Source organism: Plantactinospora sp. CNZ320, from assembly GCF_002846275.1.
In genome coordinates this window covers 3,211,819-3,268,229 of sequence record NZ_PJMP01000001.1, presented here as the reverse complement: position 1 = coordinate 3,268,229, position 56,411 = coordinate 3,211,819, and the positions used below count along the sequence as shown (strand labels likewise).

The 56,411-nt window shown below is 72.2% G+C and carries 53 protein-coding genes, 2 tRNA genes, 2 pseudogenes and 1 riboswitch (2 of these 58 only partly in view); of the genes and pseudogenes, 37 read left to right on the top strand and 20 right to left on the bottom strand.

Annotated elements, in window-relative coordinates; all coding sequences use genetic code 11:
- The 9 genes and pseudogenes from CLT71_RS37995 to CLT71_RS14265 all read left to right on the top strand — a co-directional run.
- Positions 1–36, top strand: a pseudogene (locus CLT71_RS37995) (LAGLIDADG family homing endonuclease); its annotated part reaches 498 nt to the left of the window's first position; the annotation flags it as partial.
- Between the two features lie 168 nt (positions 37–204).
- Positions 205–681 carry a PhoH family protein gene (locus tag CLT71_RS37990; RefSeq protein WP_486483680.1) on the top strand — a complete coding sequence of 159 codons (477 nt, stop codon included), beginning with the start codon at positions 205–207 and terminating at the stop codon, positions 679–681.
- Positions 682–735: 54 nt separating this feature from the next.
- Positions 736–1,203 (top strand): rRNA maturation RNase YbeY, encoded by a 468-nt coding sequence (ybeY, locus tag CLT71_RS14295; protein ID WP_101367540.1) that lies wholly within the window; start codon positions 736–738, stop codon positions 1,201–1,203.
- Positions 1,203–2,636, top strand: coding sequence for a hemolysin family protein (locus tag CLT71_RS14290; protein WP_101367539.1), 1,434 nt, complete (start codon positions 1,203–1,205; stop codon positions 2,634–2,636). Before ybeY ends, CLT71_RS14290 begins: the two co-directional genes overlap by 1 nt.
- Positions 2,629–3,024 (top strand): cytidine deaminase, encoded by a 396-nt coding sequence (locus CLT71_RS14285; protein WP_101367538.1) that lies wholly within the window; start codon positions 2,629–2,631, stop codon positions 3,022–3,024. The genes CLT71_RS14290 and CLT71_RS14285 overlap by 8 nt, the downstream gene beginning before the upstream one ends.
- Positions 3,021–3,929 (top strand): GTPase Era, encoded by a 909-nt coding sequence (gene era / locus CLT71_RS14280; RefSeq protein WP_101367537.1) that lies wholly within the window; start codon positions 3,021–3,023, stop codon positions 3,927–3,929. Before CLT71_RS14285 ends, era begins: the two co-directional genes overlap by 4 nt.
- A 33-nt stretch (positions 3,930–3,962) precedes the next feature.
- A complete protein-coding gene (locus CLT71_RS14275; RefSeq protein WP_101367536.1) occupies positions 3,963–4,844 on the top strand; it encodes an NAD-dependent epimerase/dehydratase family protein in 882 nt (293 codons plus the stop codon).
- Positions 4,845–4,942: 98 nt separating this feature from the next.
- On the top strand, positions 4,943–5,599 hold the full coding sequence (locus CLT71_RS14270) for an MOSC domain-containing protein (protein WP_101367535.1): 657 nt from the start codon (positions 4,943–4,945) through the stop codon (positions 5,597–5,599).
- A gap of 103 nt (positions 5,600–5,702) precedes the next feature.
- Positions 5,703–6,833: an acyltransferase family protein gene (locus tag CLT71_RS14265; RefSeq protein ID WP_101367534.1), complete on the top strand. Its 1,131-nt coding sequence runs from the start codon at positions 5,703–5,705 to the stop codon at positions 6,831–6,833.
- Here the strand turns inward: CLT71_RS14265 and CLT71_RS14260 are convergent.
- Positions 6,814–7,602, bottom strand: a complete 789-nt coding sequence (locus CLT71_RS14260; RefSeq protein WP_101367533.1) for a DUF4097 family beta strand repeat-containing protein — start codon at positions 7,600–7,602, stop codon at positions 6,814–6,816. The genes CLT71_RS14265 and CLT71_RS14260 overlap by 20 nt on opposite strands.
- 178 nt (positions 7,603–7,780) lie before the next feature.
- Between CLT71_RS14260 and recO the strand changes: the two genes are divergently transcribed.
- From recO to CLT71_RS14240, 4 genes are all read left to right on the top strand, one after another.
- Positions 7,781–8,620, top strand: coding sequence for a DNA repair protein RecO (gene recO, locus CLT71_RS14255; RefSeq protein WP_101367532.1), 840 nt, complete (start codon positions 7,781–7,783; stop codon positions 8,618–8,620).
- 8 nt (positions 8,621–8,628) lie between these two features.
- Positions 8,629–9,441, top strand: a complete 813-nt coding sequence (locus tag CLT71_RS14250) for an isoprenyl transferase (RefSeq protein WP_199187597.1) — start codon at positions 8,629–8,631, stop codon at positions 9,439–9,441.
- A gap of 394 nt (positions 9,442–9,835) precedes the next feature.
- Entirely contained in the window at positions 9,836–10,093 is a 258-nt protein-coding gene (locus CLT71_RS14245; protein WP_101367530.1) for a hypothetical protein, read from the top strand.
- 288 nt (positions 10,094–10,381) lie between these two features.
- Positions 10,382–12,322 (top strand): serine/threonine-protein kinase, encoded by a 1,941-nt coding sequence (locus tag CLT71_RS14240; RefSeq protein ID WP_101367529.1) that lies wholly within the window; start codon positions 10,382–10,384, stop codon positions 12,320–12,322.
- An 85-nt stretch (positions 12,323–12,407) separates the two neighbouring features.
- Here CLT71_RS14240 and CLT71_RS14235 read toward each other — a convergent pair whose 3' ends face one another.
- From CLT71_RS14235 to CLT71_RS14225, 3 genes are all read right to left on the bottom strand, one after another.
- The gene (locus CLT71_RS14235) at positions 12,408–13,208 is read right to left on the bottom strand and encodes a CbiQ family ECF transporter T component (protein ID WP_101367528.1); all 801 of its coding nucleotides are present in this window, start codon (positions 13,206–13,208) and stop codon (positions 12,408–12,410) included.
- Positions 13,205–14,665, bottom strand: coding sequence for an ABC transporter ATP-binding protein (locus CLT71_RS14230; RefSeq protein ID WP_101367527.1), 1,461 nt, complete (start codon positions 14,663–14,665; stop codon positions 13,205–13,207). Before CLT71_RS14230 ends, CLT71_RS14235 begins: the two co-directional genes overlap by 4 nt.
- Positions 14,666–14,737: 72 nt before the next feature.
- A complete protein-coding gene (locus CLT71_RS14225) occupies positions 14,738–15,328 on the bottom strand; it encodes an ECF transporter S component (protein WP_101367526.1) in 591 nt (196 codons plus the stop codon).
- 77 nt (positions 15,329–15,405) lie between these two features.
- Positions 15,406–15,513: riboswitch (TPP riboswitch) on the bottom strand.
- Positions 15,514–15,644: 131 nt separating this feature from the next.
- Here CLT71_RS14225 and CLT71_RS14220 point away from each other — a divergent pair.
- The 7 genes from CLT71_RS14220 (at position 15,645) to CLT71_RS14190 (ending at position 24,201) form a co-directional block, all read left to right on the top strand.
- Positions 15,645–16,394: an SIS domain-containing protein gene (locus CLT71_RS14220; RefSeq protein ID WP_101367525.1), complete on the top strand. Its 750-nt coding sequence runs from the start codon at positions 15,645–15,647 to the stop codon at positions 16,392–16,394.
- Positions 16,395–16,533: 139 nt separating this feature from the next.
- Complete coding sequence (locus CLT71_RS14215; RefSeq protein ID WP_101371440.1) at positions 16,534–17,043, top strand: DUF6328 family protein; 510 nt, start codon at positions 16,534–16,536, stop codon at positions 17,041–17,043.
- Positions 17,044–17,434: 391 nt separating this feature from the next.
- Positions 17,435–18,025 (top strand): RNA polymerase sigma factor, encoded by a 591-nt coding sequence (locus CLT71_RS14210; protein WP_101367524.1) that lies wholly within the window; start codon positions 17,435–17,437, stop codon positions 18,023–18,025.
- On the top strand, positions 18,022–19,989 hold the full coding sequence (locus tag CLT71_RS14205; protein ID WP_101367523.1) for a bifunctional diguanylate cyclase/phosphodiesterase: 1,968 nt from the start codon (positions 18,022–18,024) through the stop codon (positions 19,987–19,989). Before CLT71_RS14210 ends, CLT71_RS14205 begins: the two co-directional genes overlap by 4 nt.
- A gap of 109 nt (positions 19,990–20,098) precedes the next feature.
- Entirely contained in the window at positions 20,099–20,737 is a 639-nt protein-coding gene (locus CLT71_RS14200; protein ID WP_101367522.1) for a hypothetical protein, read from the top strand.
- Positions 20,730–21,659 carry a serine hydrolase gene (locus CLT71_RS14195; RefSeq protein ID WP_101367521.1) on the top strand — a complete coding sequence of 310 codons (930 nt, stop codon included), beginning with the start codon at positions 20,730–20,732 and terminating at the stop codon, positions 21,657–21,659. Before CLT71_RS14200 ends, CLT71_RS14195 begins: the two co-directional genes overlap by 8 nt.
- 523 nt (positions 21,660–22,182) lie before the next feature.
- Positions 22,183–24,201, top strand: a complete 2,019-nt coding sequence (locus CLT71_RS14190) for an acyl-CoA dehydrogenase family protein (protein ID WP_101367520.1) — start codon at positions 22,183–22,185, stop codon at positions 24,199–24,201.
- 11 nt (positions 24,202–24,212) lie between these two features.
- On the opposite strand, the gene CLT71_RS14185 is transcribed toward CLT71_RS14190, so the two are convergent.
- The gene (locus tag CLT71_RS14185; RefSeq protein WP_486483262.1) at positions 24,213–25,181 is read right to left on the bottom strand and encodes an aldo/keto reductase; all 969 of its coding nucleotides are present in this window, start codon (positions 25,179–25,181) and stop codon (positions 24,213–24,215) included.
- Between the two features lie 91 nt (positions 25,182–25,272).
- Here CLT71_RS14185 and CLT71_RS14180 point away from each other — a divergent pair, with 91 nt between their 5' ends.
- A complete protein-coding gene (locus CLT71_RS14180) occupies positions 25,273–26,241 on the top strand; it encodes an RNA polymerase sigma-70 factor (RefSeq protein WP_101367519.1) in 969 nt (322 codons plus the stop codon).
- Positions 26,242–26,344: 103 nt separating this feature from the next.
- A complete protein-coding gene (locus CLT71_RS14175) occupies positions 26,345–26,731 on the top strand; it encodes a DoxX family protein (protein WP_101367518.1) in 387 nt (128 codons plus the stop codon).
- Between the two features lie 61 nt (positions 26,732–26,792).
- Here CLT71_RS14175 and CLT71_RS14170 read toward each other — a convergent pair whose 3' ends face one another.
- The 5 genes from CLT71_RS14170 to CLT71_RS14150 form a co-directional block, all read right to left on the bottom strand.
- Entirely contained in the window at positions 26,793–27,407 is a 615-nt protein-coding gene (locus CLT71_RS14170; RefSeq protein ID WP_101367517.1) for a hypothetical protein, read from the bottom strand.
- Between the two features lie 71 nt (positions 27,408–27,478).
- Positions 27,479–28,516 carry a hypothetical protein gene (locus tag CLT71_RS14165; protein ID WP_143743476.1) on the bottom strand — a complete coding sequence of 346 codons (1,038 nt, stop codon included), beginning with the start codon at positions 28,514–28,516 and terminating at the stop codon, positions 27,479–27,481.
- Between the two features lie 418 nt (positions 28,517–28,934).
- Complete coding sequence (locus tag CLT71_RS14160; RefSeq protein ID WP_101371438.1) at positions 28,935–29,399, bottom strand: hypothetical protein; 465 nt, start codon at positions 29,397–29,399, stop codon at positions 28,935–28,937.
- A complete protein-coding gene (locus CLT71_RS14155) occupies positions 29,374–30,072 on the bottom strand; it encodes an RNA polymerase sigma factor (RefSeq protein WP_486483261.1) in 699 nt (232 codons plus the stop codon). The genes CLT71_RS14160 and CLT71_RS14155 overlap by 26 nt, the downstream gene beginning before the upstream one ends.
- Complete coding sequence (locus tag CLT71_RS14150) at positions 30,065–31,372, bottom strand: S8 family peptidase (RefSeq protein WP_486483260.1); 1,308 nt, start codon at positions 31,370–31,372, stop codon at positions 30,065–30,067. Before CLT71_RS14150 ends, CLT71_RS14155 begins: the two co-directional genes overlap by 8 nt.
- 200 nt (positions 31,373–31,572) lie before the next feature.
- Here CLT71_RS14150 and CLT71_RS14145 point away from each other — a divergent pair, with 200 nt between their 5' ends.
- Positions 31,573–34,185, top strand: coding sequence for a CHAT domain-containing tetratricopeptide repeat protein (locus CLT71_RS14145; protein ID WP_101367514.1), 2,613 nt, complete (start codon positions 31,573–31,575; stop codon positions 34,183–34,185).
- 145 nt (positions 34,186–34,330) lie between these two features.
- On the opposite strand, the gene CLT71_RS14140 is transcribed toward CLT71_RS14145, so the two are convergent.
- The 6 genes and pseudogenes from CLT71_RS14140 to CLT71_RS14115 all read right to left on the bottom strand — a co-directional run bounded on the left by CLT71_RS14140 (position 34,331) and on the right by CLT71_RS14115 (position 38,313).
- Positions 34,331–34,738, bottom strand: a complete 408-nt coding sequence (locus CLT71_RS14140) for a Fur family transcriptional regulator (protein WP_101367513.1) — start codon at positions 34,736–34,738, stop codon at positions 34,331–34,333.
- A gap of 45 nt (positions 34,739–34,783) precedes the next feature.
- A complete protein-coding gene (locus CLT71_RS14135) occupies positions 34,784–35,083 on the bottom strand; it encodes an ArsR/SmtB family transcription factor (protein WP_101367512.1) in 300 nt (99 codons plus the stop codon).
- A gap of 115 nt (positions 35,084–35,198) precedes the next feature.
- Positions 35,199–36,065: pseudogene (locus tag CLT71_RS14130) on the bottom strand (metal ABC transporter permease); the annotation flags it as partial.
- Between the two features lie 31 nt (positions 36,066–36,096).
- Positions 36,097–36,864 (bottom strand): metal ABC transporter ATP-binding protein, encoded by a 768-nt coding sequence (locus CLT71_RS14125; RefSeq protein WP_101367510.1) that lies wholly within the window; start codon positions 36,862–36,864, stop codon positions 36,097–36,099.
- The gene (locus CLT71_RS14120; RefSeq protein ID WP_101367509.1) at positions 36,861–37,841 is read right to left on the bottom strand and encodes a metal ABC transporter substrate-binding protein; all 981 of its coding nucleotides are present in this window, start codon (positions 37,839–37,841) and stop codon (positions 36,861–36,863) included. Before CLT71_RS14120 ends, CLT71_RS14125 begins: the two co-directional genes overlap by 4 nt.
- A gap of 136 nt (positions 37,842–37,977) precedes the next feature.
- Positions 37,978–38,313, bottom strand: coding sequence for a DUF6703 family protein (locus CLT71_RS14115; RefSeq protein WP_486483679.1), 336 nt, complete (start codon positions 38,311–38,313; stop codon positions 37,978–37,980).
- Between the two features lie 16 nt (positions 38,314–38,329).
- Here CLT71_RS14115 and CLT71_RS14110 point away from each other — a divergent pair, with 16 nt between their 5' ends.
- From CLT71_RS14110 to CLT71_RS14100, 3 genes are all read left to right on the top strand, one after another.
- Positions 38,330–38,671, top strand: a complete 342-nt coding sequence (locus CLT71_RS14110) for an antibiotic biosynthesis monooxygenase (RefSeq protein ID WP_101367507.1) — start codon at positions 38,330–38,332, stop codon at positions 38,669–38,671.
- Between the two features lie 322 nt (positions 38,672–38,993).
- A complete protein-coding gene (locus tag CLT71_RS14105) occupies positions 38,994–39,470 on the top strand; it encodes a hypothetical protein (protein ID WP_101371436.1) in 477 nt (158 codons plus the stop codon).
- Positions 39,471–39,719: 249 nt separating this feature from the next.
- On the top strand, positions 39,720–41,099 hold the full coding sequence (locus CLT71_RS14100) for a glycine--tRNA ligase (RefSeq protein ID WP_101367506.1): 1,380 nt from the start codon (positions 39,720–39,722) through the stop codon (positions 41,097–41,099).
- Between the two features lie 52 nt (positions 41,100–41,151).
- Here CLT71_RS14100 and CLT71_RS14095 read toward each other — a convergent pair whose 3' ends face one another.
- The gene (locus tag CLT71_RS14095) at positions 41,152–42,129 is read right to left on the bottom strand and encodes a type IV toxin-antitoxin system AbiEi family antitoxin domain-containing protein (RefSeq protein ID WP_101367505.1); all 978 of its coding nucleotides are present in this window, start codon (positions 42,127–42,129) and stop codon (positions 41,152–41,154) included.
- A 187-nt stretch (positions 42,130–42,316) separates the two neighbouring features.
- Between CLT71_RS14095 and dusB the strand changes: the two genes are divergently transcribed.
- Positions 42,317–43,447, top strand: a complete 1,131-nt coding sequence (gene dusB, locus CLT71_RS14090; RefSeq protein WP_486483678.1) for a tRNA dihydrouridine synthase DusB — start codon at positions 42,317–42,319, stop codon at positions 43,445–43,447.
- 44 nt (positions 43,448–43,491) lie between these two features.
- On the opposite strand, the gene CLT71_RS14085 is transcribed toward dusB, so the two are convergent.
- A complete protein-coding gene (locus tag CLT71_RS14085) occupies positions 43,492–45,195 on the bottom strand; it encodes a beta-N-acetylhexosaminidase (RefSeq protein WP_486483259.1) in 1,704 nt (567 codons plus the stop codon).
- A 191-nt stretch (positions 45,196–45,386) separates the two neighbouring features.
- Here CLT71_RS14085 and CLT71_RS14080 point away from each other — a divergent pair.
- The 4 genes from CLT71_RS14080 (at position 45,387) to ppdK (ending at position 50,072) form a co-directional block, all read left to right on the top strand.
- Positions 45,387–45,461 (top strand) — tRNA-Ser (locus tag CLT71_RS14080).
- 9 nt (positions 45,462–45,470) lie between these two features.
- Positions 45,471–45,543: transfer RNA gene (locus CLT71_RS14075), tRNA-Asp, on the top strand.
- Between the two features lie 46 nt (positions 45,544–45,589).
- Positions 45,590–47,128 carry an SDR family NAD(P)-dependent oxidoreductase gene (locus CLT71_RS14070; RefSeq protein WP_101367502.1) on the top strand — a complete coding sequence of 513 codons (1,539 nt, stop codon included), beginning with the start codon at positions 45,590–45,592 and terminating at the stop codon, positions 47,126–47,128.
- A 235-nt stretch (positions 47,129–47,363) separates the two neighbouring features.
- Positions 47,364–50,072 carry a pyruvate, phosphate dikinase gene (gene ppdK / locus CLT71_RS14065; RefSeq protein ID WP_101367501.1) on the top strand — a complete coding sequence of 903 codons (2,709 nt, stop codon included), beginning with the start codon at positions 47,364–47,366 and terminating at the stop codon, positions 50,070–50,072.
- Between the two features lie 88 nt (positions 50,073–50,160).
- Here the strand turns inward: ppdK and CLT71_RS14060 are convergent, their stop codons facing one another.
- Positions 50,161–50,805 (bottom strand): NAD(P)-binding domain-containing protein, encoded by a 645-nt coding sequence (locus tag CLT71_RS14060; protein WP_101371435.1) that lies wholly within the window; start codon positions 50,803–50,805, stop codon positions 50,161–50,163.
- Positions 50,806–50,927: 122 nt separating this feature from the next.
- On the opposite strand from CLT71_RS14060, the gene CLT71_RS14055 reads away from it, so the two are divergent.
- Positions 50,928–51,347: a winged helix-turn-helix transcriptional regulator gene (locus CLT71_RS14055; protein ID WP_101367500.1), complete on the top strand. Its 420-nt coding sequence runs from the start codon at positions 50,928–50,930 to the stop codon at positions 51,345–51,347.
- Between the two features lie 39 nt (positions 51,348–51,386).
- On the opposite strand, the gene CLT71_RS14050 is transcribed toward CLT71_RS14055, so the two are convergent.
- Positions 51,387–51,893 carry a roadblock/LC7 domain-containing protein gene (locus CLT71_RS14050; RefSeq protein ID WP_101367499.1) on the bottom strand — a complete coding sequence of 169 codons (507 nt, stop codon included), beginning with the start codon at positions 51,891–51,893 and terminating at the stop codon, positions 51,387–51,389.
- A gap of 505 nt (positions 51,894–52,398) precedes the next feature.
- Between CLT71_RS14050 and CLT71_RS14045 the strand changes: the two genes are divergently transcribed.
- The 5 genes from CLT71_RS14045 to CLT71_RS14025 form a co-directional block, all read left to right on the top strand.
- Positions 52,399–52,752: a VOC family protein gene (locus tag CLT71_RS14045; protein WP_101367498.1), complete on the top strand. Its 354-nt coding sequence runs from the start codon at positions 52,399–52,401 to the stop codon at positions 52,750–52,752.
- Complete coding sequence (locus CLT71_RS14040; protein WP_101367497.1) at positions 52,721–54,031, top strand: deoxyguanosinetriphosphate triphosphohydrolase; 1,311 nt, start codon at positions 52,721–52,723, stop codon at positions 54,029–54,031. Before CLT71_RS14045 ends, CLT71_RS14040 begins: the two co-directional genes overlap by 32 nt.
- Positions 54,032–54,227: 196 nt before the next feature.
- The gene (locus tag CLT71_RS14035; RefSeq protein ID WP_101367496.1) at positions 54,228–54,548 is read left to right on the top strand and encodes a hypothetical protein; all 321 of its coding nucleotides are present in this window, start codon (positions 54,228–54,230) and stop codon (positions 54,546–54,548) included.
- A gap of 184 nt (positions 54,549–54,732) precedes the next feature.
- Positions 54,733–55,428, top strand: coding sequence for an SDR family oxidoreductase (locus CLT71_RS14030; protein WP_101367495.1), 696 nt, complete (start codon positions 54,733–54,735; stop codon positions 55,426–55,428).
- Positions 55,429–55,437: 9 nt separating this feature from the next.
- A protein-coding gene (locus tag CLT71_RS14025; protein WP_101367494.1) for an MFS transporter crosses the window boundary here: on the top strand, positions 55,438–56,411 show its 5' portion. It continues 634 nt past the right edge of the window; only the first 974 of its 1,608 coding nucleotides appear in the window; the start codon lies at positions 55,438–55,440; the stop codon falls past the right edge of the window.

The window sequence follows — 56,411 nt, the reverse complement described above, 5'->3', positions numbered from 1 at the left end:
ATCTATCTGGTCCAGTCGCTCGGCGGCGTTGCCTCCTGGCGCGTTCGGGAGGCCGAGGGACGCGAGCCCGGCCTCGCAAAGGGTCGCCCCGTCCCGTACCGTGCGGACGCCTACGTCGTGGAGATCCGGTTGCCGGAGGGGATCGCCCCGTTCCGCCTGGAGCGCAAGCGCCGGCGCTACGAGGCACAGGGGGGTGGCCGGCCGATGCGCTTCATCGACTCGATCCTCCCCGCGGGTGTGCAGGAGACGATGTGCATCCAGGTCGCGGCGGAGGACTCGCTCTACGTCACCGACCACTTCCTGGTCACGCACAACACCCTTAATGACGCGTTCATCATCCTCGACGAGGCGCAGAACACCACGCCCGAGCAGATGAAGATGTTCCTCACCCGGCTGGGCTTCGGCTCCAAGATCGTGGTGACCGGTGACGTGACCCAGGTCGACCTCCCCGGCGGTACGACCAGTGGGCTGCGCGCCGTACGCGAGATCCTGGAGGGGGTCGAGGACGTGCACTTCTCCCAACTCTCCAGTTCCGACGTCGTGCGGCACCGGCTGGTCAGTGACATCGTTGACGCGTACGCCCGCTGGGACGCCGAACGGGAGTCCCAGCAGCAGGGCCAGGGCGTGCACGCCGTACCCGGCCGGACCGCGCACGGCGGCCGGACCGGCCGACGCCGTTAGACCGGCCCGACAGTGCCGTCACCACAGCTTCCGACAGTGCATCAGGGGAACCAGTTGTCCATCGAGATCGCCAACGAGTCGGGCAGCGCCGTCGACACCGACGCCGTGCTCGCCGTGGCCCGACACGCCCTCGACGAGATGGGGGTCAACTCCCTCGCCGAGCTGTCGGTGCTGCTCGTCGACGTCGACTACATGACCGAGCTGAACCACCGCTGGATGGGTGGGGACGGCCCGACCGACGTACTCGCCTTTCCGATGGACGAGGGCAGCGTCGACCACGGGCCAGGCGAGGTGAACGGCGGTGAGCCGGCGCTCCTCGGCGACATCGTGCTCTGCCCGGAGGTCGCCGCCAAGCAGGCCGCCACCGCCGGGCACTCGGCCGCCGACGAGTTGCACCTGCTGACCGTGCATGGCGTACTACACCTACTCGGCTACGACCACGCCGAACCGGAGGAGGAACGGGAGATGTTCGCGCTACAGGCGCGGCTCCTGGACAGCTGGCGCGCGACCCGGACCCAGTGATGCCTGACCATTTAGCCGCGCTGCCCGCGTCGCTGGCGTCGACCGTCAGCGCCCCGGGCGGCCTGCCCGATCTCGCACTGCTCTTCTTCGCCGCCGGTCTGGTGGTGCTCGCCGGCATCTTCGCGATGGCCGACGCCGCGCTCGGCGCCGTCTCCCCGGCCCAGGCCGGTGAGCTGGCCCGGGACGGTGTACGCGGCGCACGTACCCTCCAGGTCGTCGCCGCCGACGCGGTCCGGCACATCAACCTGCTGCTGTTGCTGCGGCTGCTCTGCGAACTGACCGCGACCGTCCTGGTCGCGCTGGTCGCGGTGGACACCTTCGGCGCCGGCTGGACCGCCGCCCTGGTCACCGCGGGCGCGATGACCGTGGTCAGCTTCGTGGTGGTCGGCGTGGCGCCGCGCACCATCGGCCGGCAGCACGCCTACACCGTCGGCCGGGTCACCGCGCCGCTGGTCCGCTGGCTGGGCCGGGTGCTGAATCCGCTCGCCTCGCTGCTGATCCTGATCGGCAACGCGGTCACCCCGGGGCGCGGGTTCCGGGAGGGCCCGTTCGCCACCCAGGTCGAGCTGCGTGAGCTGGTCGACCTCGCCGAGCAGCGCGGCGTCGTGGAGCACGGCGAACGGCAGATGATCCACTCGGTCTTCGCGCTCGGTGACACAATCGTCCGCGAGGTGATGGTGCCGCGTACCGAGATGGTCTGGATCGAGGCGCACAAGAAGCTGCCGCAGGCGCTGGTGCTCTTCCTCCGCTCCGGCTTCTCCCGGATCCCGGTGATCGGCGACAGCGTCGACGACGTGCTCGGGGTGCTCTATCTCAAGGACGTGATCCGGCAGACCCAGGGGGACGACCCGGCCGCCGACGCGCGGCCGGTCTCCGAGGTGATGCGCACCGCCACCTTCGTACCCGAGTCGAAGCCGGTCGACGACCTGCTCTCCGAGATGCAGGCGGCCCGTACCCACATGGTGATCGTCGTCGACGAGTACGGCGGCACCGGTGGGTTGGTCACCATCGAGGACATCCTGGAGGAGATCGTCGGCGAGATCACCGACGAGTACGACGTCGAGCGACCGCCCGTCGAGCGCCTCGACGACGGCCAGGTCCGGGTCACCGCCCGACTGCCGGTCGAGGACCTCGGGGAGTTGTTCGACGTCGAGTTGCCGGCCGACGAGGTGGAGACCGTCGGCGGGCTGCTCGCCCAGTCCCTCGGCCGGGTGCCGATCCCCGGTGCCTCGGCCGATGTGGGCGGGCTGCGGCTGATCGCCGAGGGCACCACCGGCCGGCGCAACCACATCGACTCCGTACTGGTCCGCCGGCTCACCGAGGCCGACGAGCCGGAGCAGCAGCAGAGCCGTACCGACCCCGAGTCCCGGGGTACGCAGAACACCCGGGAGCAGCACTCCCGGGCCGACGAGAGGCAACCCGCCGATGCCTGACCCGTCCGCCCCACCAGCCGCCCCGGTCGGTGGGCACACCCCGTCGGCAACCGTCGAACTGACCGCCGAGGACACCAAGCTGGTGGTGCTGGCCCGGGGTGCCCGGGGACGGGTCGGCGCGGTGGAGGGCGCGGCGGTACGCGACCAGGACGGCCGGACGTACGCCGCCGCCAGTGTCTCGCTGCCGTCGCTGACCATCACGGCGTTGCAGCTCGCCGTCGCCTCGGCGGTCGCGGCCGGAGCGACCCGGCTGGAGGCCGGTGCGGTGGTGACCGAGGCGTCGACGCTGGACGGCGCCGGGCACGCCGCCGTCCGGGACCTCGCGGCGGACGCGCCGATCCACGTCGCCGCCCCGGACGGCACCCTGCTCGGCACGGTGCTGGAGTGACCGCCTCCCGCTCCGCTGGTCGGTCGGCCGGTTACCGGGCCGGGTTCGCCTGCTTCGTTGGGCGGCCGAACGCCGGCAAGTCGACGCTGACCAACGCGATCGTCGGGCAGAAGATCGCGATCACCTCCAACAAGCCGCAGACCACCCGGCACGTGATCCGGGCCGTACTGCACCGGCCGGACTCACAGCTCGTGCTCGTCGACACCCCCGGGCTGCACCGGCCGCGTACCCTGCTCGGCGAGCGGCTCAACGACCTGGTCCGGCAGACCTGGAGCGAGGTCGACGTGATCGGCCTCTGCATCCCGGCGGACGAGCCGATCGGCCGGGGCGACCGGTTCATCACCGGCGAACTGGCCGAGCTGAAGGCCAAGGTGCTGGCGGTGGTCACCAAGACCGATCTGGTGGATCGGAAACGGCTGGCCGAGCAACTGCTCGCGGTCAGCGAACTGGGCGCCTTCGCCGAGGTCGTACCGGTCAGCGCGGTCTCCGGTCACCAGGTGGACACCCTTGTCGACGTGATGACCGGCTATCTGCCGTCCTCGCAGCAGCTCTATCCGGACGACATGCTCACCGACGAGCCGGAGCAGATCCTGGTCGCCGAGCTGATCCGGGAGGCGGCGCTGGAGGGGGTCCGGGACGAGCTGCCGCACTCGATCGCGGTGGTGGTCGAGGAGATGATCCCCGAGGACCGGCTGATGAAGATCTACGCCGACGTCTACGTGGAACGCTCCAGCCAGAAGGCGATCGTGATCGGCGCCCGGGCCAGCCGGCTCAAGGACGTCGGCATCCGGGCTCGGCAGCAGATCGAGGAACTGCTCGGTACCCGGGTCTATCTCGACCTGCACGTCCGGGTGGCCAAGGACTGGCAGCGGGATCCGAAGCAGCTCCGCAAGCTCGGCTTCTGAGCCCGGTCGCGGATCGTCGGGGGAGGGGAGCGGATGCCGGCACGTCTGCTGGTCACCGGCTCGGCGGGGCGGGTCGGACGGCTGCTCCGGCCCCGGCTGGCCGGCCCGGACCGGTTCCTCCGGCTGCTCGACATCGCGGAGCAGCCTCCGGCGGCACCGGACGAACCGGTGGAGATCGTCCGTGCCGACATCTTCGACCCGGTGGCGCTGGCGGCAGCCTGTGCCGGGGTCGACGCCGTACTGCACCTGGCGGCGATTCCCGGTGAGGACACGTTCGCGGAACTGCTCCGGGTGAACGTGGCGGGTACCCAGGCCGTGCTGGAGGCGGCCCGTGCGGCCGGGGTACCCCGGGTGGTGCTGGCCTCGACGATCCACGCGGCCGGCTGGTACCGCCGGGTCGGCAGCACGCCGCAGCCGGTTGGCGGCACGCCGGGGTCGGCGGGCGGCACGTTGGGACCGGACGGCGTGCCGGCACCGACCGGGCCGGACGGGGTGCCGGCGGCGGTGCCACCTCGCCCGAACACCTACTACGGCTGGTCCAAGGCGGCAGTCGAGTCGCTCGGCAGCCTCTACGCCGACCGGTTCGGCATGACCGTCTTCGCGCTGCGGCTCGGCGCCTGCTTCCCCGAGCCACCCGGGATCAGCGGGCTGGAGAACTGGATCTCCCCGGACGACTGCGCCCGGCTGGTCGACGCCTGCCTGCGATCGGAGGCAGGCGGCTTCCGGCTGCTCTGGGGGATCAGCCGGAACAGCCGGCGCTGGTGGTCGCTGGCCGAGGGGCGGGAGATCGGGTACGAGCCAGAGGACGACGCCGAGCCCTACGCCGACCGGGTACGCCCACTCGACGGCGAGGAGGCCACCGCAGGTCTGGTCGGCGCGCAGTTCTGTCTCTATCCGCTCGGCGAGCGCCCCTGACCAGACGAGGGGAGCGACCGTCCCGGTGACGCACAGCCCTCGGGCAGCGCACAGAATCGGTGTCTGTCGAAGGACCGTACTGGGTATGGTGCGGACCCATGGGAAAAATCCTCTCCGTCAACCTGGCCGTGCCGGAGCCGAACAGCGCCAAGGCGGTCGGGACCACCGGCATCAACAAGCGCCCGGTGGACGGGCCCGTGCAGGTCCGTTCACCCGGGCCGAAGAAGGTCGGGCTGGGCAGCGGCCTGGTCGGTGACCAGATCTTCGACCTGGCGCACCACGGCGGCGACGACCAGGCGGTCTACGCCTACGCACGGGAGGACTACGACTGGTGGGAGGCGGAGCTGGGGCGCCCGCTTCCCGGCGGCCTGTTCGGGGAGAACCTGACCACGGTCGGGCTCGACGTGAACGGTGCGGTGCTCGGCGAGCAGTGGCAGATCGGCTCCGAGCTGTTGTTGCAGACCACGTTCGGCCGGATCCCGTGCGCCACCTTCCAGCTGAAGATGGGGCTGCCGCGCTGGCTGAAGCGGTTCACCCAGGCGGCCCGGCCGGGGGCGTACCTCCGGGTGCTGCGGCCAGGGCAGGTACGCGCCGGTGACGAGGTGACGGTGCTGCACCGGCCGGAGCACGGGGTGACGGTCGCCGAGGGGTTCCGGGCCTGGATGTCGGAGCCGGAACTGCTGCCCCGGCTGCTGGCCGTCGAGGAGGCGCCGGAGGAGTTGCGCGAGCAGGTCAGGCGGCGGTTGGCCGGCTGAGGCGAGGAGGGTTCGTCGCGGAACCTGCGCAGAATCGGTTGTCCGGGCGCGGATGCGGGGTACGAAGGCACTCTGTCCCCTCGTCCCGCGACAAGTCAGGCTGATGCGAAACCGGTACTACGACCTGCTCCGCTGTCTCGCCATCGTCCGAGTCGTCGTCTACCACGTCACCGGTTGGGCCTTCCTCACCCTGGCGTTCCCGGCCATGTCGGTGATGTTCGCGCTCGCCGGGGCGTTGATGGCCAGCTCCCTCGACCGCTGGGGTGTCGCGGCGGTCGGCCGTCGACTGCGTCGGCTGCTGCCGTCGCTCTGGCTGGTGGCGCTGCTCTTCGTACCCGCCATGTTGCTCACCGGACTGGCGCCGTCCTGGCGGCTGGTCTTCTGGGTACTGCCACTGGCCGATCCGCCAGCCAACTCGTGGGGGGCGCTGGCGCTGAGCGTGGTCTGGTACCTGCGCGACTACCTGTGGTTCGTTCTCGTCTCGCCGCTGGCCCACTGGCTGTTCCGGCGCTGGCCGGTACCGACACTGCTCGCGCCGTACCTGCTGCTCGGCGTGGTCGAGTTCGGCTATCCCGACGCACCGGGACTGCTGCGCGAATTCGGGCTCTACTACGGTGCCTGGCTGCTCGGCTTCGCCCAGCACGACGGGCTGCTGCGGCGGATGTCCCGCCGGCTGCTGCTGAGCATCGCGGTGCCGCTCGGCGCGGCCGGTCTCGCCTGGATCCTGACCCACCAGGGGCCGCGCGGTTACGACCTGAACGACGTACCGCTGGGCAACGCGCTCTGGTCGGTCGCGTTCGTGCTGCTGGTCTTCGGGCTGGCGCCCCCGGCCGTCTCCTGGGTCGACCGCTTGGCGCCGCTGCGCCGGGCGGTGACCGTGCTCAACGCGCGGGCGCTGACCGTCTATCTCTGGCACATGCCCTTCGTGATCGCCCTCAACGAGCTGCTCTCCGGGCTGGGGCTCGCCCATTCCTCCGCGCTCGGCCTGGCGGCCCGGCTGGCCGCCGTCGCGGTGCTGGTGGCGGTCGCGGTCGCGCTCTTCGGCTGGGTCGAGGACCTGGCGGCCCGGCGCCCGCCCTGCCTGCTGCCCGGTGGCCCCCTCCGGGAGCCGGTGGGACGGCGGGGCGACGCTGCGGCTCAACGGCCCGGTACCGCCGAACCACCGGCCCGGCGGCCTCCGGCGCAACGCCGGCCGGACCGCGAGCCCGCCGACCTCAGTTCGCGCGGACGGTGATGTCGCCGCTGCCGGTCCGCACGTCGAGCACGGACTTCGCGGTCGGGTCGTTCGGCACCTGGACGTCGGTGCTGCCGGAGTCGGCGTGCACCGTCACCTGGTAGGGTCCGGCCGGTACGGTCACGTCGATCGAGCCGCTCGACGCGCTGGCCTGTACCGAGCCGGCGGCGGCGAGGGTCAGCGAGATGTCACCGGAACCCGTCTGCGCGGCCACCTTTCCGGCGCCGAGCGAGCGTCCCTCGATCGAGCCGGAACCGGCCCGCGCCGACACGGTGTCGGGCAGCCGGTTCAGCCGGATGTCCCCGGAGCCGGTCTCGACGCGTACCGGGCCGCTCGCGTCGGTCACCGAGATGTCGCCGGAGCCGACCTTGATGTCCACCGTCGTCAGCGCGGTCAGGGTGACGTTTCCGGAGCCGTTCTCGCCGCGCAGCGCGACGCCGGCCGGGGCGTGGACGTCGTAGGAAACCCCGCAGTGTTTGCCGCAGTCGGTGTCCAGGACGAGCTTCGTACCCTCGATCCGGTAGGTGGCGTCGTTCGGCTCCGGGCCGCGGTACTGCACCACCCGCTCGATCCGGACGTTGTCCACCGCCCCGGTGCGTACCACCACGTCCCCGGCGCCGGGAAGTACCTCGATCTCGGTGATCTTCACTTCCTCGGTCCGGTCGTAGCTGAGACGCTGTTCGGCGAAGCCGTCGCAGCCGGCCACACTGATCAGGACGGCGAGGGCGAGTCCGCCGGTCAGGGCGGCGGTACTCCGGGAAACCAGCATTGCCGAAGGGTATGCCGCGGCGCTGCCCGGGACATCCGGGACCGCCACCCAGCCACCCCGAACCCGACCCTGAGCCCACTCTCAGGGTCGGGGTGAAAGGAGGGGGCCCTTCCTATACAAAAAACGATAAGAAGGGGCCCCTCCTTTCACCCGTAGGGTGAGTGGGAAGAATGGGCGGGTGCCCGGGTACCGCCGACAGCTCTACCGCGACGACGCGGTGGTGCTGCGCGTCCAGAAACTCGGCGAGTCCGACCGGATCATCACCCTGCTGACCCGCCGGCACGGTCGGCTGCGGGCGGTCGCCCGGGGGGTACGCCGGACCACCTCGCGGTTCGGTGCCCGGCTGGAGCCGTTCGGCCACGTCGACCTCCAGATCGCCGGCGACCCCAAGGGCGAGCAGGGCAGTTCGCTGCACTCGATCAGCCAGGTGGAGGGGATCGCGCTCTACGGCAAGGCGTTCGTCACCGACTATCCCCGTTACACGGCGGCGAGCGCGATCGCCGAGACGGCGGAGCGGCTCACCCCGGTCGAGCGGGAGCCGTCGCTGCGGCTGTTCCAGCTCACCCTGGGCGGGCTGCGGGCGCTCGCCGACGGGGAGCACGCCAGCACGCTGGTGCTGGACGCGTACCTGCTGCGCGGGATGGGGCTGGCCGGCTGGGCACCGGCGCTTGTCGCCTGCGCGGTCTGCGGCACACCTGGCCGGCACGGCGCGTTCTCGGTACCCGCCGGGGGTTGTGTCTGCCCGGACTGCCGGCCGCCCGGCGCCGCCCATCCGGCGCCGGCCACCCTGGACCTGATGGCCGCGCTCGCCTCCGGGGACTGGCAGACCGCGGACGCCGCCGACGCGCCGCACCGCCGGGAGTGCAGTGGCCTGGTGGCGGCGCACCTGCAATGGCACCTGGAGCGGGGGTTACGCTCCTTGCCGCTGGTCGACAGGGGCTCGACCGGTGAGCGTACGGACCGGGCGCGGCGCGTCCCGCAGCCCGGCCCGGCGGACGGAGCGAAGGAAGCACAGTGATCCGAGCGATGACCAACCGAGCCCGTCGGGGACCGGTGCCACCGACCCCGCACCCGTCCGGTGCCCGGCCTCCGGCGCTGCCGCCCGAGGCGCTGCCGAAGCACGTGGCGGTGGTGATGGACGGCAACGGGCGCTGGGCCAAGCAGCGTGGGCTGCCCAGGACCAAGGGTCACGAGCAGGGCGAGTACTCCCTCTTCGACACCATCGAGGGCGCGATCGAACTCGGCATCCCCTATCTGTCGGCGTACGCCTTCTCGACGGAGAACTGGCGGCGCTCGCCGGACGAGGTGCGCTTCCTGATGGGCTTCAACCGGGACGTGATCCGGCGCCGCCGGGACCAGTTGGTGGAGCTCGGGGTCCGGGTGGTCTGGTCCGGGCGGGCCGGCCGGCTCTGGAAGAGCGTCATCTCGGAGTTGCAGACGGCCGAGGAGATGTCCCGGGGCAACTCGACGCTGACCCTCCAGTTCTGCGTCAACTACGGCGGGCAGGCCGAGATCGCCGACGCCGCCGCCGCGATCGCCCGGGACGTCGCCGCCGGCAAGGTGGACCCCAGCAAGGTCAACGAGAAAATGATCTCGCGGTACCTCTATCACCCCGAGGTGCCACCCGTCGACATGTTCCTCCGGCCCTCCGGTGAACAGCGGATCTCCAACTTCCTGCTCTGGCAGAGCGCGTACGCCGAACTGGTCTACCTGGACACCCTCTGGCCGGACTTCGACCGCCGCCACCTCTGGTACGCCTGCGAGCTGTACGCGCAGCGGGACCGCAGATTCGGCGGTGCCCTGCCCAACCCGGTCGCCCCCGGACCGGCACACGCCTGACCAGCACACGCCTGACCAGCACACGCCTGACCGGCGGCCGACTGATCGTCGCCCCGGCAGCCGGCTCTCGGCGGCCGACTGATCGTCGCCCCGGCAGCGGGCTCTCGGCGGCGGGTTCGACCTCCTGCGGAAAATACGGGTGCGCTTGGGGCGCCGGCCGGGTATGGTTCGGGCATGCGGTACTGATGCCCCTTCATCCGAGCCAACCCGCCCGCCTGTTCTGCGCGGCGCGGGTGCGAGCGCTCCGGGCGTCCGTGCCGTTCCGCCTTTTCTGGCGGCGACCCGCCACCTGTGCCGGTGGCACCTCCGCGAACGGACTCCCGGGAATCCCAATCCCGCGCGCCGCTGCCGCTGCGCAAAGCAGGGCGGTCCCGACCAGGAGGAGAGACACCATATGCCTGCCAAGCGAAAGTCCAGGAAGACCACCGGCTCGGCCGGAAACGGCGGCTCGCCCGCCCGGCTCGGCCGGCCAGCGGACGACTCGATCGAACTCGCCGCCCCGATCGTGCTGCCGGATGACAGCTCCCCGGCACCTCATCGACCGGCGGCACCGAAGGCGGGGCCGGTGATCCGCAACGGCGGCGGCCCGACCGGTGTCGGACGTGGACGGGGTTCCGCCTCGTCCCGCCAGTACGCCTTCCGGCGCAGCTGAGCCGCGACACGGATCCGCAGGGTACGGCGCCGGGCCAATCCGCCCGGCGCCGTACCGCCCTGACCGGTGAAACCCGCCGCCGCCGCTCGCCGTCCCGTTCACGGGGCCCGGGGAAACCCGCCGTCGCCGCTCGCCGTTCCGTTCACGGGGCCTCGGGGAAACCCGCCGCCGTCGGTCGGCCCGCACATCGTGACTTCCGCCCGGCCTCCCGGTTGAGCTGATCCGGTGTGATACTTACTCGACTTCCGGTGACGGGGTGGCTGGTCCGCGGGGCGGTGGAGGGTCGGGATGACGGGCGAGGTCGCCGGGGCACAACCGCTCCGACCCACCGATCCGCGCCAACTCGGCCCGTGTGAACTGGTCGGCCGGCTCGGCGAGGGCGGCATGGGCACCGTCTACCTGGCCCGGTTGTCCGACGGCCGGACGGTGGCGGTCAAGGTGATCCGGCCGGATCTGGCGCACGACGCCGAGTTCCGGCGCCGGTTCCGGGGCGAGGTGAAACGGGCCCGCCAGGTGCCACCGTTCTGCACCGCGGAAGTGCTCGACGCCGACCCCGACCACGACCCGCCCTATCTGGTCGTCGAGTACGTCGACGGCCCCAGCCTGTCCACAGTGGTCGCCGACCGGGGCCCGCTCACCCCGGGCAACCTCTACGGGCTCGCGGTCGGGATGGCGACCGCGCTGACCGCGATCCACGGTGCCGGAGTGATCCACCGCGATCTCAAGCCGAGCAACGTGCTGCTGCCACCCGGCAGTCCAAAAGTGATCGACTTCGGGATCGCCCGCGCGATGCACGGCACCGCTGCCGGTACCCGGACCGACCAGGTGATCGGCACTGTGGCGTACATGGCGCCGGAACGGCTCGAGTCGGTGACCAAGGGAGTACTCACGCCGGCCGCAGACGTCTTCGCCTGGGGCGCCGTGGTGGCGTACGCCGGCACCGGGCGTACCCCGTTCGCCGCCGAGACGCCGGCCGCGACAGCGGTACGGATCATGACCGAGGAGCCCGATCTCGACGGGTTGACCGGACCCCTGCGCGAACTCGTCGAACTGGCACTGGCCAAGGAGCCGCACCGCCGGCCGAACGCCCGTGACCTGCTGGACCGGCTGCTGGCCGGCGGGCCGGGCCGGACCGGTCAGGTCGTCGAGACGCTCGCCGGGCAGTCGGACCTGCTGGCCGCCGCCGAGCGGGCGCAGGCCGTCACCGACCAGCGCCCGCTCGCCGAGACAGCGCCTGTCGGGCACACGTCGGCCGGATCCGGTACGGCGAGCCCGCCCGGCGCCCCGGACCGGTTCGCCGGGAGCCCGTACGGGCTGGTCGCGCGGGAGGCCCCACTGCCGGTCAGCGCCGGTACGCCCGGTCCGGGAGCCGCCGTCGGGCCGCCCGACGCGGTCCAGACCGGGCAGCCGGCAACTCCCGCCGCACCGGCCCGCAGCGGGGGCGGCCGGTGGGCGACGCTCGCCAGCGCACTCTTCGCGCTCGTGGGACTGCTGGGTGCGGCGGTCACCGTCGGCTACGCCAGCGGGATGCTGCCACCGGGTACGAAGCGGCCCGGAGCCGACCAGGCGGCATCGGGTCCACTGGCCAACGCCGGACCCGGTGCCACGATCGGCGGTCCGACCGGGCCAGCGGGTTCCACGCCGACCGCCGGCCAGTCCGGGGCACCGCCGTCCGGCCAGGTGGTGGTCACCGATCCGCTGACCGAAGCGGGTCTCTGGTCGCCGAGGACGGACCAGCGGCACCGGGTCGGCTGTGAGTTCGACGACGGACTGGTGGTCTCCAAGCAGAGCGACGGGCCGTACCGGTGCCCGGGGCCGCAGAAGATCTGGGCCGACGTACGGGCCGAGGTCGACGTCGTACTGGTCGAGCCGGACAGTTGTGCCGGGATCTGGTTCCGGTTCACCGACGCGCAGGGCGGGTACGTGCTGCGGGTCTGCGCCGACGGGTACCACCTGATGCGGCACGGACCCGACGCCGCGGTCGAGGTCGGCGACTTCCCCTTCCCGCCGGATCTGCCGACGAACGGCCGAATCCGGGTCGGCGTGGTCGCCGACGGTGCGGACCTTCGCTTCTATCAGGACGGTCGGCAGGTCGGCGCGGCCCGGGACGACGCACCGGTGGCCGGTCGGGTGGTGCTCGGCATCTTCTCCGATCCGATTTCCGACCCGGGCCGGGAACCGTCCTACCGGGTCGCGTTCGGCGACATCGAGATCGCCACCCTGGACTGACCGGGCCCCCGCCCGACCGGGCAGTCTCGCCGGCTCCGGGCAGTCTCACCAGCCCTGGGCCGCCGAGCGGGCCCAGGTAGCCGGGTCAGCCGACCAGCGGCCGGAAGGTGCCGAGCACGACGCTGACCGCGAGCGCTCCGCCGGCCAGCGTCGCGGCCCCGGCGACCAGGGCGGCGTCGGCGGCGGTGAACCGCTGCCGACGGGCCGACGTCCGCGGCGAGCCCGAGTCGAAGCCACGGGCGTCCATCGCAGTGGCCAGCCGGGTACCCCGGCGGATCGCCCCGACCAGCAGGGCGAACGCGGTCGAGCCGAACAGCCGCAGCCGGGCCAGCGGATTCCGGCCGGCGTCGACACCCCGGGCCCGCCGGGCCAGGCTCAGCATCCGCCACTCCAGGGCGAGCAGCGGTACCAGCCGGAACGCGGCCAGCGCCCCGATCGCGAACCGGGGCGGCGCCTTGGTGTTCTGGATCAGGGCGTCGGTCAGGTCGGTCGGGTCGGTGGTGGCGAAGACCAGTACCCCGGGCAGCGCCACCGCGATCACCCGCAGCGCCATGCCCAGCGCGGTGGCCAGCACCCCTGTGGTGACCTCCACCGGCCCGGCCCGCCACAGCAGGTCGCCGGTCCGCTCGGCGGCGAAGAGCACCAGGGTGCAGAGGATGCCGAGGGCGCTGAGCAGCAGCGGCCAGGCCCGCCGGGCCAGTGCGGCGTACCGGACGCCGAAGAGTGGCACCACGGCGAGTTCGAAGGCGATCGCCACCGCCGGGGCCACCGGATCGACGGTGGCGATCAGCGCCACGGAGACGACCATCGCGGCGGCCACCTTCGCCACCGGGTTACGCCGGGCCAGCGGCGCGTCGGGGGCGGCGATCGGCTGGTACGGGATCACCGGGGCCGCCCCGCCGCCCGGGTCTGCCCCGACTCCGTCGCCCCGTCACCGCCGAGCCGGATCGTCCGGTCGGCGAGCGCGACGACGAAGTCGACGTCGTGGGTGACGGTGACGATGCCGTGCCCGCCGTCGCGCAGCCCGGCGAGCAGTTCGACCAGTTCGAGCCAGGTACGCCGGTCCTGGCCGAAGGTCGGCTCGTCGAGTACGAGCAGCCGGGGCGCGGTGGCCAGCGCGGTGGCCACGCTCAGCCGCCGCGCCTGCCCACCGGAGAGGGTGTACGGGTTGGCCGCCGCCAACCGGTCCAGCCGGAGCCGGCCCAGCAGTTCCTCGACCACCGAGCGGACCGCGGATTCGGGCTGACCGGTCCGGCGTGGCCCGAGCGCCAGCTCCTCGAAGACGGTACTGCGGACGAACTGGTGCTCCGGATCCTGGAAGACCGAGCCGATCCGGCCGGCCAGCACCGGTGCCCGCCACCGGTGCGGTGCGGTGCCGGCGTGCCGGCCGGCCAGTGCCTCGGTCGCCGCCAGCCGGCCGGTACCGGGCCGGAGCAGCCCGCCGAGCAGCAGCGCCAGGGTGGACTTTCCGGCACCGTTGCGGCCGAGCACGGCGAGCGTCTCGCCGGCGCGTACCCGAAGGTCGGTGTCGGCCAGCCGGGGCGGCAGGCCGAGCCGGTCAGCGGTGAGCAACACCTCGCCGGGGCCGGACGTGGCCCGGCGCGGTGCCGGCGGCGGCCCCGGCACCCAGACCCCGGCGGCGGCCAGTGCCGCGCCGTGCGCCGCGAAGACCTGCTCCGGCGGCCCGTCGGCGCGTACCCCGCCACCTGGTTCGAGTACCACCACCCGGTCCACCAGCGGCAGCGCCTCCGAGACCCGGTGCTCGACCAGGACCAGCGTGGTGTCGTCGTCGACCGCCGCCCGGACCGCGTCGCGGACCAACTCGGCGCCGCCCGGATCCAGGTTGGCGGTCGGCTCGTCGAGCAGCAGCAGTCCGGGCCGTAGCGCCAGCACTCCGGCCAGGGCGAGCCGCTGCTGCTCGCCGCCGGAGAGCGCGGCGGTGGACCGGTCCAGGCCGTACGGGAAGCCGACCCGGTGCAACGCCTCGGTGACCCGGGGCCAGATCTCCGTCGCCGGTACCCCGCGATTTTCCAGGCCGAACGCCACGTCGTCGCCGGCCCGGGCCATCACGAGCTGGGTCTGCGGGTCCTGGAAGACGATGCCGACCCGCTCCCGGGCCTTGCGCGGATCGAGCCCGTCGATCTCGACGGTGCCCTCCTGCTCGCCGGAGTCCTCGGCGAGCAGTCCGGCCAGTGCCGCCAGCAGGGTGCTCTTGCCGGCCCCGGAGGAGCCGAGCAGGAGTACCCGCTCGCCGTGCCCGATCCGCAGGTCGACGTCGCGGACCGCGAAGGCCCGCCGGCCCGCGTGCCGCCAGCCGAAACCGCGCAGCCGCACCTCACTCATGCCGGCACTCCGCTGCGCTGCGTGCCGTCATGAGGCTCGTCCACCCTGAGCTGGCTGATTCGCTCGCTCCGCTCACACCGCGGTGCGATCTCGACCGGCCGGGAACCGGTCCAGCACGCCGGTCTGGGCCAGGGCGCGGGTGAGCGCCCAGCCGCCGGCACCGGCGATCACCGCCGAGCTGAGCACGGTGAAGAGAAAGACCGGTAGCCGGAACGAGTCGAAGTCGTACTCGGAGTAGTAGCGGATCTGGTCGAAGATCGCGGCGGCGAGACCGGCCAGCAGCCCGGAGCCGACCGCCACCGGCAGCCGGAACGAGCGGTACCCGACGGCGAGGAACGCCAGCTCGGCGCCGACGCCCTGGGCGAGCCCCTGGAGGATCGCGACGGTGCCCCACTGGCTGCCGAGCAGCACCGAGACGAAGGCGGCGAGGAACTCGCAGTAGAGTGCCGCACCCGGCTTGCGGATCACCAGGCCGCCGAGCACTCCGGGTACCAGCCAGATGCCGTAGATGACCGCCTGGGCGGGCGGGAAGAAGGTGAAGGCGCCCTCGGTGGCGCCCCAGACCAGGTTCCAGGCCCAGAAGATGACCCCAAACGCGACCGCGATGACCGAGGCGACGACGATGTCGACGGTGCGCCATCTGGTGGTGGTGGACGTACTCATGGGCGTGCCTCCCAGTCGCGTGGCGAACCAGGCAAGACGCACGCCGCAACCCGGGACGGCCCCGGACTGCGGCGCGGCTGGAGACTCGACCGAACTCCCTGCGCTGGCATTACCCAGATCAGGTTCGAGGGTCTGCGGGTGTGTCACCCGCACTCTCAGCGCTGTGCGCTCCCCTGTCGGATGTGCTGTTGTTGCGCAGACGGTACACCGGTTGCCGCTGTGTCGACAGCGGTGAACCGGCGGATGTGGCGGCGCCCACGAGGTTGCGGGTTAGGGTGGATGGCTCAGATCAACATCTCGAAGGGACGCGTGCGGCGTGACACTCAGCCCCGAGGGCTATCTCGATGTGGTCACCGAGACGATCGGGCGGGTGGCTGCCGCCGCCCAGGACGGCGTACGCCGGGCGGCCGACCTGGTCACCGACGCGCTGCGGGCCGGTGGGGTGGTGCAGGCGTTCGGTACCGGTCACTCGGAGGCGCTGGCCATGGAGATCGCCGGCCGGGCCGGTGGGCTGGTGCCGACGAACCGGATCGCGCTGCGTGACCTGGTACTGCACGGCGGTGAGCCGGTCGACATCCTCGGACCGACCCTGGAGCGGGATCCGACAGTGGCGCACCGGCTCTACGAGCTGACCCCGATCGATCCCCGGGACGTCTTCGTGATCGCCTCGAACTCCGGGGTGAACGGCACGATCGTCGAGTTCGCGTCGCTGGTGAAGGAACGCGGTCACGGGTTGATCGCGATCACCTCGGAGCAGCACTCGGCACGGGTCGCCTCCCGGCATCCGTCCGGCCGCAAGCTCGGCGACCTGGCCGACGTGGTACTCGACAACGGCGCCCCGTACGGCGACGCGACGCTGCCGCTGCCCGGTGGCGGCGCGGTCGGCGCGGTCTCCTCGATCACCGCCGCGCTGCTCGCCCAGCAGGTCGTGGTGGAGGTGGTACGCCGGTTGGTCGAGGCGGGGGAGACGGCCCCGGTCTACCTCTCGGCGAACATTCCGGACAGCGACGACCACAACAACAGCCTGGAAGCCCGGTACGCCGGCCGGATCCGTCGAGGCAGCTGAATCCGGCGCTTCGACCTCCCGCGCCGCCCGGTTTGGTGCCGGTACCACCTTCCCGTCCGCTGTCGAGCCTTCCTCGCGTTTCACGTGTGGTCGCGCAGGGCACACTGCTGCGAACGTCAGCGAGGGGGAGGTGGCCCAGGTGGCCATGGAGACGGAAAAGCAGCGTTGGCAACGGAACTTCGCCGACCTGCTGCAAGAGCTGCGGGTGGCGCAGACCGGGGTGCAGATTCTGTTCGCCTTTCTGCTCACTCTGCCGTTCAGCAGCGGCTTCCCGCGAGCCACCACGTTCCAGAAGGACACCTACGTCGTCGCGCTGCTGGCGGCGGCGGCGGCCACCGCGTTGATCATCTCGCCGGTCGCCTTCCACCGGGCGCTCTTCCGGCAGGGGCGCAAGCCGGAGCTGGTCCGGTTCGCGCACGCCATGGCCTCCGGCGGGCTGGCGTTCATGCTGATCGCGATGGTCAGCTCGGTGCTGCTGATCACCGACTTCGTACTGCCCCGGCCGGTGGCGTTCGTGCTCAGCGGGTTGACCGCGGTCTGGTTCCTGACCTTCTGGGCCGCGCTGCCGTTCCTGCGCCGCAACTGGGGCGAGGCCGACGATGACGACGACAGCGTGCCGCCCAGCGCCCGCCCCGACGCGGTCGAGTGAGCACGCCACCCGGCAGACCTTTCGTTGTCACTCTCCGCAATCCATACTGGACAGTAGATATTCTCGGCTGATCGGGTTGTCTACAGTGGCAGATCGGTGGAGACGCACCAGCTCATCGCCACATTCTTGATCATTGCCATCTTCGTCTTGGCGGGTCGCCCCCTACACAGAGGCCCTTGACGGAGAGTTATACGCGGAACGACAACTACGGACCGCGAGAGGCGAGGATGAGCGAGGTTCTGGGGGGACTGCCGACCGGTGACCCGGCGGCGGTGCTGGTGGGCCCGATCGGGGGGTTGGGGCCGTTGGTGCGGGACCGCGACGGGTATCGGGTCGCGGTCCCGCGGGGTCCACGTCGGGGTCCACGTCGAACAGACGGGGGCGAGCCGGCATGAGGAGCGGGGACAACGCGGTGGTACGGGCCGAGTCGGCCGCCCGGTTGGGGGACCGGGGCCGGGCCGAGTCCGAGGCCGAGGTGAGCTTCGAGGCGTTCTGCCAGCGGAACTTCGTACTGGTCGAGCGCTTCCTGCTCGCCCGGTGCGCGGACCGGGGACTGGCCGAGGACGCCGTACAGGAGGCGTTCATCACCGCCCGGGACAAGTGGGAGCAGATCCGCGAATACGAGAAGCCGCTGGCCTGGATGTACAAGACCGCCCGGTACAAGCTGCTGGTGCTGCAACGGCGTCGCCGGCAGGACGTGACGGTCAGCCTGGAGGAGGCGCCGTCGGAGCTTCTCGCCGAGCCGGCCGACCCGGCGGAAGCCCGGGAGCTGCTGCGCGGCTGGCTGCCGAGGCTGCCACCCCGGCAGGCCGAGGTCTTCGTGCTGGCGCTGGACGGCTGGTCCGACCACGAGATCGCGGCGATCCTCGGCATCGCGTACAACACGGTGCGGACGTACCGGCAGGCGGCTCGGGCCCGGCTGAAGGAACTCGCCCAGCAGGCGGGCTTCGACGCGCCCTCCGGTGGGAGGGAGCGGGGATGAACCTGGACGACATCCTGTCGTTGGCCTCGGACCAGACGCTCAGCGAACTGGAACGGGCCCGGGCGCGCCGCGCCACCCGCCGGGTGCGGCAGGAGTACCAGCGTGCCGTCTCCGAGGGTCGGGACCTGATCGGCGACATCGAGGTACGGGATCCGCTGACCGCCGACATCGACGAGGCGGCCCGGATCACCCGGGCGGCCCAGTTGGCCAAGCTCGGCACCGTCACCTGGGTCCGGGCCAGCGGTGAGCTGACCTGGTCGGACGAGATGGCCCTGATCCTCGGCTATCCGCCCGGCACGCTGCGGCACTCGGTCGCGGCACTGACCCGGCTGATCCACCCCGACGACGTCGACGGGGTACGCCGGATCGTCGAGTCGGTGTGGCGGGACCGGACCGTACGGGAGACGACCTGCCGGGTGATCCGCCCGGACCGGGTCACCCGGTACGTGCACTGCCACCTCGAATTCGTCGTCGACGCGAAGAACCGGCCGTACGGCATCGTCGCCACCACCCAGGACATCACCGAACTCGAACTCGCCCGACTGGAGCAGGCGCGGCTGGTCCGCCGCCGCGAGACGGTGCAGGCGGAACTGGCCGGCCGGGACCCGGTCACCGGGCTCTTCCACCGGGCGAGGTTCGCCGACGAGATCGACACCGCCCAGCGGGGCGGGCCGGGCGTGCTGCTCGTGGTGGCCGTCGAGCCGGTCGGCCCGTCCGCAGGCCCGTCCGGCGGCCTCGACGCCAGTCCGTCCATCGGCCCGTCCGGCGGGCTCGACGCCGGTCCGGTGGACGGGGCCGGCGGCGGTGCGGACGAGCAGGAGCGGTTGGCGGTGGCGGTCGCCCAGGTCGTCCGCCGGGTCGCCCGTCGCACAGACGTCTGCGGGCTGACCGGTCCGTACGAGTTCGGGGTGCTGATGCAGCGCACCACGCTGAGTTCGGCGACCGCGCTCGCCGAGCAGATCATCGACGGCATCCGGTCACAGTCCTATGTGCTGGGCCGGACCCGGCTGGTCGACGCCTGGGGCGGCCTGGTCCGCTACCAGGGGCGGGACGGCAGCCGGGGCGCCGACCTGATCGTGGACGCGGAGACGGCCTGGCGCCGGGCCCGGGCGACCGGCGTCGACCGGGTCGCCCTGGACCAGCCGGCGGCCGAGGACGAGCGCCGGGAGCTGTGCCGGAGCCGGGTACGGGCCACGGTCGCCGAGAACCGGTTCACCCTCTACACCCAGCCGATCCTCGACCTGCGGCTCAACCAGATCACCCGGCAGGAGATCCTGCTCCGGGTGCTCAACGACGGCGGGCAGGCGCACTCGGCGTCCACGCTGCTCGGCGACGCGGAGCGGCTGGACGAGATCCTGCCGATCGACAGGTGGGTGATCGACCGGACCATCGAACTGATCGCCCGTGGCCCGCGTACCTCGCACTACCAGGTGAACCTCTCCGCGCGCTCGCTCGGCGACCCGTACCTGCTGGAACGGGTACAGCAGCGGCTCCAGCAGTACGACGTCGATCCCGGCCAGCTCACCTTCGAGATCACCGAGACGGCACGGATCGGCAATCTGACCGAGGCGCACAACTTCGCGTACGGGATCCGCCAGCTCGGCTGCCAACTCGCCCTCGACGACTTCGGGTCGGGGCACGTGCCGTTCGCCTTCCTCACCTACTTTCCGGTGGACCTGGTGAAGGTGGGTGGCGAGTTCATCGCCGGCATAACGCACTCGGTGGCGAACCAGGGGATCGTGCGGTCGATCGTCGAGATGTGCGGCGGGTTGGGCATCCGGACCGCGGCCGAGCACGTGGAGGACGAGGCCACCATGAATCTGCTCCGCGACTACGGGGTGGACTTCGCCCAGGGGTACCTGGTCGGCAAGCCCAAGCCGGTGACCAGCCCGACGCGTACGCCGCTCGCGCTCGCCGAACCCGAGGCCGACCCGGAGCGGAAGTTGCGGGCCGCCACCGGATGACCGCGTCCGAGGCGTCCATGCAACATCCCGCCCGCGGCGGTCGTCATTAGGAGGTGTGGAAGCCCGAACAAGGTGGTCACCGGCGGTCGGCAGGCTGGCCGGGACAGCCGTGCTGCTGCCGGTCCTGCTGGCGGTCGCCGGCCTCACCGCCGGCTGTGCCGCCGATCCGGTGTCCCGCCCGTCGGCCGGCCAGGATGCCCGACCGAGCGCGAGCGCCCCGGTGCACCGACCGGCCGCGCTCGACCTCGCCCTGCTCCAGCCGAGCGGCCTGGGCGCGGGATGGCGGCAGAGCCAGCATCCGCCGGAGCCGCCGCCGTGGCCGTGGCTCCAGTCCGACTGCCCGGCGTACCGAGAGCAGGACTATCCCGCCCAGCGGCATCGCAGTGGCGCCGTGCAACGCCGCTACCGGCACGAGCCGTCCGAACTGGTCGCGACGCAGGTGGTCGAGGCGTACGAGCCCGGCTGGGCGGTACGGGCGCTCGACGACGTACGCCGGGTCGTCCAGACCTGCTCCCGGTACGACGCCTACGGCGCCACGGTCTCGTTCACGCTCCTCGACACCGATCTGCCCCCCGCCGAAGCACTTGTGGTGCGGGGACGGATCGAGTCGCCGGGGGCACCGCCCCGGTCCGCGCTGCTGGTGGCGGTACGCCATGGTGACCGGCTCTCGACACTGAACGTACCGGGGCCGGCGGACCGGCGTACCGCGCAGACGGTGGTGCGGAAGCTGGCGGATCTCCTTGCCTAGCCGTCGCGGGCCCAGACGGCGGGAGCTGCTGGTCGCCACCGCCGCCGCCCTGCTCGGCGCGGGTGCGGCCGGCACCGGACTGACGTACCGGTGGACGCGTTCGGCCGGTGCCGGCCCGCAGCCGGGAGCGTCGGCCAGCCCGGCCCGGCCGACGCCGAGCCCGACCCCGGACCACGCGGCGCTGGCCGGTACCCGGATCGAGCGCTACCTGCGCGGAGTCGGCGGCCGGGTCACGCTGGCGGTGCGGGACCGGACCAGCGGCCTGACCGTCACCGCCGGCACCCGGCGGTACCAGACCGCCAGCGTCGTCAAGGTGGACATTCTGGCCGCGTTGCTGCTGCGTCGGCAGGAGCAGGGGCGGGACATGAGCACGAACGAGCGGCGGCTGGCCCGCTCGATGATCGTGGTCAGCGACAACGCGGCGACGAGCAGCCTGTACGCCACCATCGGCTACCGGGCCGGGCTGACCGCCGCGAACAGGGCCCTCGGGCTGCGCCAGACCACAGCGAATTCGAGCTGGGGGATGACCACGACGACCGCGGCCGACCAGCTCCGGCTGCTGACCGTGGTCACCGATCCGGCCGGCCCGCTCGACGAGGACGGCCGGAAGTTCCTGCTCGGGCTGATGGGCCAGGTCGACGAGGAGCAGGACTGGGGGATCACCGCCGCCGCCGGTCCGGCGAGCACCGCCAGCTACGTCAAGAACGGCTGGACGACTGTGGACGCCGACAACGGACTGTGGTTGGCGAACAGCATCGGCCGGATCGTCGAGCCGGGCCGGGACTGGCTGGTCGCGGTCCTCTCCGACCACCACCCGACGCGGCAGAAGGGGATCGCGGCGGTGGAGAAGGCCGCACGGTACGCCCTGACCGAGCTGCGTGCCATCCCGTTGAGCGGTGTGCTGGCCGGTTCCGCCGGTTAGCCGTGTGCCGCTGCTGCCAAACTGCCGAGCCGGTTGCCGTCGCGGAGCAGCCGGACAGACCACGCTCCGCTGGCGACGGCCCCCGCGCCACCCGCCCGGCCGCCGGCCCCGCGCCACCCGCCGGCCCGCATGATCACCTGGACAACAGAGGCGTTACGGGAGAGCCGTAGCGCACTTCATGTCCAGGTGATCACGTGCGTGTGGTGCGGCGTTGGGAGGGTTGTCGGCCGCTTCGGCCAGCAAGGACGGTAAGGGTGCTCGGAGCGCGGGCGCACATGCGGGGCAGCTCGACAGTCTCGCGATCGCACAGTCACCCCTTGACCGGTGGCGGCACCGCCGTCAGCAGCGGCGGCGTGCGGCAGCGGCGATTGCCAGTATCCGCATAATCGGTGCTACCGACGGGTAACAAACCGAGGTAGCGTTGGCGGTACATCGGCCGCAGACGCCAGGAGGTTGCGCGCACCCACCGACTGCGCTGGGCGCGGGCAGCACCTCACCGCCGTACTCGATCGAGGGGGTTGCCGTGACCACGACAGAGCAGAACAGGCCGGCGGCGAGCGGGTCGGACGGAGTCGGGCCGCTGCCCAAGGAGGCCGGACAGGTCTCCGAGCGGGAGGCCCGCCAGGTTGCCGAGGCCGCCCGGGAGACCGAGTGGGGCAAGCCGAGTTTCGGCAAGGAACTCTTCCTCGGCCGGCTCCGGCTCGACCTGATCGACCCGTGGCCACAGCCCGACCCCGAGCGCGCCGCCGAGGCGCAGGAGTTCCTCGGCCGGCTCGACAGCTACGTCCGGTCCGAGGTGGACGGCGCGGCGATCGAGCGGGACGCGCGGATCCCGGACGAGGTCTTCGCCGGGCTGGCCCGGCTCGGCAGCTTCGGCATGAAGATCGACAAGAAGTACGGCGGTCTCGGCCTGAGCAACCTGCACTACTGCCGGGCGTTGGCCCTGGCCGGCTCGGCCAGCCCGGCGATCGGCGCGCTGCTCTCGGCGCACCAGTCGATCGGGGTGCCGCAGCCGCTGAAGATGTTCGGCACCGACGAGCAGAAGCAGCGCTTCCTGCCCCGGCTGGCCGCCGGCGAGGTGTCGGCATTCCTACTGACCGAGCCGGACGTCGGCTCCGACCCGGCCCGGCTGGCCACCACCGCCGAGCCCACCTCCGACGGCACCGGCTACCGGCTCAACGGCGTCAAGCTCTGGGCCACCAACGGCACCGTGGCCTCCCTGCTGGTGGTGATGGCCCGGGTGCCGAAGTCCGAGGGGCGGCGCGGCGGGATCACCGCGTTCGTCGTCGAGGCGGACTCGCCGGGGATCACAGTCGAACGGCGCAACGCCTTCCTCGGGCTGCGCGGCCTGGAGAACAGCCTGACCCGCTTCTCCGACGTCTTCGTACCCGCCGAGAACGTCATCGGCGGCGAGGGACGCGGCCTGAAGATCGCGCTGACCACCCTGAACACCGGCCGGCTCTCGCTGCCGGCGATGTGCGTCGGCGCCGGCAAGTGGTCGCTGAACGTCGCCCGGGAGTGGGCCGCCGAGCGGGTGCAGTGGGGCCGGCCGGTCGGCGGGCACGAGGCGGTGGCGACCAAACTGTCGTTCATCGCCGCCACCACCTACGGCATGGAGACCATGCTCGACCTCTGCTGCCTGCTCGCCGACGACGACCGCAACGACATCCGGATCGAAGCCGCCCTGGTCAAGCTCTACGCCAGCGAGATGGCCTGGAAGATCGCCGACGAGCTGGTGCAGATCCGGGGCGGGCGCGGCTACGAGACCGCCGATTCGCTCACCGCCCGGGGCGAGCGCCCGGCCGCCGTCGAGCAGATTCTCCGCGACCTGCGGATCAACCGGATCTTCGAGGGCTCGACCGAGATCATGCACCTGCTGATCGCCCGGGAGGCGGTCGACGCACACCTCTCGGTGGCCGGCGACATCATCGACCCCGACGCCGAGCTGGGGCAGAAGGTCCGGGCCGGGGCCAGGGCGGGTGCGTTCTACGCCAGGTGGCTGCCGACCCTCGCGGTCGGACGCGGCCAGAACCCCGGCGGGTACGCCGAGTACGGCCACCTCGCCGGGCACCTGCGGCACGTCGAGCGGTCGTCCCGCAAACTGGCCCGGTCCACCTTCCTGGGGATGTCCCGGTGGCAGGGGAAACTGGAGCACAAGCAGGGCTTCCTCGGCCGGATCGTGGACATCGGCGCCGAACTCTTCGCGATGTCGGCGGTCTGCGTGCGGGCGCACGCCGAACGGGAGACCCGGCCCGAGGGCGTGGAGTTGGCCGATCTCTTCTGCCGGCAGGCCAGGGTGCGGATCGCCGCACTCTTCCGGGCCCTCTGGGAGAACACCGATTCGGTCGACACGGCGGCGGCGAAGCGGATCCTCGCCGGCCGGTACGCCTTCCTGGAGGAGGGTGTCATCACCCCGCCCGCCGACCTGCCCTGGGTCGCCCCGTGGCAGACCGGCCCGTCGACCGCCGAGGACGTACGCCGGCACATCCCGAAGCCGGGCGGTGAAACTGAGGCCGGCGGCTCGGTACAGCCAGGAAACTGAGGCCCGGAGGCTCAGTACAGCCAGGAGTCCTTCGGGGCGGTGAGCGGAGCGAGTGTCTCCCACAGTTCGTCGGGGACGGCCCAGGTGGCGAGCCGGGCCGTCTCCGGGATCCGCTCCGGGCGGGACACCCCGACGATTGTGGAGGTGATCCGGGGGTCGCGGAGCGAGAACTGGAGTGCCGCCGCCGCGAGCGGTACGCCGTGCGCCGCGCACGCCGCCTCCATCGCCCGGATCCGCTCCAGCGTCGCGGCATCGGCCTCCCGGTAGGCGTACTTGGTGAACTGGGCCGGACCCTTGGCCAGGATCCCGCTGGCGAACGGGGCGGCGTTCACCACACCGACACCGAGCGAGACTGCCTCGTCGATCAGGTCACCGGCCGAGCGGTCCACCAGGGTCCACCGGTTGTGCGTGAGCAGTGCCGCGAAGTGCCCGGTACGCAGGTATCTCGCCATCAGCTCCACCGGGCCGCCGGCCACCCCGAGGTGTTCGATCACGCCCTCGCGCTGGAGTTCCAGCAGCGCCTCGACCGGGCCGCCCGGCGCCATGCCGGCCTCGAAACTGATGTGCTCGGGGTCGTGCAGATAGACCAGCGGCAGCCGGTCCAGGCCGAGCCGTCGCAGGCTCCCCTCGGCCGAGCGGCGCATCTGGTCGCCGGAGAAGTCGCCGGTCCGCATGTCCCGGTCCACTTTGGTGGCGAGCACGAAGCCCTCCGGCACGCCGCCGATCCGGCGCAGCGCCGCACCGATCCGCCGCTCGCTCTCCCCGTCGCTGTAGCCGGCGGCGGTGTCGAGGAAGTTGAACGGGCCGGTCAACGCGGCGAGCGCGGTCTCGGTGCCGCGTTCGGCGCTGACGTCGTACCCGAAGAGACCCGGCATGCTGCCCAGCGGGCCGCCACCGACGCAGACCGGGGTGACGCGCAGGCCGGTGCTGCCGAGCGGGCGGCGGGGAGACGCTTCCGGCGGTAGTTGTTCTTCGTGCACCACCGCACCCTACTGTGACCTGGGTAACTGCCGGTCATGGGGAGTCCGGCCGTCTCGTCTCCTGTTGTTGAGCACAAGGAACGGAGACGCCATGTCCGCTGAGCCTTACGGCGAGTCCGCTGAGCCTTACGGCAAGTCCGCTGAGCTTTACGGCGAGCTGCGACCGCGGGCGTTCGGCATCGCCTACCAGATGCTCGGCAGCGTCAGCGAGGCCGAGGACGTGGTGCAGGAGGCGTTCCTGCGGATGCACCAGACCCTGCGCCGGGGTGAGTCGATCGCCTCGCCGCAGGCGTACGTCGCCACCCTGGTCACCCGGCTCGCCATCGACCAACTGCGTTCGGCCCGGGTACGCCGCGAGCGGTACGTCGGCGAGTGGCTGCCGGAGCCGCTGTTCACCGACCCGTCCCCGGCCGAGTACGCGGAGACCGCCGACTCGATGTCGCTGGCCTTCCTGGTGCTGCTGGAGAGCCTGACGCCGCAGCAGCGGGCCGCGTTCCTGCTGCGGGAGGTCTTCGACTATCCGTATCCGGAGGTCGCCGAGATCGTCGGTACCGATGTGGACAGTGCCCGGCACCTGGTCGCGCGGGCCCGCAACCACGTCCGGGAGCGCCGGCCGCGCTACCACGCCTCACGGCGGCAGCGGGAGGAGTTGGCCGAGCGCTTCTTCGCCGCGGCCGGGCAGGGCGACCTGCCGGCGCTGGAGGAGTTGCTGGCGCAGGACGTGGCGCTGCACGGCGACGGCGGCGGCCGGGCACCGGCGGCCGGACGGCCGGTCAACGGCCGGGATCGGGTGGGCCGAGCCTTGGTCGCCGCGATGTCGGCGCTGCCGCGCCTCGGCGTGCGCGTCGAGGTCACCGAGGTCAACGGCCAGCCGGGCGGGATGGCGTTCGACTCGCAGGACCGGTTGGTCGGGGTCATCGGGCTCGACATCGCAGACGGTCGGGTCCAGACGATCCACTCGATCGTCAATCCCGACAAGCTGCGGCACTTCGGCCGGGTCGGTGATCTGGCCGCCCTGGTGCGGGCAGACCGCGCCCCCCGGCGACCGCCGAACCCCTGACGTCGAACCGCTGACGTCGAACCCCTGACACCAAACCACCACACGCCACACGCCCGGGCCACTCGACCACCGGGCACAGCCACCAGATCGGAAGGGAGCGCCGATGAACGTCGCGCTGTGGATCGTCACCGGAATACTTGCCGCCGTGCTGCTGCTCAGCACCTCCAAGATGTTCGTACCCAGGGAAAAGTTGGCCGCCAAGGGTGGGCACGCCGCCCAGTGGCTGCTGGACTTCAGCCCTGGCGCCCTGCGGGCCATCGGCGCCCTCGAACTTCTCGCCGTGGCGGGCCTGATCCTGCCCGCCGTACTCGACATCGCGCCGGTTCTGGTGCCGGTCACCGCCACCTGCGTGGCGCTGCTGTTCGCCGGGGCGACGACCATGCGGCTGCGTCGTGGTGAGCGGGCGACGATCATCCCCGACCTGGTCTATCTCGCCATGGCCGTCTTCGTGGCCTGGGGCCGGTTCGGCCCCGAGTCCTTCACCGGTTGAGCCGGCGCTGCCCGGAGAGGTTCCGGTCGGCGGCGTCAGGGGCGTCCCGGTGGGCGGTGTGTCAGCGGCGCACCGGGGCGGCCCGCAGGCCGAGCGCGCGCAGCTCCAGGGCGGCCAGGGCCTCCACCGCCTCGGCGTCACCACGCCGCCACGCCTGCGCCACATCGGGATGGATCCGGGTCAGCCGCCGGATCGGCTGGTTCGCCAGCGCACGCAACGCCAACAGGTCCCGCCCGGCCGGCGCCGACCGCAACATCCGGGCTGCACCGGCGCGCCGCATCCACCGCACCCGCAGTGGCAGCCACCCCAACAGAACAACGCTGAGCGGGAACACCAGCAGGGCCAGCGCGAGCGCCAACGCCAGCTCGCCGACCAGTTCCTGCTGGTCCCGCCCGGCGTCAGCCATCGCCCGCGCCGCCCCGGCGGCCTTCTCGAACGGCGAGGTCAGCTCGTCACCCACCACCGGCACCCGGCCGACCTTGCCGCCCGCGTCCGCCAGGTTGTCGGCCAGGCCACCGCCGGCCCCCTCCAGCTTCTGTCCGGGTACGGCGAGCTTCTGCACCAGGTCGTGCAGCCACATCGCGGCCCGGATCCACAGGTAGATCCAGGCGACGACGAGCAGATCGGTGAGGAGTTGGCGGGCGGCGGTCGGAAAGCGATCGGCATAGATCCTCATGCCGATCAGCGTGCCACGTGCCGGTGGGCCGGAGAGTGCGTCCCCGACCCACCGGCCCCCGTGCCACGTCGTCAGCCGCGCCCCGGCACGACGGTGTAGTCCACCCCGCCCAGCACGAACTTCTCACCGCCCTCGCGCACCGGTCCGACCTGCAGCACCTGGAGCACGTACGGCTTCTGCGCCTCCTGCCCCGCCGCGAAACTCAGCTTGACGACGGGACGCTCCTCCGGACTGATCAGCAGGTCCCGGATCTGTGCCCTGTTCGGGTCGACCTCCAACTGGGTCCGACCGACCACCCGGACGCCGTCACCGGCCCGGCCGGCCCGCACCCAACGCTCGAACAGCTCCGGGCCGAGGTCGACCACGACCTTCAGGTTCGGCACGGCCTGGTCCAGCGGGCGGAACACGAGATCGAAGTTCGCCGGCACCGGCAGGGCGTTGGCCAGCGCGTACGGCCGGTCGACAGCCGGTCCGCCCGGGGCGGCCGGAACGGTGTTGGCGTTCTTCCACACCAGGTTGTTGTTGTACTGCGTGTTGATGGAGGTCGTGGTCCCCTCGAAGTTCATCGGATCGGTCGCGGACTCCCAGCGCAGCAGGAGGCAGAAGTGGCCGATGGAGGGGACGTTGACCCAGGGAATGGAGGTGACCGTCTCGCCAGGTGCGACCGGCAGGCTCTTCGAGCCGATCGGGGTCCAGTGTGCCGGCCAGTTCGCGGCCCCACCCGAGGTGGTGTAGTACGCGCGCAGCGTGCCGGAGCTGATCCCCGAGCCGTACGGGCCCGGGTTCCGGAGCTTGACGAAGATGTAGCTGGTCGACCCGACGACCGGGTTCGTGTGGGAGGCACACTCGATCCCGTCGGGGCAGATCTTGACGTCCGGGCTGTTGAAGAAGGACGAGTAGATCGTCCCGTGCGGCTCGTTCCCGACATCCGACGCGGTGTCCTTCATGAACACGTCGGTACGCGTGGACACCGAGGCACCGTCCCTCGACCCGTCGTGGACACCGCCGCCCAGGGCGGCACCACTCGTCGAGACGGTCAACAGCATCGCCAACAACGCGCCGAACAACACTCCGGCGGTTCGGAACAGACGTGGACTGGCAGTGGTCATCGGGGGATTCCCTCTCCTCGGGTACTGGGACGGTGAGCAATGAGGAGCGCGCTCGTTCAGTGCCGGCAGAATGACTTTAATCCAGTGGTCGGAGGCAATGAAACAGGCGAATAATTCGATTGCCTCGCGTGCCCGCATATGCCGGGGAGGGAGTAATTCTCGAATAAGGTGGAATGCGAGTGGAAGAATTACGTGCCCATTTGTATCAACGCGGCCCGCCGATCCTCCTGTACGGCCGCAGCTTTTCCGGGCACGCCCCCGGGCGCCGGTCGAAGGTGCAGGCGCGTGCCGGCAACCGCCCTCCCGGCCCGCGGCCCGCAGTGCGGCGGCCCCCGGTGCGGCGGTGGCGGTGCGGCGGCGGCGATACGGCGGGGTGACGGCCGGTGGGTTCCGGGTGGGCCGGCCGTCCCGGGGGGGTTCAGCGGAGCGAAACCCAACTGGTCGCCACGGCGTAGTCGGCGGTCCGCGCGTGCAACTGCACCGGGCCGGACGGCGGCGGACCCAGCGAGAAGAAGCCGACGGGGTCCACGGCCACCTCCTCGTAGGGGCCGCCCGGGGTGCGGGCGACGACCCGGCCGCCACGAGCCGGTGAGAGCTGACCAACGATGCCGGTCCCGGTCACCTCGACGGCGACGACGACCGCACCCGCGTGGAACGTCAGGGCGCGGGTGGAGCCGGCGGACCGGGTCAGTCCGGCGGGCTCGGGATCGCACGCCGAGTCGAAGGTCAGCTCGGCGAGGGCCAGCTCGGCGTCGACCGTACGCCAGCCGAACGCCGCGTACCCGGCGGTCAGGAACTCCGCCGGCGGCGGTCCCGCCTCGCGCAGCGCCGCACCCAGTTCGCTCAGCAGCGCGTCGTCATCGGCCGGCGGCCACAGCCCCATCGCGGTCACCTCCGTTCCCCTCGAACTCCGAGGACGTGCCGACGAACGCGGCGAGCGCGGGGGAGTCACGCAGCTTCCGCAGGCACCGCGCCTGCGAGGGGCCGATGCTGCCGATCGGCATGCCCAACCGCTGCGCGATCTCCCGGTAACTGGTCGGGGGGTCGGCGACCAGCAGGGACAGCAACTCCCGGCAGCGCGCCGGAAGCTGGCCGAAGCCGTCCCGCAGCGCCTGCCGGCGTTCCGCCCGGAGCAGGTTCTCGTCCGGCGTCCTGAAGTCCGGTGGCAGCAGGGCGCCGATGGTCGCCTCGACGGCTTCGTCGAGCGGGTCGAACGGCTGGGTACGCCGGCCGACCCGGACCAGCCGATAGCACTCCCGCCGGGTGGTGGTGGCCAGCCAGGTGGCCAGGGCGGCGGGCTCGCGTACCCGGCCCAGGTGCTCCACCAGGCGCAGCCAGACGGTCTGGTTCACGTCCGCCGCGTCGGTCCGGTTCAGCCCGTGCGCCCGGATCACCGACAGCACCAGCGGGGCGTACCGGCGGACCAGCTCGACCCAGGCGAACTCGTCACCGTTCGCGGCGGCGCAGACCAGCCCGGCGAGCACATCGTCGCTGCTCCGGGCGTCCGGGGCGGGACCGGTCTCCGGTCGGGTGGCGGGATCCGGGTGCTCAGTCAACGAGTACGCCGTAGTCGGGGTGCCAGGCGGGACCGCCGAGCAGGACCTGCCGGGCCGCTTGGGCGTCCAGCCCGGTGGCACTCATCAGCGCGGCCAGCCGGCCCGAGACGTGCGCCGTCGCGAAGGAGGTGCCGGCCCAGGTCGCGTACCCGAGGAACTGCTTGGCGGGCTGTCCGGGCAGCAGCAGCCGGCCGTCCACGTAGGTGCTGGTCCGCTCGCCTGTCGCGCACGCGTCCACCCAGGGCCCGAAGCCGCTGTACGGGGCCGGCAGCAGCCCGGTCGCCCCCTGGCTGACCGCCGCCACCGCCAGTACGTCCGGCAGCGCGGCCGGCCAGGCGGGGCGTCTGGTACCGGTGTTGCCGGTGGCCGCGACGACGACGCTGCCCGGCTGCCGGCCGGCGAGGACGTTCACCAGTGGCAGCGGCGGCAGGTCGTCCTGGGTGAAGCACCCCAGCGACAGGTTGACGATCGACACCTGTTGGTCGAGCGCGGCCAGCGCCGCCGCCAGCATCGCCTCGTCACCGATGCCGATCGGGTTCAGCGCCGGCTCGGGATCGAACCGCACCCCTGGCGCGGCCTGCCGGACCACCCCGGCGACGAAGGTGCCGTGCCCGCCCTGCGGGCCGAGCACGTCGCTGTGCAGGTAGAGCGGGTCCTCGTCGTCAACCTGCGGCAGGTAGCCGCCGCCGAGCCACTCCGGATGCCGGGCGCCGGCCAGCCGCCAGACCCCGGTGTCGCAGATCCCCACAGTCACCCCGGCACCGTCCTCCGCGTGTGCCGGATCCGGCCCGGGCAGCGCGGCGGCGACCTGCGGTGCCCCGCCCGGGTTGCCCATGATGTTGCCGTAGCCGAGCAGCACGTGGTGCGGCTGCACCCGGGGGACCGGCTGGTTGGGCCACTGCCGGGGATCGCGCAGCTTCGTCACGACGGAGGGCACGTCGGCCTCCCGGTCGAAGCGCAGCCGGGTGACTCCGGCGAACTCACCGCCCCGGGTGACCGGATGCCCGATCTTGCGCAGCATCGCCACCACCCGCTCGGCGTCCGGGTTGGCGACCAGCAACTGCCGGGGGCGGTAGAGGAACTCCCGACCGGGCTCGCCGTGGAACAGCACGTCGGGATCGGCCGCCAGCAGTTGCTGAAATGCCCGCTGGTACGCCTCGTCGTCGCTGCCCGCCCAGGCGGGTCCAGGTCGCACCACGGCGCCCGACGGGGTGGCCGCGACCAGCGCGGTCAACGCCATGAGTTGGCGGCGGGACAATCGACCGATCTGGCGCGGCGCGACGGGACGGTCAGGCGACACCGGTCCTCCCAAATGGACGAAAGAGGTGTGGTCGGCGAGCGCTGGGGCGGGCCAACTCCCTGAACATTCCCCGGTGCCGTCAATTCTTCCAGTGATAGGCGATTGTCAATAATCGTCGATCCCGCAGGTGTCAGGGAATCACCTCTTTTCGGGTAACCGTACAGATTGACCGAAGGTCATCGATCGGGAAGTCTGTCGGCATGGGTGACAGCGCCGGTTCCGTCGCTCCCACGGCCCGGGCCGCGCTCGACGCCGTACAGCGCTATCCCCGGGAAGCGATCACGCTCGGGCGGCGGGTGCTGGCGACCGCACGGTCCGACGCCGACGAGCGCTCCACCGCGGAGCGGGCCATCGGGCTGGCGCTGCGGGAACTCAACGACCTGCCGGCGGCCCTGCGACACCTGCGCCGCGCGCTGCGCGCCGCCGGTACACCCCGGGTGGCGGCGCTGGCCAGGATGAGTCTCGGCTTCGTGCTCGCCAACGCCGGCCGTACCTCCGCCGCACTGGCCGAGGTCACCTCGGCACTGCCGGAGCTGACCGGCGCCGACGCCGGGCGGGCCCGGATGCAGCGGGGCGTGGTGCTGCACTTCCGGGGCCAGTTCGAGGAGGCGGTCCGGGAGTACGGGATCGCGGTCGAGATCGCCCAACGCGAGGGCGACCTGCTGCTGGAGGCGCGTGCCCGGAACAACCGGGGACTGCTCAACGCGCACCGGGGCGCCATCCTCGGCGCCGACGACGACCTCGGCACCGCCGCCGCCATCTTCGCGCGACTCGGACTGGACCTGGCCGCCGCCGACGCCAGGTGGAACCTCGGCATCGCCGCGGGGCACGGCGGCGACATCCCCGGGGCGCTGCGCCGATTCGCCGCAGTCGAGGAGGAGTACGCCCAGCTCAGGGTGCCCCGGCCGGCGCTGCTGCTGGACCGGTTCGAGCTGCTACTCTCGGTACCCCTGGTGGAGGAGGCGGTCGAGGTGGCCAGCCTCGCCGTACGCGAGCTGGGGCGGCGCGGGATGGCCTCGGATCTCGCCGAGGCACTGCTCGCCCGGGCCCGTGCCGCACTGCTCGCCGGTGACCTGGAGACGGCCACCAGCGCCGCGGCCGCATCCCGAGTCCGGTTTCGCAGGCAGGGGCGCCGCACCTGGGCCGCCTTCGCCCGGCACGTGGAGTTGCGTGCGGAACTGCGCCGGGGCACCCGCTCGACGGCACTGCTCGCCGCGATGGTGCGTACCGCCGACCAGCTCGACGCCACCGGATGGCCCGGACCGGCGCTCACCACCCGGATCGAGGCCGCCCGGCTGGCCGCCGCACTGGGGCGTACCGGCCGGGCGGCCGGGCTGCTGGCGGTCGCCGCACTGGCGCGCCGCCGGGGTACGGCGTCCCGGCGGGCCCAGGGCTGGTACGCGCTGGCACTGTCCCGGCGGCTCGGCGGCGACCACCGGGGCGGCGCCCGCGCGTTGCAGCGCGGACTGGCGGTGCTCGACGGCCACCGGGCCGCGCTCGGCGCCACCGAGCTGCGGGCACACAGTGGCGCACACGGTCAGGAGCTGGCGGCCGAGGGAGTCGACCTGGCGATCACCTCCGGTACCCCGGGTCAGGTGCTGGCCTGGACGGAACGCTGGCGAGCCAGTGCGCTGCGGATGCGGGCGGTGCTCCCGCCACAGGACGTCGGGCTGGCCGCCGCCCTCGCCGAGCTGCGGATGGTCAGCGGCGCGCTGGAGGAGGCGCTGCTCGCCGGCAGACCGGTGACCGCTCTGCGCCGCCGCCAGGCCCGGCTCGAACGGCAGATCCGGGAGCTGGCCCGAGGGGTCGACGGCGACGGCGGGCTGCTGGCACCGCCGGGCGTACGTGCCCTCGGCGAGCGGCTCGACGGGGCCGTACTCGTGGAACTGGTGGCCCACCGGGAGCGGCTCCGGGCGGTACTGCTCCGGGACTGCCGGGCGACCCTGCACGACCTCGGCCCCCTCGACGAGGCACTGCACGCCGCCCGGCTGCACCGGTTCGGCCTGCGCCGGCTGGTCGTCACCGGAGACACTCCCGACGTGCGGGCCGGGGTCGAGCATGCCGCGTCGACCCTGGACCGGCAGCTTTTCGGGCCGCTGCGGACACATCTGGCCGACCGGCCGCTGGTGCTGGTACCGATCGGTGCGTTGCACGCCGTTGCCTGGGCGGGGCTGCCGACCTGCGCGGGACGCCCGGTGACGGTGGCTCCGTCGGCGACGGCGTGGCTTGCCGCCGCCCGGCGTACCGTGCCGGACGGGCCGCCGCTGCTCGCCGCCGGCCCGCGCCTGCCCGCCGCCGAGACCGAGGTACGCCTGCTGAGCCGGGTACTGCCCGGGGCGCGGCTGCTGGCCGGTGCGGAGGCGACCGCCGAGGCGGTGACCACGGGGCTGGACGGAGCCCGGCTGGCACACATCGCGGCGCACGGTACCTTCCGGGCCGACAACCCGCTCTTCTCCACCCTGGACCTCGCCGACGGCCCGCTGACCGCGTACGAGTTGGAGCGGCTGCCCCGACCGCCCGGCTGTGTGGTGCTCTCCGCCTGCGACTCGGGGCTGTCCGGGGTACGCCCCGGCGACGAGGTGATGGGATTCACCTCGGTGCTGCTGGCCCTCGGCGCCAGCAGTCTGATCGCCACCGTGCTGCCGGTACCGGCCGATCTGACCAGCACGCTGATGCTGGACCTGCACCGCCGGATGGGTGCCGGCGTCCGGCCGGCGTCGGCGCTCGCCGCCGCGCAGCGGGAGTTCGCCGCAGCCGGCGACGGCTGCGCGCAGGCCACGGCGGCGGCCTTCGTCTGCTTCGGGGCGGGCTGACCCCGACCCGGCCCGTCACCACCTGCTGCCAGCCAGCCGCAACGCCCGGCCCGCGCCCGGCTCAGCTCACCTGCTGCCAGCCAGCCTCAGCGCAGCTGTTGCCAGCCAGCCTCAGCGCAGCTGTTGCCAGCCAACCTGCCTCAGCTCACCTGCCGGTGCAGTTCGGGCAGGTGCCGAAGATCTCCAGGGTGTGGCTGACGTCGGAGAAGCCGTGCTTGTTGGCGACCCGGTCGGCCCAGCTCTCCACGGCCGGCCCCTCCACCTCGACCGTACGCCCGCAGGCCCGGCAGACCAGGTGGTGGTGGTGTCCCTCGCTGCACCGCCGGTAGAGGTGCTCGCCGCCCGGTGGGCGCATCACGTCGATCTCGCCCGCGTCGGCGAGCCCCTGCAACGTGCGGTAGACGGTGGTCAGGCCGACCCGTTCGCCACGACTGCGCAGCATCGCGTGCAGGTCCTGGGCGCTGTGGAAGCCTTCGACCTCACCGAGCAGTGCACTGACCGCGCTGCGCTGTCGGGTGTTCCGTACCGCCGCGCCGCTCTCCGCTGCCGCCATCTCGCCCTCCTCGCGTCGTGTCAGGTGCCTGCCGGACGTCCCCCGTCAGGTGGCTTCCCCCGAGTGGCTCACCGCGTCCGCCACGATATGCGCGATGTGCTCGTCGACCAAGGTATAGGCGATTTCCCGACCGCGTCGCGAGCCACGTACCACCCCGGCACCGCGCAGTACCCGCAGGTGCTGGGAGACCAGCGGCTGCGGGGCACCGAGTGTCTCCACCAGTTCGTGTACGCACCGCTCGCCGTGCGCGAGTTCGCTGACGATGGCGAGCCGGATCGGTGCGGCGAGTGCTCGTAGCAGCTCACCGGCGCCCGCGTATGCCTCGTAGGCGTTCGTGCCCGTCACCCCGTAACGGTAACCGTTGTTAACGGCGTACCGCCGTTCGGTGCGCGGTTCCAAGGTCAACCGGTGTCGGCCCGGTCGACGGGGTCGGCTCCGGTGTGCCCGGCCGGGCGGCGTCGAGCACGACGTCACAGGGTTCGACGTGCGGGTCCGGCCCGGGCACGGCGCGGCGCCGGGCCAGCGCCCGGCGGATGGCCACGACCACCGAGGCCACCAGGAAGAGCCCGATCGCCAGGACCACGATGGTGGCCCCGAGCGCGGTGTTGGCGGTGCCGGCCAGCCACACCCCGGAGCCGGAGGCGAGCAGCCCCAGCCCCATCGCGGCGAGCATGGTGCCGAGGAAACCCCGGGTGAGCAGCTGCGCGGTGGCCACCGGCACCACCATCAGGGCGCTGATCAGCAACAGTCCGACCGCCCGCATCGCGATGGTCACGGTCACCGCCGTGGTCACCGCGAGCAGCAGGTTCAGCGCCCGGACCGGCAGCCCGGAGACCCGGGCGTACTCCTCGTCGTGGCAGATCGCGAAGAGCGCCGGGCGCAACGCGACCATGGTCACCAGGACCACCGCCGCGAGGGCCACGATCATCACCAGATCCTCCGGCGACGTCGTGGTCAGCGAGCCGAAGAGGTACGCCATCAGGTTGGCGTTGCTCCGGCTGCCGGAGAGCCCGACCAGCATCACGCCACCGGCGATACCGCCATAGAAGAGCATCGCCAGGGCGACGTCACCGGAGGTGCGACCGCGTTCCCGGATCAGCTCGATGGCGACCGCGGCGACCGCCGCGACGATGACCGCCGTCAGCACGGGGGAGCGGTCGAGCAGCAGCCCGACCCCGACCCCGGTCAACGCGACGTGCCCTATTCCGTCGCCGATCAGCGACATCCGGCGCTGCACCAGATAGATGCCGAGTGCCGGGGCGGTCAGCCCGATCACCAGCGCCCCGACCAGAGCTCTGATCATGAAGTCGTACTGAAAAAGACTCATGCCGGCCCTCCGCACTTGCTGATTCGCTCGCTCACGGCCGGCTGCCCCACATCCCTGTCGACTCCTCCGGCCCGTGCGGGTGGACGTGCTCGTGTCCGGGCGCCGCGTGGTGCCCGGCCGGCTCCGGCACCGGGCCGTCGTGCGCGATCGTCCCCTCGTGTACGACAACCGCCCGGCTGACCACCCCGGCCAGTGGCCCGAGTTCGTGCGCGACGAGCAGCACCGTCCCGCCACCGGCGACGAACCCGTGCAGCGCCTCGGCGAAGGCGTCCTGGCTGGCCGAGTCGACTCCGGCGGTCGGCTCGTCGAGGACCAGCAGCTCCGGCCGGCCGGCCAGCGCCCGGGCGATCAACGTGCGCTGCTGCTGCCCGCCGGAGAGGGTGGTCACCGGGTCACCGGCCCGGTCGGCGAGCCCGACCGCCGCCAGCGCCTCGGTCACCGCCGCCCGGTCGGCCCGCCCCGGCGGCCGGAACACGCCCCGCCGGGCCAGCCGTCCGGAGGCGACCACCTCGGCCACGGTGGCCGGTACGCCGCTGCCGGCGCCCATCCGCTGCGGCACGTACCCGATCCGGGCCCACTGCCGGAACCGGCGTTGCGGGGTGCCGAACAGGCTGACCGTGCCGGCGGCCAGTGGCACCAGGCCGAGGATCGTCCGGATCAGGGTGGACTTGCCGGAGCCGTTGGCGCCGAGCACGGCGACCACCTCACCGGGGTCCACCCGCAGCGAGACGCCCCGCAGCACGGCGCGGTGGTCGTAGGCGACCACGGCGTGCGTCACGGTGACGACGGGTCCGGTCATGAGCAGCCCAGTCCGGTCTTCAGGGCCACGAGGTTGTCGCGCATCACCGAAAAATAGTCCCCGGTACTGCCGGGTTGCAGGCCCTCGATCGGATCCAGTACGGCCGTCCTCGCCCCGACCTCCCGGGCGATCGTCTCGGCGACCTTCGGGCTGACCAGGGTCTCGAAGAAGATCGTGCTGGCCTGGTGCTTCCGGGCCTCGGCAGCCACCTCGATCAGCCGCTGCGGGGCCGGATCGTCCTCCGGGGTCAGCCCGGAGATGCCGATCTGCTCCAGCCGGTAGCGCTCCGCCAGGTACCCGAACGCGGTGTGGCTGGTCACCAGTTCACGCCGCTGGCAGTTCTCCAGGCCCTTGGCGTACTCGGAATCGAGGGTCTCCAGCTCGGTGCGGAACGCCTTCGCCCGGGCGGTGTAGTCGGCGGCCCGGTCCGGGTCGACCGCGCCCAGCCGCTCGGCCAGCCGGTCGGCGATCCCGGCGAGCCGGGTCGGGTCCAGCCAGACGTGCGGGTCCCTGCCGGCCGCTCCCGCCGCGTGCTCCTCGGCGTCCTCGTGCCCGTCCCCGCCCTCGTGTCCGTCTCCGCCCTCGTGCTCGTGCCCGCCGGCGGTGGAGGCCAGCAGTGGCTGCACGGTGGCCACGTCGAAGGCCCGGTCGTCGGCCTGCTGCTGCACCGCCTCGTCCACGTTCGGCTGGAAGCCGGCGAGGTAGACGACCAACTCCGCGTCGCTGACCTGGCCGACCTGGCCCGGGTTGAGTTCCAGGTCGTGCGGCTCGGCGCCGGGCTTGGCGAGGTTCGTCACCCGGACGGCGTCCCCGCCGACCCGCTCGGTGACGAACTGGAGGGGATAGAACGCGGCGACGACGTCGACCCGGTCGGGGTCGGTGCCGCTGCCGTCGTTGCCGCAGGCGGCGGCGCCGGCCAGCGCGAGCAGGCCGGCGGCGGCCAGGGCCACGGTACGGAGGGTGGAGCGGATTACCATGCCCTCAACTCTCCGCGACAATGAGAATGATTGTCAAAAACGCATGCTTGCATGTAACCGGATCATGGGCTCGGCGGCGGTCGGGGCAGCGTCAGCTGGCGGGCGGCATCAGCGCAGGTCTGGTGCCTGACGGCCATCAGAGGATCTTCATCAGCGCGGCACCGACCAGCAGGGTCAGGATCACCAGCCGGAGGATCCGGGTCGCCGGGCGCTGCACCGGCCAGGTGGTCACCAGCAGCGCCGCCAGCCCGGCCGCCAGCGCCAGCAGCAGTGCCCCGCCGACGATCCCCGGCGCGAAGAGGGCGACCAGCACCAGCGCCAGGACGGCCAGGAACGCGCTCGTGGGGTTGACCCGGGCCAGGCGGGTCAGCAGAACGCTCTGCGTACGCTGCATTCCACAGACTCTACGAGATCTCGGTGCCCCGGCCGGTGAGCTGTCGCCAGCGACACCCCAGCTCGCCGGGCCGGGCACCCGGCAGGAGGCGTACGTGCTGGTGACCAACCGCTTCGTGGTGGCCGAGGAGACCGCCGGAACCTTCACGGAACGGGCCCACGCCGCGCTGGCCGCCCTCGCCGCCCGGCCGGGATACCGCCGGGGCGAACTGCTGCGGGCCCTCGACGACCCCCGGCACTGGTGCCTGGTCACCGAGTGGGAGTCCGTCGGCACCTATCGGCGGGCCCTGGGCGCCTTCGACGTCAAGGTCAACGCCACTCCGTTGCTCGCCGAGTCGCTCGACGAGCCGTCCGCGTACGAGACGCTGGCCAGTGCCGAACCGGACGGTCGGGTCGAAGTCGCCCCGAGCGACCGGGCCGCCGACTCTGGCCGCTGACTCCGGGGGGTGGGGCGCCGGGCACTACCCTTGCCCCATGACCGTTCCCGGACCGCCCGGCGGGCCGTCGTCCCCATCCGAGCCCGTCCGGGCCGACGACCCAGCCGCATCCGGTGGCAACCCGCCGCCGCCCGGCCCGCCACCGCCGCTCGCCGGGAACGGCCCGCCACCCGCCGGGTACGTGCCACCACCCGGGTACGGCGCGCCGCCCGCCGGGTACCAGCAGATGCCGCCTGCCGGGTACGGGCAGGTGCCGCCTGCCGGGTACGGGCAGATGCCGCCGACCGGGTACGGGCAGGTGCAGTCGCCGGCCCCGCCGAGCGTGCCGGCCCCGCCGCCCGGCCCCGGCGCCGAGCCGCTGTTCGCCGCGCCGCCCAGCGAGGGACGCGGTGCCCGGCTGTGGCTCGGGCTCGGGGTGGCCGCCCTCGCCGTCGTGCTCTTCTGCGGCGGTGGCGGAGCGGCCCTGGTCGGCCTGCTGATCTCCGGCTCGCAGGCGTTGAACGAGCAGGCCAGGACGGTGGTGACGAACTACTTCGACGCGATCGACGACGGGGAGTTCCGCAAGGCGTACGACCTGCTCTGCGACTCGGCCCGGCAGCGGGAGTCGCCGGCCGAGTTCGAGCGCCGGGTCAGCGCCGAGCCGGAGATCGACTCGTTCCGGATCGGCGACGTGTCACTGACCAGCGAGCTGAGCGTGCCGGTGGACGTCACCTATGCCGGCGGGGGGCAGGACAACCTCCAGGCCCTGCTGGACCAGGACCAGACCACCGGCGGGTTGCGGGTCTGCGATATCAGATGACCTGACGGCCTGACCAGGTGACGTGACGTTTGACCAGGTGACGTGACATCGCAACCGTGCCGGCCCGCCGGGCGGCGGCGGTACGGCCGCCGAGGTGGAGTAATCTGCTGGGCTCGGGGCGTAGGCGACCGTACCGTTGTGCGGAGTACCGCCCGATCCAGGTCCGCGTACCGTCCCTGTCCGCCCGTTTTCCGACCGTCTTCCTTCGAAGAAGTCCCCGCCGGCCGCCAGCCGGTGTAGGAGGTAGCCATGCCAGCCGACCGTATCGACGCCGTCGTCAGTCTCGCGAAGCGCCGAGGCTTCGTCTTCCCGTCCAGCGAGATCTACGGGGGTACCCGGTCGGCCTGGGACTACGGCCCGCTCGGCGTGGAGTTGAAGGAGAACGTCCGGCGCCAGTGGTGGCGGACCATGGTGCAGCAGCGGGACGACATCGTCGGCCTCGACTCGGCGGTGATCCTCGCCCGGGACGTCTGGGCCGCCTCCGGCCACCTGGACGCCTTCGTCGACCCGCTGACCGAGTGCCAGTCCTGTCACAAGCGTTTCCGGGCCGACCACCTCGAAGAGGCGTACGCGGAGAAGCACGGCCAGCCGCCGGCCTCGCTCGCCGAGCTGAACTGCCCGAACTGCGGCAACAAGGGCACCTTCACCGAGCCGCGGATGTTCAACGGCCTGATGAAGACCTACCTCGGCCCGGTGGAGAGCGAGGAGGGCCTGCACTACCTCCGGCCGGAGACCGCGCAGGGCATCTTCGTCAACTACAACAACGTGGCCGCGTCGGCCCGCAAGAAGCCGCCGTTCGGCATCGCCCAGGTCGGCAAGTCGTTCCGCAACGAGATCACCCCGGGCAACTTCATCTTCCGGACCCGGGAGTTCGAGCAGATGGAGATGGAGTTCTTCGTCGAGCCGGGCACCGACGAGGAATGGCACGAGTACTGGCTGCGCGAGCGCTGGAACTGGTACATCGATCTCGGCCTCTCCGAGGAGAATCTGCGGTTCTTCGAGCACCCGCAGGAGAAGTTGTCGCACTACTCGAAGCGGACCGTGGACATCGAGTACCGCTTCCGGTTCGGCGGCACCGAGTTCTCCGAGCTGGAGGGCATCGCCAACCGCACCGACTTCGACCTCTCCACGCACAGCAAGCACTCCGGCGTCGACCTGTCCTACTTCGACCAGGAGAAGCAGCAGCGCTGGGTGCCGTACGTGATCGAGCCGGCCGCCGGGTTGACCCGGGCGGTGCTCGCCTTCCTGCTCGAGGCGTACGACGAGGACGAGGCGCCGAACACCAAGGGCGGGGTCGACAAGCGCACCGTGCTCCGCTTCGACCCCCGGCTCTCCCCGGTGAAGGTGGCCGTGCTGCCGCTCTCCCGTAACCCGTCGCTCTCGCCGAAGGCGAAGGACCTGGCCGCCGCGCTGCGCAGGCGCTGGGTGGTCGAGTTCGACGACTCGCAGGCGATCGGCCGCCGCTACCGCCGGCAGGACGAGATCGGTACCCCGTTCTGCGTCACAGTCGACTTCGACACCCTGGACGACAACGCCGTCACGGTACGCAACCGGGACAGCATGACCCAGGAGCGAGTCGGCCTGGACCGCGTCGAGAACTACCTACTAGAACGCCTCCCCGGCTGCTGAGGTGTAAGGAAGGGCCCCCGCTTATCGGATTTTGCGGTAGAGGGGCCCCCGCCTAACACCCCGAGCTGTGCGTCAACACCCCGCACCGTGCGCCGAACCCTCGGCGGGACCGGTACGCGTCCTCGACGATCTGGCGGACCCGCCGGGGCTCCCGGCGGATCTGGGCCGGCGGAAAGTGCAGGATCAGCACGCCATGCCGACTCAGTTCGTTGTGTCGATCCATGCTCCGGTGCCAGTCAGTCGCCGCGAAGTGGAACTCCTGCGAGTCGACCTCGAGCGCGATCGCGGCGTCCGGCAGGTAGCCGTCCGGGGTGGGCAGGCGCGACCCGTCCGGGCCGAGTAGCCGGGGATTCCACATGATCTCCGGCAGCAACCGGCTGCTGGACAGGCAAGCCCGCAGTTCCGCCTCCGGCGCAGACCGGACACCCCGGACGATCTCCTGGAACGCCCGCCGTACCAGCGCGGTACGGCTGCGGCCGGCCCGGACCACCTCTTCGTCCAGCGCCCTCAGATCGGTGAAGTTCCGTTGGATGGCCTCCGCCACGATCGCCCGTACCATCCGGAGGTCACGCAGGTCACGGGAGGTGTCGACCACCGCGCGGGCCGGCGAGCAGACCTGGTAGAGACCGCCGTCCCGGGCACGGTCGTCGAGAGAGAGGGTCCGGCAGACCAGTACGTGGCCCGCCGAGGCGCGACGGGTGTTGTGCGGCACGATCAGGTGCATCTTCGACGTTTTCGGGGCGTAGCGGAAACCGTACCAGTGCAGCGCCTCCGCCCCGGTCAGCTGTCCGCCCCGGCCGACGTAGAGCGCCGCGGCGATGCGTCGCTGTTCGTCGGTGAGGGTGCCCGTGACCAGGGCGTACGTCGCCGGCAACACCCGTTGCCAGCGACCGCGCCGGGTCTGCCGGTACATGTGCATGTCGTCGATCCCGGCGGCGAGCAACTGGGATCGTGTCACGATCTGCTGCTGGCTCTCCGCGAGACTGTCGATACTCGGTTGTTGCTCACCGGAGGGCTTGGCGATGGTCATCGGTGCAGGCTGCCCCCGGCGTCCGTACGTCGCCAGACCCCTCCGACGAGACTGTGGATAACGTGGGCTCTTGTGTACGACGTACTGGAGGGGCGGGGAGTGTGCTATGGCTGAGCGGTTAGGAGGGGGCCCTTCCTATACAGAAAGCGATAAGCGGGGGCCCTTCCTTGCACCCCACCCCCTAGCCCTGGGTGGGCATTCGGTGTGGCCGCCGGTGGTGCTCGCCCCGATGGCCGGGATCACGAATGTCGCCTTCCGGCAATTGTGTCGGGAACAGGGCGGCGGCCTCTACGTCTGCGAGATGGTCACCACCCGGGCGCTTGTCGAGCGGAACCCGAAGACACTCCGGATGGTCGCCTTCGGCGGGGACGAGCGGCCGCGCAGCCTTCAGCTCTACGGGATCGATCCGGAGGTGACGGCGGCGGCGGTCCGGATGGTGGTCGAGGAGAACCTCGCCGACCACGTCGACCTGAACTTCGGCTGCCCGGTGCCGAAGGTCACCCGCAAGGGCGGCGGGGCGGCACTGCCGTGGCGGCGCCGGCTCTTCGCCCGGATCGTCCGGGCGGCGGTCGAGGCGGCCGCCCCGGCCGGGGTGCCGGTGACGGTCAAGATGCGCAAGGGCATCGACGACGACCACCTGACGTACGTGGAGGCGGGGCTCGCCGCGCAGGAGGCCGGGGTGGCGGCGGTCGCCCTGCACGGGCGTACGGCCGCGCAGCGGTATTCCGGTACGGCGGACTGGGACGCGATCGGCACCCTGAAGCAGGCGCTGGACGTGCCGGTACTCGGCAACGGTGACATCTGGGAGGCCGACGACGCGCTGCGGATGTTGGCGCACACCGGGGCGGACGGTGTGGTGGTCGGCCGTGGCTGTCTCGGCCGGCCCTGGCTCTTCGCGGACCTGGCGGCGGCCTTCGACGGCCGTCCGGTACGCCGACTGCCGGTCCTCGGCGAGGTCGCGGCGACCATGCGCCGGCACGCCGAACTGCTGGTCGAGTGGTTCGCCGGGGGCGACCGCCCCGAGACCGCCGAGCGGGACGGCTGCGTCGACTTCCGCAAGCACGTCGCCTGGTACCTCAAGGGTTTCCCGGTCGGTGGTGAGCTGCGCCGGTCCCTGGCGATGGTGAACAGTCTGGCGGAGCTGGACGACCTGCTCGGCAAGCTCGACCAGGCCGAACCGTTCCCGCTGGAGACGCTCGGCCAGCCCCGGGGCCGGACGAACTCGCCGGGCAAGGTCTTCCTGCCGGACGGCTGGCTGGCCGACCGGGACAGCGCCGAGGTGCCGGCCGGCGCCGAACTCGCCGACTCCGGCGGCTGACTCCGTCCCAGGGCGGGCCGGGGCGGTCGACTGACCCGTCCCGGTCAGCCGATCGGCACCGGACGGTCGTCGGCGGGCGGTGCGCCGTTCCCGGCCGCCGCCCCGTCCGGCTCCGCACCGGCGTCGCGCGCCGTCGAACCGTCGGGCCGGGGCTCGGGTACGACCGGAGCACCCGCCCACGGCACCTCCGGCGAGCGGTGGAAGGTGATCCCCGCCGTGCTCCACCGCACGCCCTGCCCCGCCAGGCGCAGACGAAAGTCCACCCAGTCCAGGGACCTGGCCGGCGACCAGCCCAGCTCGGCGATGGCCGGCAGCCGGGGGAAGGTCATGAACTCGATGTCGCCGACGGTCCGGATCGTCTCCGTCCAGAGCGGTGCCTCCACCCCGAGCACCGCCTCGGCCGGTACCCCGGCCAGATAGCTGCCGGGATCCCAGTCGTACGCGTCGCGGACCTCGACCAGCCCGGCCCAGTCCTTGCCCAGCGGGGTGGCCGGGGAGTACTTCATGTCGAGATAGCTGCGGTTGCCCGGCGAGAGCAGCACCTTCGCGCCGTCCCGGACGGCGGCGGCCACCACCGGGTCCTCGGTCGCGGTGCCCCAGTACTGCACGACCCGACCGGCGCTGTGCTCGGCGACGGCCAGCTGGTGCCAGCCGAGCACCCGCTTGCCGTGCCCGGTGACGATCCGCTGGACCCGGCTCATGAAGCGGGTGTAGGCGGCCCGGTCCAGGGTGAACGCCTCGTCGCCACCGACGTGCAGGTAGCGGCCGGGGGTGAGCGCGGCGATCTCGCCGAGTACGTCGTCGATGAACCGGTAGGTCCGCTCGCTGTCCACGGCGACCGCGCTGAACCCGACGTCGGTGCCGGTGTACTCAGGTGGCGCGACGCCGTCCGGGGCGAGTTCGGCGTACGCGTTCAGCGCCGCGTTCGTGTGCCCGGGAAGATCGATCTCGGGTACGACGGTGATGTGCCGGGCGGCCGCGTACGCGACGATCTCGGAATACTGCTCCTTCGTGTAGTAGCCGCCGGGGCCGCCGTCCACCTCGGTGGATCCGCCGATGCTGGCCAGCCGGGGCCAGGAGTCGACGGCGATCCGCCAGCCCTGGTCGTCGGTGAGGTGCAGGTGCAGGTGGTTGAGCTTGTACCGGGCCAGGTGGTCGACGAAGCGCAGCACGTGTGGTACGGCGAAGAAGTGCCGGGCCACGTCGAGCATCGCGCCCCGGTAGCCGAACCGGGGCTGGTCCTCGATGATGCCTCCGGGAATCGCCCACGGGCCGGGCTGCCGCCGGGCGGACTCGATCTTCGGCGGCAGCAACTGCCGCAGCGTCTGTACCGCGTAGAAGAGGCCGGCCGCGTTGCGGGCCCGGACCACCACGCCGGAAGAGGTGATCTCCAACCGGTAGCCCTCGGCCGAGCCGGCGGCGCCGGCCTGCGGCTCGCGGGAGCGGCCCGGTGACCCGTCGTCGCCGGTGAGCAGCAGGGAGATCCCGCCGGGACCGTCGGCGCGGCCGGCGGCGACCACCGGCAGCGGATAGCCGGTGGGGCGGCGCAGCAGCTCGGCCAGGTGACGGCCGACCGCGCTCGCCTGGGGGACGGGGGTGGTCCGGATCGTCGTGCCGGGGGTCAGGATGAACTCCACCCCGGCGGCCGGCTCGACCCGGGCGGGGGCCGGGAGCACGTCGGTCAGCCGGGGCGGGGTGTCGCCGGGGGTGAGGGTGGACCGGGACTGGAAGAAGGTGATAGGTCGCACGGCAGATCTCTCCGGGGGGAGCCGAGGTGATTTCCGGGCAAATCTCATGAAACGTACGTACGAAATGGCTAACTGTCAAGGGCTAGTCACCCTGCGGTATGCCTCTTCGTCCGCACCTGTCGATCTGACTCAACGCCGGGGCAATACCGGTTTCTTCCAACGCGCCCCGGTCGCTAGTCTGTGCCCTCGGTGGGATGAGTAGCGCAGAGGTCGTCGCGCCGCCCTGCTCGGGCGGAGGACACCGGTTCGAATCCGGTCGAATCCCCCCGGTCGGATGGGCAGTAGCGCAGAGGTCGTCGCGTCGCCTGATCAGGGCGGAGGACGTCGGTTCGAATCCGTCCTGCCCATCCGGCGAACGAAACCACCCGTCGGGGGACGGAGGCGGGGAAGCGGGATGGACGGCGACCGGATCGAGGACGCCATCGAGGTGCTCGCCGCCGTACGCGAACTGCCGCTGGACGACCCGCTCCGCCAGCGGGTCCAGCGCGCCGTGGACGGACTGGTCAAGGATGGGCAGCGACAGCGCCGGGCCGACCGGCGGCGACGTACCGCCGAGGCCGACCGTGCCGTGCTGGCCGGCGCCGCGACCGCCGCACCCGAGCGTGCCGAAGGCGTCCCGGTGGTTGCCCCGACGGCCGAGCGGGCCACACCGGGCCAGACCGGCACGGACGAGCGGGTCACGCCCGGCCAGACGCGCACGGACGGGCGGGCCACGCCGGGCCAGACCCGGCGGGACCGGCGCTGCTACACCTGTCGGGCCCGCTACCGCAGCGTCGACGTCTTCTACCATGCGCTTTGTCCCGAATGTGCCGACCTGCACCGCCGGCACCGGGATGCCCGGACCGACCTGACCGGCCGGACCGCCGTGGTCACCGGCGGCCGGGTGAAGATCGGTTTCCAGGTGGCGTTGAAGCTGCTCCGCGACGGTGCCGACGTGACGGTGGTCACCCGGTTTCCGGCCGACGCAGCCCGGCGGTACGCGGCCGAGCCGGACGCCGCCGCCTGGCGCTCGTCGCTGCGCGTCCTCGGGGCGGACCTGCGGGATCCCCGTCAGGTACTCGATCTGGCGCAGCGGGTGGCCGACCGCTACCCCCGCCTCGACATCCTGGTGAACAACGCGGCGCAGACCGTCCGCCGGCCGGACTGGGCCTACCAGCCGCTGGTGGCCGCCGAGGTGCTGGCCGCCCGGGATCCGATCGGGCGGTTCGCCGTCGAGTCGGTCCCGGGCTACCACCCCGGCCGCACGCTTCCGGGCTGGAGCGCCGCCATCACCGGCCCGGCAGGCGCCGCCATCACCGGCCCGGCGGGCGGTGGCGTCCTCGGCCCGGCCGGCGGTCACGTCCTCGGCCCAGGGGGCGGTGACGTCCTCGGCGAGGGTGACGGGGTTGTTGTCGCTGCGGCCTCGGCGGGACCTACCGACGCGACCGGGGCGCTGCCGGACCCGGCGGCCCGCAACTCCTGGACGGCCCGGCTCGGCGAGATCGACCCGGTGGAGTTGCTGGAGGTCCAACTCGTCAACGTGGTCGCGCCGTTCCTGCTTGTCGACCGGCTGCGCGCGGCGCTGACCGCTCCCGGCCCCGGCCGGCGGTACGTGGTCAACGTCACCGGTCGGGAGGGCTGGTTCGCCGGCGGTGGCGGCGGGCCGGCGGGCCATCCGCACACCGCCGTGACGAAGGCGGCGCTGAACATGTTGACCAGGGTCGGCGCGGCGGACCTGGCTCGGCGCGACGTGCACATGTGCGGTGTCGACACCGGCTGGGTCACCGACGAGAACCCGGCGCCGATCCGGGCCCGCCGGGCGGCCACCGGGTGGCGGCCTCCGCTGGACGTGGTGGACGCGGCAGCCCGGATCTACCAGCCGGTCGTCCGGGGCGAGGCGGGTCTGCCGGTGCACGGCGTACTGCTGAAGAATTTCGCAGTGGTGCCCTGGTGAGCTGCCCGTCCTGACTGATCTTGCGCATGGGATCGTTCCCACGCAACCTCGCGAACACGTACAGGCTTCGCGACTGTGCGGATTGTCACCAACGGTCCCAAGCTGCTCGCTGGTCCCTTAGCCTTCGGCCACCAGCAGCCGGCGGATTCCCGCTGGTACGGGCATCCGTCCCCTGGGTACGTAGAGAGCGGCTAAACCTTCGTTCAGTGTCGAACGGCGCACGTGGGAGGGTCCGTTGACAGCGCAGCAGACGGCGGGACAGAAGTACGTTTACGACTTCACCGAGGGCAACAAGGAACTGAAGGACCTGCTCGGTGGCAAGGGCGCGAACCTGGCCGAGATGACGAACCTCGGGCTGCCGGTTCCGCCGGGCTTCACCATCAGCACCGAGGCCTGCCAGGCGTACCTGAGCACCGGGACCCAGCCCGACGGGTTGGCCGACGAGATCGACGCGCACCTGTCCGCGCTGGAGGACGGCATGGGCAGGCGGCTGGGTGACCCGGCTGATCCGCTGCTGGTGTCGGTCCGCTCCGGGGCCAAGTTCTCCATGCCCGGAATGATGGAGACGGTGCTGAACGTCGGGCTCAACGACGTGAGCGTCGAAGGACTCGCCGCCCAGGCCGGTGGCAACGACCGGTTCGCCTGGGACTCCTACCGCCGGCTCATCCAGATGTTCGGCAAGACGGTCTGCGACGTACCGGGGGAGGACTTCGAGCACGCCCTCGACGACGCCAAGCGGGCCAAGGGTACCGAGAACGACCTGGACCTCGACGCGGACGACCTGCGGGCGCTTGTCGACACGTACAAGACGATCTTCCGCAAGTACACCGGCCGGGAGTTCCCGCAGGCGCCCCGGGAGCAGCTCCAGCTCGCCATCAACGCCGTCTTCGAGTCGTGGAACGCCGAACGGGCCGTGCTCTACCGGCGGCAGGAGCGGATCCCGGCCGACCTCGGCACCGCGGTCAACGTCGTGGCGATGGTCTTCGGCAACCTCGGGCCGGACTCCGGCACAGGAGTGGCGTTCACCCGCGACCCGGCCAGTGGTGCGCAGGGCATCTACGGCGACTACCTGGCCAACGCCCAGGGCGAGGACGTGGTGGCCGGGATCCGCAACACCGTACCGCTGCAACAGCTCGAAGAACTCAACAAGCCCGCGTACGACGAACTGCTGGCCATCATGGCCAAGCTGGAGGGCCACTACCGGGACCTCTGCGACATCGAGTTCACCATCGAGCGCGGCAAGTTGTGGATGTTGCAGACCCGGGTCGGCAAGCGTACCGCCGCCGCCGCGTTCGTGATCGCCGCCCAACTCGTCGACGAGGGCCTGATCGACCTGGACGAGGCGCTGCACCGGGTCAACGGGGCACAACTGGCCCAGCTGATGTTCCCCCGGTTCCGGCTCGACGCCGACCCCACCCCGCTGGCCGTGGGTATCGGCGCCTCGCCGGGCGCCGCCGTCGGCAAGGTGGTCTTCGAGGCGAGCCGTGCGGTCGAGCTGGCCGAGGCCGGCGAGGACGTCATCCTGGTCCGCCGGGAGACCAACCCGGACGACCTGCCCGGCATGATCGCCTCGCGCGGCATCCTCACCTCGCGTGGCGGCAAGACCAGCCACGCCGCCGTGGTCGCCCGGGGGATGGGCAAGACCTGCGTCTGCGGTGCCGACTCGCTCGACGTGGACGTCCGGCAACGGAAGTTCACAGTGGACGGTCAGGCCCTCTCGGAGGGGGACGTCGTCTCCATCGACGGCACCACCGGCAAGGTCTACCTCGGCGAGGTGCCGGTCTGGCCCTCCGAGGTGGTCCGCTACTTCGAGGGGCACGTGGACGGCGAGACCACTGACGATCCGCTGGTGGCAGCCGTACACCGGATCATGGCGCACGCCGACGCCAAGCGGCGGCTGGGCGTCCGGGCGAACGCCGACACAGGCGAGGACGCGGCCCGGTCCCGGCGGTTCGGGGCCGAGGGAATCGGCCTGTGCCGCACCGAGCACATGTTCCTCGGTGACCGCCGGGCGCTCGTCGAGCGCCTGATCCTGGCCCGGACCGACGACGAGCGGCAGGCGGCGCTGGCCGAACTGCTGCCGTTGCAGCGCGCGGACTTCCTGGAGGTCTTCCGGGCGATGGACGGGCTGCCGGTCACGGTCCGGCTGATCGACCCGCCGCTGCACGAGTTCCTCCCCTCGCTGGAGGAACTGGCCGTGCACGTCGCGGTCGCGCAGGAGCGCGGCGAGGACGCCGCCCGGGACGAGGCCCTGCTCAGTGCGGTACGCCGGATGCACGAACAGAACCCGATGCTGGGTCTGCGCGGGGTGCGCCTCGGGCTGGTGATCCCGGGGCTGTTCGCCATGCAGGTGCGGGCGATCGTCGAGGCGGCGGTGGAGTGCGCCAGGGCCGGCGGCAACCCGAAGCCCGAGATCATGGTCCCGCTGGTCGGCGCGGTCCAGGAGTTGGAGACGGTACGCACCGAGGCCGAGAAGATCATCGCGGAGGTGACCCGGGAACAGGCCGTCGAGGTGCTGATCGGCACGATGATCGAGGTACCCCGGGCGGCGCTGACCGCCGGGCAGATCGCCGAGGCCGCCGAGTTCTTCTCCTTCGGCACCAACGACCTGACCCAGATGGGCTGGGGCTTCTCCCGGGACGACGTGGAGGGCGCCTTCTTCTGGCGCTACCTGGAACTGGGCATCTTCGGCATCTCGCCGTTCGAGTCGATCGACGCCGACGGGGTCGGCCGGCTGGTCCGGATCGCCACCGACGAGGGCCGGGCGGCCCGCCCCGGGCTCAAGCTCGGCGTCTGCGGCGAGCACGGCGGCGACCCCGACTCGGTGCACTTCTTCCACCACGTGGGGCTCGACTACGTCTCCTGCTCACCGTTCCGGGTGCCGGTGGCCCGGCTGGAGGCCGGCCGCGCGGTGATCGAGTCCGCCGGCTCCGACAGCCGCTGACCTTCCGACCCCGTCCCGTGCCCGCTGCCCGGTACCGGTGGTGACCAACGCCGTTCACCACCGGTACCGGGCCGGCGACCGGTCGCGGTCAGTGCGCGACCGCCAGGCCGAACGGCACAGGTCCCAACGCCGCCACCAGCGGACGGACCATCAGCACGAAGCTCTCGGGCCACCAGGCGGTGCAGAGTCCACCCAGGTCGACGATCCACTCCGCCGGCCAGCCCAGCTCGCCGAGCAGGTCGGCGGCCACCGCCTTCGCCGCCGGGTCGTCGCCGGAGAGGAACGCCGAGAGCGGCGCCGCCAGGCTGGTCGGATCGGTCATCAGCTCGGCCGGACCGACCGTGTTGAGCGTCTTGACGACCCGGGTCTCCGGCAGCGCCCGCTGAAGCTCCACGGCCAGGCTGCTGCCCGGGTAGCACAGCGCCGTGGCTAGCCCGTCCGGGCTCGGCTCGACCGCGTTGGCGACGTCGACCAGTACCGCACCGGCGAGGGCGGGACGCAGGGCGCCCAGGACGCGTACCGACACCGCGCCGGGCAGCGCGTTCAGCACGATCCCAGCCGAGGCCGCCTCCGCCAGCCCGGTCCGGCGTGGCCCGCCCGCCGAGGAGTCGAGCGGGGGCGTTTCCCGGCCCGGGTCGCGGACCCCCACCAGTACCGGATGACCGGCCTCGTGCAGCCGGGTCGCCAGCGCCCGCCCCACGCCACCGGCGCCGAGAATTCCGATCGTCTCCATCCGTACCACCTCTCCGTCCCGTTCGGCGGCGGCTGGTCGGGCCGCCCCGGCCAAAGCTAGGTTCGGCAGGCAGGATCAGGGAGTACGCACCTCAAGGTGCCCGAGGTACCCGGAGGTACCCGATGACCACCCAGACCGCCGCGCAGCGCCGGGCGCGGGACCGGGCCGACCACCGGGAACGGCTGGCGAACTGCCCGACGCAGCGGGTCGTCGCCGTGCTCGGCGACAAGTGGGTAGCCCTGGTATTCAAGGAACTCGCCGTCGGTCCCCGGCGCTCCGCCGAACTGGCCCGGGCGATCGCGGGGGCGAGCCAGAAGATGCTCACCCAGACCCTGCGTGGACTGGAACGCGACGGCCTGGTCGCCCGGACCGTCGAGCCGGCGGTCCCGCTGCGGGTCGGCTACCAGCTGACGGAACTCGGCCGGAGCCTGCTGCCGGTGCTGGCGACCGTCACCGAGTGGGCCGACCGGCACGCCGCCGAGATCGACCTGTCCCGAAGCCGCTACGACGCCCGGTCGGGCGAACCGACGCCCGGCACGTGACACCGCCGGACGGCCGGGTGCGGCCCGACGCCGTGCCGGTCACTGCCGGCCGGGGAATCGCCGGTCGCCGGAGGAGGACCAGAGGCCGGCCGGGAGGGCGGCCATCGGGGTACGGGTGGCCAGCGGTGCGTCCGGGTCGGTGGCTGGCGGGATCGCCGTCGCCACCGTCGGCTGCCGGACGGCGTCCCAGAGCGCACCGAGCCGCTGGGCGGCCGGGCGGGCCTCGGCGTGCAGCCGGAGCAGGTCGGTCTCCGGCCGGACCACGGTACTGAGGATCGCGTCCTCGCCGGCCGGGTAGACGACGACGCAGCCCGCCGTCCCCCGGAACACGGCCTCGTGCAGCGGCGCCTGCCCGACCAGTTGGGCGAAGCGGCCCCCGATTCCGAGCCCCGCCGCGGAAAGGGCGGCGACGTGGTGCGGGTCGGTGTCGGACAGGTCGCTGGCGACCAGCAGCCCGTCCACGGCGGCCAGCACGGCACCCGATATCTCCGGTACCGCGCGTCGCAGCCGGTGCAGTTCGGCCAGCAGGGCGGCATCAGTGTTCACTGGTGAATCTCCTTGGGCGTTGGTCCGTGCCGCTGGACTTTGCTCGGTGCGTTCGACCTGTCGAAGGTCGTCTCGACGCCGTCGCCTGTCGCCAGTGGCCTCGTTGCCGCTCGACGTCGCCGGGTGCCCGCCGGAGGTGCTGCCGCATCGTCGTCCGACGCGGTCCGCGCCGCCCGGGTCGGGCTGGCTACCCCGGTGGAGCGCCGCCCGCTGCTCGCCGACCACCGCCGGGGTCGGTGGCCCCCCGCCCGGTAACCATCCGACTCCGGCACGCTACACCGAGCAAAGTCCCGGCGCGGCCCCATGACCATCGGCAATTGTCCGGCAACTCTCGGCTGTTCGGCGGTTGTGTACGCAGGCCAGCTCGACCGCGTGGTGTGTCGGGGGTTCGTTGGTGCGGCCCACTCACGAACCCGGGCGTAACCTGAGCGACACGCGAACTTCGTTTCCCTCGTGACGGAAGCGACACGCGGACTTCGTTTCCCTCGTGACGGAGGTGTGGCCCATGGGCATCGTGTGGGAGAACCTGGTGGTCGATTCCGCCGACCCGGCCCGGCTGGCGCGCTGGTGGGCCGGGGCGCTCGGCTACCAGATCGTCGCCGAGCTGCCGGACGAGGTGGAGATCCGCCGGACACCCGACACGTTGCCCGGGCTGATCTTCGTGCCGGTGCCGGAGGGCAAGGAGACGAAGAACCGGCTGCACATCGACCTGCGTCCGACCGACCAGGAGGCCGAGGTCGAGCGGCTGGTCGACATGGGTGCCCGGCACGTCGACGTGGGGCAGTCGGCGGAGGACACCTGGATCGTGCTGGCCGATCCGGAGGGCAATGAGTTCTGCGTACTCGCCCGGCGGAGTTGACGGTGCCGGGGGCGGCCGGGTGAAGATCGGTGGCGTGGTCAGCCAACCTGACGCGGAGCGCCGGGTGGCCGAACCGGCGAAGGACAGCGGCTACGGGCGCAGCCCGTACCAGCGGGACCGGGCCCGGGTGCTGCACTCGGCGGCGTTCCGGCGGCTGGCCGCCAAGACCCAGGTGCACACCGCCGGCACCGACGACTTCCTCCGGACCCGACTCACCCACTCGCTGGAGGTCGCCCAGCTCGCCCGCGAGATGGGCGGCCGGCTCGGCTGCGATCCGGACATCGTGGACGTGGCGGGGCTCGCGCACGACCTCGGGCACCCGCCGTTCGGGCACAACGGCGAGGCAGCCCTCGACCTCCTCGCCGCCGACTGTGGCGGCTTCGAGGGCAACGCACAGACGCTGCGGGTGCTGACCCGGCTGGAAGCCAAGGTGTACGGCCCGGACGGCACCTCCGCCGGGCTCAACCTCACCCGGGCAGCCCTCGACGCCACCTGCAAATATCCCTGGCAGCGCCGGCCCGGCCAGCGCAAGTTCGGGGTGTACGCCGACGACGCCGACACCTTCGGCTGGCTGCGCCGGGGCGCCCCGGACGGCGACGTGCGCTGCCTCGAGGCACAGGTGATGGACTGGGCCGACGACGTGGCGTACTCGGTGCACGACGTCGAGGACGGCATCCACGGCGGCTACCTGCGACTCCGGCTGGCACAGTTGCGGGCCGACCCCGACGAGCGGGCCGCGCTCTGCGCCGACGTCGCCGGGCGGTACTCGACCGAGTCGGCGGACGAACTGGCCGAGGTGCTCGCCGGGCTGCTCGCCGACCCGGTGCTGGCCCCGCTCTACGACTACGACGGCAGTCACCGGGCACTGGCGGCGCTGAAGGCGAGCACCAGCGCGTTGACCGGGCGCTTCGTGGCGGCGGCGGTCGAGGCCACCGAGCGGCGCCACGGTACCGGCCCGCTGCGCCGGTACGCCGCCGAACTCGTCGTACCCCGACGGATCCGTGCCGAGTGTGCGCTGCTCAAGGGGATGGCGCTGCGGTACGTGATGCGCCGCCCCGGCGCACAGGACAGGTACGAGCGGCAGCGCGAGATCCTGACCGAACTGGTGGCGGTGCTGCTGGACCGGGCGCCGGACGCGCTCGACCCGGTCTTCGCTCCACTGTGGAAGGCAGCACCGGACGACGCCGCCCGGCTGCGGGTGGTTGTCGACCAGGTCGCCTCGCTGACCGACCCGGCCGCGGTGGCCTGGCTGGACCGACTCGGCACCGGCCAGCGCTAGCGGCCGCATCGTCGCCCGGACAGCCGACAGTGGACGGTGATCCCGATCCGTCCTGCCGTTCGACGCATGTCGCTGGCGCGTCGGCGCGCCCCCGCGAGCGTGGTGGGCACTGCGGCTGCGGTGGCCCTTGCTGGTGCGGTGGCCCTTGCGGCTACGGTGGCCCTTGCGGCTGCGGCGGCCCTGCGACATTGTTGCGATGTCGACCCTGGCGTTGTTGTTCGCGATCCTCCTCGGCGGTCCGATGATCGGGGCAGGGCTGATGATCATGCTGACCGGCTGGGTGCCGCCGAGCTTTCCCGGCCCGGCCCGGGACTTCGGCGTCATGCTGCTGGCCCCCGGGTTGCTCGTCGCGCTTCCGCAGGTCGGGCTGCTGGTCGGGGGCACCGCAAGTCCGTTCTTCCTGCTGGCCGCCCTAGGCTGCGGCGCCTGGGGCGCCTGGGTGGGGCTTCGATACCGCGGCTGGCGCTGGCCCTGGCCCCAACAGCGCCAGGATCGGCAGCAGCGCCAGGATCGGTAGGACCCGTCGGTCGATTCGGTCTCCCCGGTCGGTTCGGGTCGGAGTGGGCCGAAACCGGTCTCGGAGTGGAGATTTTCGGCTGAGCTGATTGCCGATCACGGCCGCATGGCCGAACCGCAAATGAAACCCTCGCTGATAGGGCGGCGTCGTCGACGACGAGCGGCAGACGAGGGGGCAGGTGGGCATGGATCCCAGGACATTCGTGGTGGACGGCGGCACCAGCGGACTCGGGATGGAGGTCGCCCGGATCCTCACCGCCGAGCACCGGGTCGTGATCCTCGGTGACATCCCCGGCGAGGTGTCCCGGGCCCGCGACGAACTGGGCTGTGACGGCATCGTCTGCGACATATCCCGCAGCGAGCAGATCCGGGACACGCTCACCGAGATCGTCAACCGGTACGGCGCGATCGACGGCCTCGCACACTGCGCGGCGATGTGGGCCGGCGGCAGGCTGGAGGAACTCTCCCCGGAGACGATCCGCCGGGCGATCGAGGTGAACGTGCTGGGTACGGCGTACCTGATGCACGAGGCGCTGTTGCGGATGCGCGAGCAGGGGTACGGCAACATCGTCTACGTCAGCGCGCTCGCCACCGACGTACCCCGGCCGGGAATCCCGCTCTACCGGGCGACGAAGAGCTTCGGCACCAGCCTTGTCGAGTCGCTGGCCGAGGCGCAGGGCACCAACAGCATCAAGGTGATGGAGATCCACCCCGGCCCGATGCCGACCAAGCTCCAGGAACGGGTCGGTGCCGACTTCCTCGACACGATCTTCGCGCTGCCCGAGCAGGTGGCGACCGAGGTGGTCCGGCTGATGTTGCTCGGCGCGGACGACCTCTACGTCTCCGGGCAGAGGGTGCTCCGCGCCGACGGACGTTGGTAACCGGCGGCGATGGTCAGTGCCGGGCCGGCCGCTGCCGAGCCGCCACCCTCGGCGTGGGCGCCGCTGCGGGTGGCGACCTACCGCAGCCTCTGGGTGGCGATGCTGGTCGCCAACATCGGCACCTGGATGCAGACCGTCGGGGCCCAGTGGCTGCTGATCGACGAACGGAACGCCTCCACCCTGGTCGCCCTGGTGCAGACGGCGAGCAGCCTGCCGATCCTGCTGCTCGCGCTGCCGGCCGGTGCCCTGGCCGACACCCTCGACCGGCGACGGCTGCTGATCGCCGTGCAGTTCTTCATCGTTGCGGTGGGGGTGGCGCTGACCCTGCTCACCGTGACCGGGCGGATGCCACCGGCGCTGCTGCTCACCCTCACCTTCGCCTTCGGGGTCGGGCAGGCGCTGACCCTGCCGGCGTGGGCCGCAATCATCCCCGACCTGGTGCCGCGCAACCTGTTGCGGTCCGCCTCCGGGCTCGGCTCGATAAGCGTGAACGTGGCCCGCTCGGTCGGCCCGGCGGTGGCCGGGCTGCTTATCGCCTGGGCCGGGGTGCCGCTGGTCTTCGCCCTGAACACCGTGGCCTTCCTCTTCTTCGCGCTGACCCTGCTGCGCTGGCGGGCCGGGACGTCGCGCTCGGTGGAGGTGCCGGAGCGGTTCACCGCGGCGCTGCGGGCCGGCGGCCGGTACGTCCGGCACTCGCCGATCGTGCAGCGGCTGCTCCTGCGGGCGCTGCTCTTCCTGGTACCCGGTAGTGCGCTCTGGGCGTTGCTGCCGCTGATCGCCAACCAGCGGCTCGGGTTGGGCGCCGGTGGGTACGGCGTACTGCTGGCCGCGCTCGGCGTCGGTGCGGTGGCCGGCGGGCTGGTGCTGCCCTGGGTCCGGAGCAGGTTCTCGCCGAACCTCTTCCTGCTGGTCGCCGGGCTGATTTATGGGGCGGCGACCCTGGTGGTGGCGTTGGTACCGGTGGAGGCGGTGGTGCTGGTAGC

Excerpts from the sequence above, each read along its gene's own strand:
- CLT71_RS37990 (WP_486483680.1), top strand. The coding sequence starts at position 205 with ATGCGCTTCATCGACTCGATCCTCCCCGCGGGTGTGCAGGAGACGATG.
- CLT71_RS14290 (WP_101367539.1), top strand. The coding sequence starts at position 1,203 with ATGCCTGACCATTTAGCCGCGCTGCCCGCGTCGCTGGCGTCGACCGTC.
- CLT71_RS14285 (WP_101367538.1), top strand. The coding sequence starts at position 2,629 with ATGCCTGACCCGTCCGCCCCACCAGCCGCCCCGGTCGGTGGGCACACC.
- CLT71_RS14275 (WP_101367536.1), top strand. The coding sequence starts at position 3,963 with ATGCCGGCACGTCTGCTGGTCACCGGCTCGGCGGGGCGGGTCGGACGG.
- CLT71_RS14270 (WP_101367535.1), top strand. The coding sequence starts at position 4,943 with ATGGGAAAAATCCTCTCCGTCAACCTGGCCGTGCCGGAGCCGAACAGC.
- CLT71_RS14265 (WP_101367534.1), top strand. The coding sequence starts at position 5,703 with ATGCGAAACCGGTACTACGACCTGCTCCGCTGTCTCGCCATCGTCCGA.
- CLT71_RS14260 (WP_101367533.1), bottom strand. The coding sequence starts at position 7,602 with ATGCTGGTTTCCCGGAGTACCGCCGCCCTGACCGGCGGACTCGCCCTC.
- CLT71_RS14250 (WP_199187597.1), top strand. The coding sequence starts at position 8,629 with ATGACCAACCGAGCCCGTCGGGGACCGGTGCCACCGACCCCGCACCCG.
- CLT71_RS14245 (WP_101367530.1), top strand. The coding sequence starts at position 9,836 with ATGCCTGCCAAGCGAAAGTCCAGGAAGACCACCGGCTCGGCCGGAAAC.
- CLT71_RS14240 (WP_101367529.1), top strand. The coding sequence starts at position 10,382 with ATGACGGGCGAGGTCGCCGGGGCACAACCGCTCCGACCCACCGATCCG.
- CLT71_RS14230 (WP_101367527.1), bottom strand. The coding sequence starts at position 14,665 with ATGAGTGAGGTGCGGCTGCGCGGTTTCGGCTGGCGGCACGCGGGCCGG.
- CLT71_RS14225 (WP_101367526.1), bottom strand. The coding sequence starts at position 15,328 with ATGAGTACGTCCACCACCACCAGATGGCGCACCGTCGACATCGTCGTC.
- CLT71_RS14210 (WP_101367524.1), top strand. The coding sequence starts at position 17,435 with ATGAGGAGCGGGGACAACGCGGTGGTACGGGCCGAGTCGGCCGCCCGG.
- CLT71_RS14205 (WP_101367523.1), top strand. The coding sequence starts at position 18,022 with ATGAACCTGGACGACATCCTGTCGTTGGCCTCGGACCAGACGCTCAGC.
- CLT71_RS14180 (WP_101367519.1), top strand. The coding sequence starts at position 25,273 with ATGTCCGCTGAGCCTTACGGCGAGTCCGCTGAGCCTTACGGCAAGTCC.
- CLT71_RS14175 (WP_101367518.1), top strand. The coding sequence starts at position 26,345 with ATGAACGTCGCGCTGTGGATCGTCACCGGAATACTTGCCGCCGTGCTG.
- CLT71_RS14170 (WP_101367517.1), bottom strand. The coding sequence starts at position 27,407 with ATGAGGATCTATGCCGATCGCTTTCCGACCGCCGCCCGCCAACTCCTC.
- CLT71_RS14165 (WP_143743476.1), bottom strand. The coding sequence starts at position 28,516 with ATGACCACTGCCAGTCCACGTCTGTTCCGAACCGCCGGAGTGTTGTTC.
- CLT71_RS14160 (WP_101371438.1), bottom strand. The coding sequence starts at position 29,399 with ATGGGGCTGTGGCCGCCGGCCGATGACGACGCGCTGCTGAGCGAACTG.
- CLT71_RS14145 (WP_101367514.1), top strand. The coding sequence starts at position 31,573 with ATGGGTGACAGCGCCGGTTCCGTCGCTCCCACGGCCCGGGCCGCGCTC.
- CLT71_RS14140 (WP_101367513.1), bottom strand. The coding sequence starts at position 34,738 with ATGGCGGCAGCGGAGAGCGGCGCGGCGGTACGGAACACCCGACAGCGC.
- CLT71_RS14125 (WP_101367510.1), bottom strand. The coding sequence starts at position 36,864 with ATGACCGGACCCGTCGTCACCGTGACGCACGCCGTGGTCGCCTACGAC.
- CLT71_RS14120 (WP_101367509.1), bottom strand. The coding sequence starts at position 37,841 with ATGGTAATCCGCTCCACCCTCCGTACCGTGGCCCTGGCCGCCGCCGGC.
- CLT71_RS14100 (WP_101367506.1), top strand. The coding sequence starts at position 39,720 with ATGCCAGCCGACCGTATCGACGCCGTCGTCAGTCTCGCGAAGCGCCGA.
- CLT71_RS14095 (WP_101367505.1), bottom strand. The coding sequence starts at position 42,129 with ATGACCATCGCCAAGCCCTCCGGTGAGCAACAACCGAGTATCGACAGT.
- CLT71_RS14070 (WP_101367502.1), top strand. The coding sequence starts at position 45,590 with ATGGACGGCGACCGGATCGAGGACGCCATCGAGGTGCTCGCCGCCGTA.
- CLT71_RS14060 (WP_101371435.1), bottom strand. The coding sequence starts at position 50,805 with ATGGAGACGATCGGAATTCTCGGCGCCGGTGGCGTGGGGCGGGCGCTG.
- CLT71_RS14055 (WP_101367500.1), top strand. The coding sequence starts at position 50,928 with ATGACCACCCAGACCGCCGCGCAGCGCCGGGCGCGGGACCGGGCCGAC.
- CLT71_RS14045 (WP_101367498.1), top strand. The coding sequence starts at position 52,399 with ATGGGCATCGTGTGGGAGAACCTGGTGGTCGATTCCGCCGACCCGGCC.
- CLT71_RS14040 (WP_101367497.1), top strand. The coding sequence starts at position 52,721 with ATGAGTTCTGCGTACTCGCCCGGCGGAGTTGACGGTGCCGGGGGCGGC.
- CLT71_RS14035 (WP_101367496.1), top strand. The coding sequence starts at position 54,228 with ATGTCGACCCTGGCGTTGTTGTTCGCGATCCTCCTCGGCGGTCCGATG.
- CLT71_RS14030 (WP_101367495.1), top strand. The coding sequence starts at position 54,733 with ATGGATCCCAGGACATTCGTGGTGGACGGCGGCACCAGCGGACTCGGG.